At 70.8% G+C, this 57,671-nt stretch carries 36 protein-coding genes (2 of these 36 running past the window's edge); 20 read left to right on the forward strand and 16 right to left on the reverse strand.

Going from position 1 to position 57,671, the window contains the following annotated elements; all coding sequences use genetic code 11:
- The 5 genes from ACIP37_RS22230 to ACIP37_RS22250 form a co-directional block, all read left to right on the forward strand.
- Positions 1–1,034 carry the 3' portion of a sugar ABC transporter substrate-binding protein gene (locus ACIP37_RS22230; protein WP_363581211.1) on the forward strand. The gene continues 13 nt to the left of window position 1, outside the view, so 1,034 of the gene's 1,047 nt are visible here — the last part of the coding sequence; its start codon lies off the left edge, out of view; the stop codon is at positions 1,032–1,034.
- An 83-nt stretch (positions 1,035–1,117) separates the two neighbouring features.
- Positions 1,118–2,674: a sugar ABC transporter ATP-binding protein gene (locus ACIP37_RS22235; protein ID WP_363581209.1), complete on the forward strand. Its 1,557-nt coding sequence runs from the start codon at positions 1,118–1,120 to the stop codon at positions 2,672–2,674.
- A complete protein-coding gene (locus tag ACIP37_RS22240) occupies positions 2,658–3,689 on the forward strand; it encodes an ABC transporter permease (protein WP_363581207.1) in 1,032 nt (343 codons plus the stop codon). Before ACIP37_RS22235 ends, ACIP37_RS22240 begins: the two co-directional genes overlap by 17 nt.
- A 135-nt stretch (positions 3,690–3,824) precedes the next feature.
- Entirely contained in the window at positions 3,825–4,538 is a 714-nt protein-coding gene (locus ACIP37_RS22245) for a FadR/GntR family transcriptional regulator (RefSeq protein WP_363581205.1), read from the forward strand.
- An 80-nt stretch (positions 4,539–4,618) separates the two neighbouring features.
- Complete coding sequence (locus tag ACIP37_RS22250; protein WP_363581203.1) at positions 4,619–5,656, forward strand: sugar ABC transporter substrate-binding protein; 1,038 nt, start codon at positions 4,619–4,621, stop codon at positions 5,654–5,656.
- A 442-nt stretch (positions 5,657–6,098) separates the two neighbouring features.
- On the opposite strand, the gene ACIP37_RS22255 is transcribed toward ACIP37_RS22250, so the two are convergent.
- Both ACIP37_RS22255 and ACIP37_RS22260 read right to left on the reverse strand, forming a co-directional pair.
- Positions 6,099–7,265 (reverse strand): nitric oxide synthase oxygenase, encoded by a 1,167-nt coding sequence (locus ACIP37_RS22255; protein ID WP_400844330.1) that lies wholly within the window; start codon positions 7,263–7,265, stop codon positions 6,099–6,101.
- Positions 7,266–7,499: 234 nt separating this feature from the next.
- Positions 7,500–8,027 (reverse strand): HXXEE domain-containing protein, encoded by a 528-nt coding sequence (locus tag ACIP37_RS22260; RefSeq protein ID WP_400844333.1) that lies wholly within the window; start codon positions 8,025–8,027, stop codon positions 7,500–7,502.
- Positions 8,028–8,136: 109 nt separating this feature from the next.
- Between ACIP37_RS22260 and ACIP37_RS22265 the strand changes: the two genes are divergently transcribed.
- Positions 8,137–8,784 carry a TetR family transcriptional regulator gene (locus tag ACIP37_RS22265; protein WP_400844336.1) on the forward strand — a complete coding sequence of 216 codons (648 nt, stop codon included), beginning with the start codon at positions 8,137–8,139 and terminating at the stop codon, positions 8,782–8,784.
- A gap of 390 nt (positions 8,785–9,174) precedes the next feature.
- Complete coding sequence (locus ACIP37_RS22270; RefSeq protein WP_363581195.1) at positions 9,175–9,909, forward strand: Type 1 glutamine amidotransferase-like domain-containing protein; 735 nt, start codon at positions 9,175–9,177, stop codon at positions 9,907–9,909.
- 292 nt (positions 9,910–10,201) lie between these two features.
- Here ACIP37_RS22270 and ACIP37_RS22275 read toward each other — a convergent pair whose 3' ends face one another.
- The 3 genes from ACIP37_RS22275 to ACIP37_RS22285 all read right to left on the reverse strand — a co-directional run bounded on the left by ACIP37_RS22275 (position 10,202) and on the right by ACIP37_RS22285 (position 12,781).
- Positions 10,202–11,233, reverse strand: coding sequence for a YihY/virulence factor BrkB family protein (locus ACIP37_RS22275; RefSeq protein WP_363581193.1), 1,032 nt, complete (start codon positions 11,231–11,233; stop codon positions 10,202–10,204).
- A gap of 39 nt (positions 11,234–11,272) precedes the next feature.
- Positions 11,273–11,434 carry a YqaE/Pmp3 family membrane protein gene (locus tag ACIP37_RS22280; protein ID WP_363581191.1) on the reverse strand — a complete coding sequence of 54 codons (162 nt, stop codon included), beginning with the start codon at positions 11,432–11,434 and terminating at the stop codon, positions 11,273–11,275.
- 420 nt (positions 11,435–11,854) lie between these two features.
- The gene (locus ACIP37_RS22285) at positions 11,855–12,781 is read right to left on the reverse strand and encodes a slipin family protein (RefSeq protein ID WP_363630810.1); all 927 of its coding nucleotides are present in this window, start codon (positions 12,779–12,781) and stop codon (positions 11,855–11,857) included.
- A 604-nt stretch (positions 12,782–13,385) separates the two neighbouring features.
- Between ACIP37_RS22285 and ACIP37_RS22290 the strand changes: the two genes are divergently transcribed.
- Entirely contained in the window at positions 13,386–14,183 is a 798-nt protein-coding gene (locus tag ACIP37_RS22290; protein ID WP_363581187.1) for a GAF and ANTAR domain-containing protein, read from the forward strand.
- A 46-nt stretch (positions 14,184–14,229) separates the two neighbouring features.
- On the opposite strand, the gene ACIP37_RS22295 is transcribed toward ACIP37_RS22290, so the two are convergent.
- From ACIP37_RS22295 to ACIP37_RS22305, 3 genes are all read right to left on the reverse strand, one after another.
- Entirely contained in the window at positions 14,230–16,629 is a 2,400-nt protein-coding gene (locus tag ACIP37_RS22295) for a phosphoketolase (RefSeq protein ID WP_400844341.1), read from the reverse strand.
- Positions 16,626–17,687 (reverse strand): carbamate kinase, encoded by a 1,062-nt coding sequence (locus ACIP37_RS22300; RefSeq protein WP_363630811.1) that lies wholly within the window; start codon positions 17,685–17,687, stop codon positions 16,626–16,628. Before ACIP37_RS22300 ends, ACIP37_RS22295 begins: the two co-directional genes overlap by 4 nt.
- Positions 17,688–18,235: 548 nt before the next feature.
- Positions 18,236–18,952 carry a VIT family protein gene (locus ACIP37_RS22305; protein ID WP_363581181.1) on the reverse strand — a complete coding sequence of 239 codons (717 nt, stop codon included), beginning with the start codon at positions 18,950–18,952 and terminating at the stop codon, positions 18,236–18,238.
- Between the two features lie 425 nt (positions 18,953–19,377).
- On the opposite strand from ACIP37_RS22305, the gene mgtA reads away from it, so the two are divergent.
- The 3 genes from mgtA (at position 19,378) to ACIP37_RS22320 (ending at position 25,648) form a co-directional block, all read left to right on the forward strand.
- Positions 19,378–22,122, forward strand: a complete 2,745-nt coding sequence (gene mgtA / locus ACIP37_RS22310) for a magnesium-translocating P-type ATPase (protein WP_363581179.1) — start codon at positions 19,378–19,380, stop codon at positions 22,120–22,122.
- Between the two features lie 433 nt (positions 22,123–22,555).
- Positions 22,556–23,974: an APC family permease gene (locus ACIP37_RS22315; protein WP_363581308.1), complete on the forward strand. Its 1,419-nt coding sequence runs from the start codon at positions 22,556–22,558 to the stop codon at positions 23,972–23,974.
- A 36-nt stretch (positions 23,975–24,010) separates the two neighbouring features.
- Complete coding sequence (locus ACIP37_RS22320; protein ID WP_400844346.1) at positions 24,011–25,648, forward strand: amidohydrolase; 1,638 nt, start codon at positions 24,011–24,013, stop codon at positions 25,646–25,648.
- A gap of 199 nt (positions 25,649–25,847) precedes the next feature.
- Here the strand turns inward: ACIP37_RS22320 and ACIP37_RS22325 are convergent, their stop codons facing one another.
- Positions 25,848–26,552 (reverse strand): TetR/AcrR family transcriptional regulator, encoded by a 705-nt coding sequence (locus tag ACIP37_RS22325; RefSeq protein ID WP_363581175.1) that lies wholly within the window; start codon positions 26,550–26,552, stop codon positions 25,848–25,850.
- 154 nt (positions 26,553–26,706) lie between these two features.
- On the opposite strand from ACIP37_RS22325, the gene ACIP37_RS22330 reads away from it, so the two are divergent.
- Positions 26,707–26,988 carry a transposase gene (locus ACIP37_RS22330; protein WP_363581173.1) on the forward strand — a complete coding sequence of 94 codons (282 nt, stop codon included), beginning with the start codon at positions 26,707–26,709 and terminating at the stop codon, positions 26,986–26,988.
- 148 nt (positions 26,989–27,136) lie between these two features.
- On the opposite strand, the gene ACIP37_RS22335 is transcribed toward ACIP37_RS22330, so the two are convergent.
- The gene (locus ACIP37_RS22335) at positions 27,137–28,240 is read right to left on the reverse strand and encodes an SDR family oxidoreductase (protein ID WP_363581171.1); all 1,104 of its coding nucleotides are present in this window, start codon (positions 28,238–28,240) and stop codon (positions 27,137–27,139) included.
- A 390-nt stretch (positions 28,241–28,630) separates the two neighbouring features.
- Between ACIP37_RS22335 and ACIP37_RS22340 the strand changes: the two genes are divergently transcribed.
- On the forward strand, positions 28,631–36,364 hold the full coding sequence (locus tag ACIP37_RS22340) for an SDR family NAD(P)-dependent oxidoreductase (protein WP_400809298.1): 7,734 nt from the start codon (positions 28,631–28,633) through the stop codon (positions 36,362–36,364).
- 11 nt (positions 36,365–36,375) lie between these two features.
- Here ACIP37_RS22340 and ACIP37_RS22345 read toward each other — a convergent pair whose 3' ends face one another.
- Positions 36,376–37,593, reverse strand: coding sequence for a cytochrome P450 (locus ACIP37_RS22345; protein WP_400844349.1), 1,218 nt, complete (start codon positions 37,591–37,593; stop codon positions 36,376–36,378).
- Positions 37,594–37,764: 171 nt separating this feature from the next.
- Positions 37,765–39,867 (reverse strand): polyprenyl synthetase family protein, encoded by a 2,103-nt coding sequence (locus ACIP37_RS22350; RefSeq protein ID WP_400809304.1) that lies wholly within the window; start codon positions 39,865–39,867, stop codon positions 37,765–37,767.
- 361 nt (positions 39,868–40,228) lie between these two features.
- Between ACIP37_RS22350 and ACIP37_RS22355 the strand changes: the two genes are divergently transcribed.
- Together ACIP37_RS22355 and ACIP37_RS22360 are read left to right on the forward strand one after the other, a co-directional pair.
- Positions 40,229–40,873: a hypothetical protein gene (locus ACIP37_RS22355; protein ID WP_400809307.1), complete on the forward strand. Its 645-nt coding sequence runs from the start codon at positions 40,229–40,231 to the stop codon at positions 40,871–40,873.
- Between the two features lie 119 nt (positions 40,874–40,992).
- Positions 40,993–43,245: an MMPL family transporter gene (locus ACIP37_RS22360; protein WP_400809310.1), complete on the forward strand. Its 2,253-nt coding sequence runs from the start codon at positions 40,993–40,995 to the stop codon at positions 43,243–43,245.
- A gap of 758 nt (positions 43,246–44,003) precedes the next feature.
- Here the strand turns inward: ACIP37_RS22360 and ACIP37_RS22365 are convergent.
- Positions 44,004–45,155, reverse strand: coding sequence for a DNA gyrase subunit B (locus ACIP37_RS22365; RefSeq protein ID WP_363630908.1), 1,152 nt, complete (start codon positions 45,153–45,155; stop codon positions 44,004–44,006).
- 594 nt (positions 45,156–45,749) lie between these two features.
- Between ACIP37_RS22365 and ACIP37_RS22370 the strand changes: the two genes are divergently transcribed.
- The 5 genes from ACIP37_RS22370 (at position 45,750) to ACIP37_RS22390 (ending at position 54,495) form a co-directional block, all read left to right on the forward strand.
- A complete protein-coding gene (locus ACIP37_RS22370; protein WP_363581153.1) occupies positions 45,750–46,418 on the forward strand; it encodes a DUF1963 domain-containing protein in 669 nt (222 codons plus the stop codon).
- Entirely contained in the window at positions 46,412–46,984 is a 573-nt protein-coding gene (locus ACIP37_RS22375; protein ID WP_363581151.1) for an SMI1/KNR4 family protein, read from the forward strand. The genes ACIP37_RS22370 and ACIP37_RS22375 overlap by 7 nt, the downstream gene beginning before the upstream one ends.
- A 1,244-nt stretch (positions 46,985–48,228) precedes the next feature.
- On the forward strand, positions 48,229–49,398 hold the full coding sequence (locus tag ACIP37_RS22380; RefSeq protein WP_400809314.1) for a PLP-dependent cysteine synthase family protein: 1,170 nt from the start codon (positions 48,229–48,231) through the stop codon (positions 49,396–49,398).
- Between the two features lie 412 nt (positions 49,399–49,810).
- Positions 49,811–50,182 carry a CU044_2847 family protein gene (locus tag ACIP37_RS22385; protein WP_363581147.1) on the forward strand — a complete coding sequence of 124 codons (372 nt, stop codon included), beginning with the start codon at positions 49,811–49,813 and terminating at the stop codon, positions 50,180–50,182.
- On the forward strand, positions 50,182–54,495 hold the full coding sequence (locus tag ACIP37_RS22390; RefSeq protein ID WP_400809316.1) for a trypsin-like peptidase domain-containing protein: 4,314 nt from the start codon (positions 50,182–50,184) through the stop codon (positions 54,493–54,495). The genes ACIP37_RS22385 and ACIP37_RS22390 overlap by 1 nt, the downstream gene beginning before the upstream one ends.
- Positions 54,496–54,612: 117 nt before the next feature.
- Here the strand turns inward: ACIP37_RS22390 and ACIP37_RS22395 are convergent, their stop codons facing one another.
- The 3 genes from ACIP37_RS22395 to ACIP37_RS22405 form a co-directional block, all read right to left on the reverse strand.
- The gene (locus ACIP37_RS22395) at positions 54,613–56,076 is read right to left on the reverse strand and encodes a DUF4157 domain-containing protein (RefSeq protein WP_400809318.1); all 1,464 of its coding nucleotides are present in this window, start codon (positions 56,074–56,076) and stop codon (positions 54,613–54,615) included.
- 352 nt (positions 56,077–56,428) lie between these two features.
- Positions 56,429–57,247, reverse strand: a complete 819-nt coding sequence (locus ACIP37_RS22400; RefSeq protein WP_400809320.1) for a maleylpyruvate isomerase family mycothiol-dependent enzyme — start codon at positions 57,245–57,247, stop codon at positions 56,429–56,431.
- A 122-nt stretch (positions 57,248–57,369) separates the two neighbouring features.
- On the reverse strand, positions 57,370–57,671 hold the 3' portion of the coding sequence (locus tag ACIP37_RS22405) for an antibiotic biosynthesis monooxygenase (protein ID WP_363630900.1). 52 nt of this gene lie beyond the right edge of the window; only the last 302 of its 354 coding nucleotides appear in the window; the start codon falls outside the window, past its right edge — the gene reads right to left on this strand; its stop codon occupies positions 57,370–57,372.

Genomic DNA, 57,671 nt, shown 5'->3' on the forward strand with positions numbered 1-57,671 from the left:
CCTCCAGAATCGCGGCCACGGCCGCCGCCGTAGTCGTCCTGGCGGGGGCCGCCACGGCCTGCAACCGCGGCAGCACGACGGACTCCGCCGCCGGCGGCAAGCCGGCGCTCGGGATCGACCTGCCGCGTGCGGACTCCGACTTCTGGAACTCCTACGCGCAGTACATCAAGCAGGACGCCTCCGCCCAGGGCCTCAACACCCTGCCGGTGAGCAACTCGCAGAACGACGTCACCAAGCTGGTCGCCAACGTCCAGGTCTTCCAGAACACCGGCGCCAAGGCCGTCGTCATGGCCCCGCAGGACACCGGCGCGATCGCCTCCACCCTCGACCAGCTGACCGCCAAGAAGATCCCCGTGGTCAGCATCGACACCCGCCCCGACAAGGGGAACGTCTACATGGTGGTGCGCGCCGACAACAAGGCGTACGGCACCAAGGCCTGTGAGTTCCTCGGCCAGCAGCTCGGCGGCAAGGGCAAGGTCGCCGAACTCCAGGGCGCGCTGAGCTCCGTCAACGGCCGCGACCGCTCCGAGGCCTTCGCCGCCTGCATGAAGGAGAAGTTCCCCGACATCCTGGTGATCGAGCTGGCCACCGACTGGAAGGGCGACGTCGCCTCCGCCAAGCTCCAGTCCACCCTCGCCGCCAACCCGGACCTGGGCGGCGTCTACCTGCAGGCCGGCGGTGTCTTCCTGCAGCCCACCATCGCCCTGCTCCAGCAGAAGGGCCTGCTCAAGCCCGCCGGCCAGCCCGGTCACATCGCCATCGTCTCCAACGACGGCATCCCGCAGGAGTTCGACGCGATCCGCAAGGGCGACATCGACGCGACCGTCTCCCAGCCCGCCGATCTCTACGCCAAGTACGCGCTGTTCTACGCGCAGGCCGCGGCCGAGGGCAAGACCTTCCAACCCGGTGCCACCGACCACCAGTCGACCATCATCTCCCTGCCCAACGGCCTGGAGGACCAGCTCCCCGCTCCCCTGGTCACCAAGGAGAACGTCGACGACAAGTCCCTCTGGGGCAACGGCGTAGGCAAGTAGCCCACCGACCCCTCGTGCGTGGCGGCCCGGACCCCCCTTCCCGGGCCGCCACGCACGGATCCTGCGGAAAGGACGTCCCCGCCATGGCGGACCCCAGCCCCGTCCGGGGCCCCGTCGTCGAGGCCGACGGGATCAGCAAGCGCTTCGGCGCCACCGTCGCCCTCAGCGACGCCCGCATCTCGGTCGCGCCCGGCGAGTCGCACGCCCTGGTAGGGCGCAACGGCGCGGGCAAGTCCACGCTCGTGTCGATCCTCACCGGCCTGCAGAACCCCGACACCGGCACCCTGCGCTTCGACGGCGAGCAGGCCCCGGCCCCCGGTGACACCGACGCCTGGCGGTCCAGGGTCGCCTGCGTCTACCAGCGCTCCACCATCATCCCCGCGCTGACCGTCGCCGAGAACCTCTTCCTGGACAGGCAGAGCAAAGGCGCCCTGCGCCCGATCAGCTGGAAACAGCTGCGCGGCCGCGCTACCGAGTTGCTCGCCGAGTACGGCGTGGACGTCGCCCCGACCGCGCGCGCCGAGGACCTGAGTGTCGAGCAGCGCCAGTTCGTCGAGATCGCCCGGGCGCTGTCCTTCGGGGCCCGCTTCATCATCCTGGACGAGCCCACCGCCAAGCTCGACGCGCGCGGCATCGAGCGGCTCTTCGACAAGCTGCGCTCACTGCAGGAACAGGGCGTCGCCTTCCTGTTCATCTCCCATCACCTGCAGGAGGTCTACGACCTCTGCACCACCGTCACGGTCTACCGCGACGCCCGGCACATCATCACCGCGCCAGTCGCCGAACTCGACCAGCAGGCCCTGGTGGAGGCGATGACCGGCGAGAGCTCCCGGGACAGCGGGCCCGCCTGGTCGGTGACCGGCCGGACGCGCCCCGACGGTGCCCCGCTGCTGGACGTCTCGGGCCTGAGCCTGGCCGGCGCCTACCAGGACTTCTCCCTGACCGCGCACGCCGGCGAGGTCGTGGGCCTGGCCGGCGCGGCCGCCAGCGGCAACGTCCGGCTCGGCGAGACCATCGCCGGTCTGCACCGCCCGCAGGCCGGCACGATCACCGTCGCGGGCCGCCCGGTGCGCACCGGGCGCGTTCCCGCCGCTCTCGCGGCCGGCATCGGGTTCGTGCCCGAGGACCGGCACATCCAGGGCCTCATCCCGCAGCGCAGTGTCGCCGAGAACGCCACCCTGACCGTCACCGACCAGCTCGGGCCCTTCGGCACGGTGCTGCCCTCCCGTACCCGGGCCTTCGCCGAACGGATGATCGGCGACCTCGACATCAAGACACCCGGCCCCTCGGCCCCGGTGTCCGCGCTGTCCGGCGGCAACCAGCAGAAGGTGGTCATCGCGCGGGCCCTGGCCACCGAGCCGCACGTCCTGGTGGCCATCCGGCCCACCAACGGCGTCGACGTCAAGTCCAAGGAGTCCCTGCTCGGCACCGTCCGCGAGGTCGCCGACGCCGGGAGGAGCGCTCTGATCGTGTCCGACGAACTCGACGACCTGCGGGTCTGCGACCGCGTCCTGGCCATGTTCCACGGCCGCGTCGTCGCCGAGTTCGAGCACGGCTGGAGCGACGAACAGCTGGTCGCAGCCATGGAGGGCATGTCCGGCCCGACCGACACGAAGGAACGCAATGTCTCCCACCACTGAGGTCAGCCCGCGCGCGGCCACCGCCGGCACCGCACCGGCCGGCCGGCGCTTCGACCTCGCCCGCTACCGCGACCTGTCGCTCGTACCGGTCCTGCTCGTCCTCGGCGTCATCGGCTTCGTCGTCTCACCCGCCTTCCTCACCTCCGACAACCTCCTGGGCGTCGGCCAGCAGGCCACCGAACTGAGCCTGCTGGTGCTGGCCGAGGCGCTGATCCTGATCGTCGGCCGGATGGACCTGTCCCTGGAATCCACGATCGGCGTGGCCCCCGTCATCGCCGTCTGGCTGGTCCTCCCCGACCACGGCGCGCGCTTCAACGGCCTCGGGCTCCTGCCCTCCTGGACGGCCATCCCGCTGTGCCTGGCCGTCGGCGCGCTGATCGGGGCGATCAACGGGTTCCTGATCCTCAAGCTGCGCCTCAACGGCTTCATCGTCACCCTCGGCGCGCTCACCCTGCTCCGCGGCCTCCAGGTCGCGATCTCCCAGGGCCAGTCGATCGTCAACCTGCCCGGCTCCTTCACCTACCTCGGCAGCACCAGCTGGCTCGGCGTCCCCGCGGCGATCTGGATCTGCGCCCTGCTCTTCCTGGCCGGCGGCTGTGCCCTCGCCTGGCTCCGCCACGGCCGCGCCCTGTACGCGATCGGCGGCAACTCCGAGGCCGCCCGCGCCGCCGGCATCCGGGTCGACCGGATCACCTGGACCGTGCTGATCCTCGGCGGCCTGCTGGCCGCCTTCGCCGGCGTCCTCTACACCGGCCACTACGGCTCCATCTCCGCCGACCAGGGCAACGGGTGGATCTTCCAGGTCTTCGCCGCCACCGTCATCGGCGGCGTCAGCCTCAACGGCGGCCGCGGCACCCTCTTCGGCGCCCTGACCGGTGTGCTGACCCTCCAGCTCGTGGTCAACGTCATGACCCTCGCGGGCGTGCCGCCGCTGTGGAACCAGTTCCTCAACGGCGCGATCATCATCGTCGCGCTGATCATCTCCCGCTTCGCCTCGGGCGAGAAACAGGAGTGACGGGGTCCCCCGGCCCGAGAGCCACCGAAGCGACGCGACCAGCTCCGCGGGAACCGGTCGCGCCGCTTCGGCCTCCCCTGCCCCGCCCCCTCGACCGACCAGCACTCCCATGCCCGCACGCAGGAGGCGAACACCATGGCGGTGACCGACCAGGCCATCGAGAAGATCAAGGAAATGATCGTCTCCGGCGCCCTGCTGCCCGGCGCGCGACTCCCCAACGAGGCCGACCTCGCCGACCAGCTCGGGCTGTCCCGCAACTCGCTGCGCGAGGCCGTCCGGGCGCTCACCGCGATGCGGATCCTCGTCCCCCGGCAGGGCGACGGCACCTACGTCTCCGGCCTGGAGCCACACCTCCTGCTGGAAGCCATGGCCTTCGCCTCCGACGTCTCCCACGGGCACACGGCCCGGCAACTCCTCCAGGTGCGGCGCCTGCTGGAGCCGCAGGTCACCGCCCTCGCCGCCGGCCTGCTCACCGACGACCACCTGCGAACGCTGCGGGCCGTCCTCGACCAGAGCGCCGCGGCTGCCGGCATCGAGGAGTTCATCGAGCTCGACATCGAGTTCCACCGCACCATCGCCGATGCCGTCGGCAACCCCGTGCTGTCCACCCTGCTCGGCATCCTCTCCACCCACACCCAGCGGCTGCGCATCGTGCGCGGTACGCACAACGCCTCTGCCCGCGAGCAGGCCCACCGCGAACACGAGGCCATCTGGCGGGCCCTGGTCGACCACGACGCCGTCCTGGCCGCCAGTGCCAGCACCGTGCACGTCGCCGCCGTCGAGGACTGGCTGGCCGCCGGCACCGGCCCCCCGGACCTCGACCCCCCGGACCTCGACGCCATCGCCTGACGGCGACGTGCCGAATCCCGCACATCCGTTCCCCTCCCCCTCAGCGCGCAAGACCCCCACGACCCAGGACGGTCTGACACATGAAGAGCCGAACCATCCGGACCACCTGCACGGGCTGCATCGCCGTGTTGCTCGCCGGCTGCCTCACCGCCTGCGGTGGCACTGATGACCCCGGCAACTCCCGCCCCCAGATCGGCATCGACATCCCCCGCGCCGACTCCGACTTCTGGAAGGCGTACGCGAAGTACCTCCAGCAGGAGATCAACGACCAGCAGCTGAGTGTCCTGCCCCCGACCCGTTCGAACGGCGACGACGCGACGTTCACCGCCAACGTCCAGTCGCTGGCCGCCCGACACCCCAAGTCCATCGTCATGGCGCCGCAGAACACCATGACCACCGATTCGACACTCTCCGAGTTGTTCCGTGCCAACATCCACACGATCAGCGTGGACACCGAACCGGAGCACGGCAGCGTCTACATGGTGGTCCGCACCGACAACAAGACGTACGGCACCAAGGCCTGCGAGTTCCTCGGCAAGCAGCTCGGTGGCAAGGGCAAGGTGGCCGAGCTCCAGGGCGCACTGACCTCCATCAACGGATACGAACGCTCCGAAGGATTCGCCGCCTGCATGAAACGCAACTACCCCGGTATCCAGGTGATCGCGCTGCCCACCGACTGGAAGGGCGACATCGCCTCCGCCAAGCTCCAGTCCACCCTCGCCGCCAACCGGGACCTGAACGGCATCTACCTGCAGGCCGGCGGCGTCTTCCTCCAGCCCACCCTCGACCTCCTACGCCAGAAAGGCCTGCTCAAGCCCGCCGGCCAGCCCGGCCACATCACCATCGTCTCCAACGACGGCATCCCGCAGGAGTTCGACGCGATCCGCAAGGGCGACATCGACGCGACCGTCTCCCAGCCCGCCGACCTCTACGCCAAGTACGCCCTGTACTACGCCAAGGCCGCTGCCGAAGGCAGGAAATTCCAACCCGGGCCCACCGACCACCAGTCGACCATCATCACCCTGCCCAACGGCCTGGAGGACCAGCTCCCCGCTCCCCTGGTCACCAAGGAGAACGTCGACGACCCGTCGCTCTGGGCCAACCACGCCGCGGGCTGACCGAGGCGGGCCCCGGAACCAGGCCGGCATCCACCGCAACAACGGGACGACGGGACTCCGGTCTGTGCACCACCACTGATCGCTCCCCCACCCACCCCCACTGAAGGGCCGCACCGTACGAAGTGCACCGGTGGTCAGGGCGATAGTCGCCCTGACCCCGGTCCGGGCACACCCTGGCCGCGGCGACCTCCGACAGCGTCGCGGCACTCGCCGAGACCTCGGTCGGCAGCAACGCCACCACCGGTGACAAGGCCTTCCTGACGGCGAACCAGCCGCTCGTACAACAGTCCGCCGCCCAGTCAACCAGCCGACTCCCCCCGTCCAGGTTCCCGCCGACCACCTCCTACAGCGGGACGGCCCCGTGGGAGAGACCGCCACGAAGCCGGCCGGCGGCCGACGGCAGCGTCCGGCTTCCGTCACCGTGCCAGCAGTGGCGCACCAGTCAGCTCGGGAGTCCCTCGGCGCCCTGGGCCGGGCAGGACGGCGGGTGCGGCGAGAAGTTGGGCAGCACCCGAGTGGCGTCGTAGCGGCGCTGCCAGACCGGAGTGGTCGACCCGCTGGTGGCCGGCACGATCGCGGACCAGTCGGCCGGGCAGTCGCGCCCGCTCTTCTGCTCGCGCTCCTCGTGTCGCACGAACTGTTTGGTGGCGAAGTGGTGGTCGATGATGGAGATCCCGGCCCGGTCGTACGAGTGCAGCACCCCCGCCGTGAGCTCAAGCAACGCGCGGTCCCGCCACAGGGTGCGATCCCGGGCCGTGTCCAGGCCCATCCGCCGGGCGACCTCAGGCAGCTTGTCGTATCGGTTGGTGTCGGACAGGTTGCGGGCACCGATCTCGGTGCACGTGTACCAGGCGCTGAAGGGTGCCAACGGGTACCGCAGCCCGCCGAGTTCGAGGACCTGGTTGGAGATCGTGGGAAAGGCGTGCCAGCGCAGGCCGAGTTCTTCGAACCACCGGTACTCGGGATGGCTGATCCGCACCTCCGGGACCGCGTCCGCGGGCAGGTCGAACCACCGAGGTTCACGCCCGGGCCACTGGATGACCAGCGGCAGCACGTCGAACTCGCCGCCCTGACCACGCCACCCCAGGCGCTGGACCGCCTCGGTGAGCGCCGCCGTCTCGGGGTCGCCGATCACGGACCCGTCGTACTGCCGGTAGCCGGCGTAGCGAATCAACTGGCCGTTCCACAGCCGGGGTCCGGGCCGCTCGGGTGTGCTCGGCGCGAAGACGCTCAGCAGCAGGCGCACCTTGCCCCCGTTCCACGCCTGCCGCAAATGCTCGACGAGTGCCTCGAACACCGCTCCCTCGTCACCGCCATCGGTGCCGGTGCCGATCGCACGGCAGTCCCGGATCTCCAGTGCTTTCCAGTAGAACTTGCCTATGCACTGCGGATTGTTCCGCCACGCGATCCGGGAGCCGACCAACAACTCCTGCTGGGTCTGGGAGTAACTTCCCGTCGTCGCCAGCTCCTCCGTGATCTCCGCTACCCGCCGCTGCGCGCCGCCGGCCGGAAGATGTCCCTCCACGGTGAGTTGACGTATCAACGCTACTGCCTCCGCGAGCGGAGCAGCAGGCGTGGACGGGGTTACGCACACCCGAGAGCTCATCATGCTGATCCCCTGTCAACAGCGAGGGAAAGGAGCCGATTCAACTTGCACGAAACACACGGACGCAGCCGGAGACTACGCCGGGGAAGCGAACGCGCGGACCCAGCCGAGGTCGTTTTGACGAAACCCTTGCGTGCACTCGGTGATGAAAAGCCCTGCGGGACCCGGGTCGCGCAGAGCGGGCCGGGGTGGGGGTCGGAGTGGCCCTCACGGGGCTCCCGCGAGGGCTGCCCGCGCTCAGGAGGTGAGGCGGCCGAAGGTGAGGGCGGCGGCGATGAGCAGGACGGCGGCGGGCGCCCCGGCGATCAGACTGAGCACCGTCCGCCGCCTGTCGAGCAGCCCGGCGCGCAGCAGTGCCGCGTAGGTCAGTGCGCCGTAGAGCACCACTGCGGGCAGGGCGGTGATCACCCCGAGCGGGTAGCCGCTGCCGCTGAGCCCGAGGTAGACGTGGTGGAGCCCGTGCAGGGTCCAGCCGCCCAGCAGGGCGGCGTAGGCGTCGAGCGCCCAACCGCCGGGACCGGTACGCCCGGCGTGTCCGGCCCGCAGGGCGCGGTCGGCGAACAGGGTGAGGGCCCAGACCACGGCGAACTCCGCCAGGATCGCGGTGAGGGACTGCGCGACGGTGAAACGTGTGCCGCCTTGGTCCAGGCCGCCGTCGAGCACGATCGCGACGGCCTCCTCCCCGTCGTGCACCGCGAAGGAGAGCGGCAGCCCCCAGATCCACCACCGGGCGTCGACTCGTGCCCGTACCAGGTCCATCGTCATGTTCCCCTGCTCACAGATCGGTTGAAGATTGGGTCATCGGCGTTGACTCAAGCTAGCCCTCAACCCCACTTCGGTCAACAGCGTTGATCAAATCGGGTAGGATCCAGCCATGTCGACATCAGCCGAACCGGCCGGCACACCACTCGCCGCCTCCAGAGCAGAGCGCCGCAGGCGCGGAGAGCAGGCGGTGCTGTCCGCCGCCCGGGAACTCTTCCGCCGGGACGGCTACGACGCGACCACCGTGCGCGCCATCGCCACACGGGCGGGCGTCGACGCGTCACTGGTGATGCGCTGGTTCACGTCCAAGGAGTCGCTGTTCACCCGCGCGGTCATCGAGCAGTTCCAACTGCGCGGCGCCCAGTGGCAGGACGAGGGCGGCACGGGCGGCGACACGGGCGAGGGACTCGGGGAGCGGATGCTGCTCGACTTCCTTCACGCCCTGGAGGACACCGGCGGCAGCGCGCTCCACGTCGTCCGCGCGATGCTCACCCACGAACAGGCGTGGTCCACGCTGCGGGCCGCCTTCCTCGCCGACCCGGACCGCGACCCCATGGTGGTCGCGATCCCGGGCGAGGAAGCCCAGTTGAAGGCGGCCCTGCTCGGCTCGATCGTCCTCGGCATCGGCATCGGCCGCCACGTCCTTCGCTTCCCGCCCCTGGAGGAAGCCTCCCCCGAACACATCGCGACCGTCATCGCCCCCACCCTCCACGAACTCCTCGCCCCGCCACGGCGGCCGGAGGGCGACACGGAAGGCTGAGCATCACCTGCCACGGACCAGCCGATTCGAGTGACGCCCGCGTCGGCGCCGCGGCGGTGGAGGCCGGCGACTCACGCGCCGCTGATCCAGCGCTCCCCGATGGCTGGGAGACAACTGGCCGGCGTGGCCGTCGAGTAGCGGTCTGAGAGGGCACCGTTCGGGCCACCGACGCACGTCACGTCGTCACCGAGTGCTCTGACCGGTTACGGCGGCCGGGTTGTGTCGTACCCGCGTTCTATGGTGTCGGAGTGTCTCGTTGTCGTGATCGGACCGGCGTTCGGGTGGTGCATCGCACCGCCCGGATCGGTCCGTGTCCGACCCGAGCGCAGGTCCAGCGAGGTCCGGGGCGCAGCGAGCGCTCCGCAGCAGGCAACTCAGGGAGGTAGGCACATGAGAGCACTCCTCACGTCGTCCGGGATCAAGAACAGCAGCATCCACGACGCGCTGGTCGACCTGCTGGGCAAATCGATCGCCGAGTCCAACGCCCTGTTCGTCCCCACCGCCATCTACCCCTTCCCTGGCGGGCCCGGCATGGCGTGGCGGGCGATCTCTGGTGAGGGTCCATCGCCGTTGTGTGGATTGGGTTGGAAATCGTTGGGGATCCTGGAGCTGACGGCGCTGTCGAGCATCGAAGAGGCTGCTTGGGTGCCAACGGTCCAGGCCGCCGACGCACTGCTGGTATGGGGCGGCGACCCCCTGTTCCTCGCCAACTGGATGCGGCGCTCCGGTTTGACCGGCCTACTGCCGACGCTGCGCTCCGAGGCGGTCTACGTGGGGGTGAGCGCCGGGAGCATGGCTGTTGCCTCCACCTTTGTCGAGACCTACCGCGAACCGCCCCGCGGGAACGATGGACCGTTGAGGTCGGAAGACATCGTCTTCGCCACGCCTCAGGGCGACGTCGACAGAATCCTGGTCACGGGACAGGGAGCAGGACTCGTCGACTTCGCGGTGATCCCGCACCTGGAGCACCCGGACCACCCCGACGCCTCCTTGGCCAACGCGGAGAGGTGGGCGGCACGGATTCCCGCGCCGACGTATGCGATCGACGACGAGACCGCCATCAAGGTGGTCGACGGCACCGCCCAGGTCGTCTCCGAGGGGCAGTGGAAACTGTTCCAGCCCTGACGGCACCGGGTAGTTCCTGAAGGGAACGTCGGTCGGGTCGTTTCCCGGCCGGGGACGGGCCCAGCCGGCCTGGTCACTGGCCGCCGCGCTGGTGAACGGGCTGCGGCGGACCGAGTGCGGGAACCCCATCGGGGTGAGGTCCAGGTCTGCCGCCCTGGCTGTCCTGACCCGCGTGCTTCTTGCTGCATGCCGACGCCAGCTGACTCTTGGACACGGGGCCGAGGTGGTGCGCGGTCGGCTGGTGTGCCACTGGGCGGGTTGAGAGGCGAAGTGGTGAGAGCACAACCGGGAGTCAGCGACCGGGTCCGTCGTGGTCCTGCGGGGTGTCGGGTGGTGGTGTGCGGGTGTCGCGGGGTTCGGGGTGGGGCTTGTCCTCGGGCGGGTGGCCGGCTTCGATGGCTCGTCCGCGTTCCAGTTCGACGTTGAACTCCAGGCCCAGCAGGATCGCGACGTTGGAGACCCAGAGCCAGAGGAGGAAGAGGATCACGGCGCCGATGCTGCCGTAGGTGCTGTTGAGGCTGTTGAAGTTGGCGACGTAGAGGGCGAACGCGCCGGACGCGGTGACCCAGAGCGCGACGGCGACCAGGCTTCCGGGGAGGATCCAGCGCAGCTTGGGCGCTTCGGCGCTGGGAGCGGCCCAGTAGAGCAGGGTGACCATCGCGATGACGATGATGACGAGGACGGGCCATTTGGCGATGTCCCACACCTGTACGGCGTTCTCGCTGACTCCGAGGATCTTCCCCGTCCGGGTGGCCAGTGCGCCGGTGAAGACGACACCGGTGGCGGTCAGGGCGAGGAGCGCGATGATGACGACGGTCAGGGCGAGGCGCGTGGGCAGGGTCTTCCAGAGTGGCCGGCCCTCAGCGGTGTCGTGGACCCGGTTGGCGGCGCGCATGAACGCCGCGACGTAGCCGGAGGCGGACCACAGGGCCAGGACGATCCCGATGGCCAGTGCGAAACCCGCCCTGCCCTGGTCGGTCTGGAGTTGCTGCACCACGGTGGTGAGGAGCTGGCGGACGGATCCGGGGCCGAGGTCGCGGAGGCGGTCGAGCAGCGGCTTGGTGGCGGAGCTGCCGGCCAGTCCCAGGATCGACACCAGCGCGAGCAGGGCGGGGAAGATCGCCAGCAGCCCGTAGTAGGTGAGCGCGGCCGCCGCGTCGCTGAGGCTGTCGGCCTTGAACTGCTTGGTGGTGCGTTTCAGGACGCCCCACCACGACTTCTTGGACAGGTCGGTCGGGCTCTCGGTGGGCCCGGCTCCGTTGGTGGCGGGCCCGGCCCCGTCGGCCGTGCTGGTGTGCCGGTGTTCGTTCTCGTGTCGTGACATGGGTGCCAACCCGGCGTGTCGGGTGTCTGTTTCGGGGTCTCAGTCCTTGACCACCTGGTAGATGCCGTAGATGACTCCGGGCACATGGCCGCAGAGCTGGAGGAGGAAGGCCCAGAGCACCTTCATGCTCGGCCCGTCCTTGATCAGTACCGCCAGGAACGGCAGGACCAGGCACAACAGCACCAGAAGGACCTTGCCCATGATCACCCCTCGTTCCGAAGGTGCGGTGGCCGACGGCACGGTGACCCGCCTCCTCATCGTCTCACCGTCGGCCGCCCGGCGGGCAGTCGGCCGGACCGCATCGGAGGCATCGTCTCCGTCCGCGCTGCATGTCCGCCCGCGTGTCACCGTCGAGAGCGCCGGTTCCGTGCCGGGCATACGGCCAGGTACACGGCGGCGGCGATGAGCAGGAGGACGGCGATGGCGGTCAGGTGGAGCAGTCCATGGACGACGATGCCGACGATGCGAGCACGATCGCCACGATGACGACCAGCAGGAAGAGAACCATCACGAACCTCCGTCTCGCCCCGTTCCACACAGCGTGCCCGGCATGCTCTCGATCATGACTTCGCCTCGGTTTCTCGGGCGGGCACGGACCGTTCCGTGCCCGCCCGTGCCGCGTTACTTCCGCAGGACGACAGGTCCTCCGTTGGCCTGCACCTCGCCGTCCGGCACCTGTTCGACCAGCAGCCCGCGGGCCGGCTGCTGGACGAGCAGTGGTGTGGTGGCCGCCGGAGGCTTTTCCAGCGACACCGGGACGGGCGGTCCGGCGGCAGCCGCGGCTTTCTCGCGGGCGAGGAAGGAGCCGAGTTCGCCGATGGTGCTCATCAGCGGGGCGGGGAAGACGACGGTGGTGTTCTTGTCCACACCGATCTCCACCAGGCTCTGCAGATTCCTCAGTTGCAGGGCCAGCGGGTGGGCCATCATGGTGTCCGAGGCCTCGCCCAGTGCCGCCGCGGCCAGCGACTCGCCCTGCGCATTGATGATCTTGGCTCTCTTCTCCCGCTCCGCCTCGGCCTGGCGGGCCATCGCCCGCTTCATGCTCTCGGGCAGCTGGATGTCCTTCAGCTCCACCAGCGTCACCTGGACGCCCCACTCGACTGTGGTCACGTCCAGGATCTCGCGGATGTCGAGGTTGATGGTGTCGGTCTCGGACAGCGTCTCGTCCAGCGTGTGCTGCCCGACCACCTTGCGCAGCGTGGTCTGGGCGATCTGGTCGATGGCGGAGTAGACGTTCTCGATCGCGACGACCGACTTGACCGCGTCGACCACCCGGAAGTAGGCGACCGCCGAGACGTCGACGCTGACGTTGTCGCGGGTGATGATGCCCTGGGACTGGATGGGCATTGTCACGATCCGCAGCGACACCCGGTGCAGGACGTCGACGATCGGGACGATCAGGGTGAAGCCGGGTTTCTTCGGGCCGCGCACACGGCCCAGCCGGAACAGCACGCCCTGCTCGTACTGCTTGACGATCCTCACGGAGAGCAGGAGGCCCACCAGGACCAGCAGGACGACGATGACGACGGCGACGATCAGGATCTTCATGGCGTGCCTCTGTTCAGTTGTCGGGAGAGTGCGTCCGGCCCCGGCGACAGGGACCACTCGGCCCGGGACGCGGGGCCGCCTGTTCGGCCGGGATCGGCCCGCCGGCCGCTGCGAGGCGGCACGCAGCACGGGGGAGGCTCCGTCTCGGCAGGGTATCTGCGTGGCCCCCGGCGAGGAGGGCGACCGGCCGACGCAGCGGACCGCCCCGCCGGAGCGGGCCGGGCCTCGGTCGCCGACGCCGCTGCGGGGGGCTCTTCGCCGGCCCTGCCGAGGGGGGAGGGCGGGCGCGCCACAGGGGCCGGGCCGTCGGCGCGGGTGGGCGACTGCATGGGCATGGTGAGCCTCGCATGATGAGGTCACCGGATGGGCCCGGTTGTGAGCTGGTCGCTCCCGAGGCCGACGCGAGGTGGGCCTTCGTCTCCGGACTGGCTGCTGACTCAACCACCTCCGACGGTACTCTCCGATCTCCGGCCACGCGGCGCGCACGGAGCACGCCGCTCGTTCGAGTACGGCCGGGCGGACAATGGGCGGCAGGGGGCGCGGTTCGGTCTGTCCGACCCTCAGTGCGGTCGGTCGGTTGTCGGTGAGGCTGAGGAGATCCACCATGGCGGAGTCGGCCCCGGGAGCGTCGGAGTCCAGCGACACCCCGGTGTCGGGTGCCGCTCCTGGCCGGAGCCCGGCCGACGACGCGGACCTGCGGGAGAGCCTGGCCGGCCTGTCGAGGTTGGCCAGCGGGCGCTTGGACCTGCCGGCCCTGCTGGTCCACGTCGCCGACTTCGCGGCGCACGCGATCCCCGGCGCGGACGGAGTGGGCCTGACCCTCGTGGAGGACGGCCGGGCCGACACGATCGTGTCCAGCGCGGCCTTCGTTCGAACCGTCGATGCGATCCAGTACCGGATCGGTGAGGGGCCGTGCATCACCGCTGCGGCCGAACGACGCACCGTCCGCTCGGCCTCGCTGGGCAAGGACCCGTCGTGGCCGCGCTTCGGACCGCGGGTCGGCCGGCTGGGCGTGCACAGCGTGCTCTCGCTGCCGCTGCTGACCGACGACCGGGTCCTGGGCGCGATGAACGTCTACGCCCACGCCGAGGACGTCTTCGACGCCTGGGCCGTGGAACTCGGCGAGCTGTTCGCCGTGCCGGCCGCGATCTCCGTACAGAACGCCCAGGCCCTCGCCCGGACAACACGATTGGCCGCACAGCTGCAGTCCGCGCTGACCCACCGCTCGGCGATCGACCAGGCCCTGGGCGTCCTGATGAGCCGCAGCGGCTGCACCCCCGCCGAGGCCTTCGACAAGCTCCGTGCGATGAGCCAGGCACAGAACCGGAAGGCGTCCGCAGTGGCCCAGCAACTGCTCGACGAGGCGGTGGCCCGCGCCCGGGCACGCCGCAGTCCCGGCTGAGGACATCGAGAGGCACCGTGGAGGCGTCGAAGGGTGGTGACCCGAGTCAGCCGTCCTCTGCCGGGCGGGGAACGCTGCTGGTGGTGCCGACCCAGGTCCAGTCCCGGATTTCCGGCAGGTCCGTTCCGTGCCGGTCGATGTACAGCTTGTGCTCGACCAGCCTGTCGCGCATCCGCTGCTTCACGTAGTCGCCCCGTGCACCGAGTCGGGGCAGCCGGTCGATGACGTCCTGGACGAGGTGGAAGCGGTCCAGGCGGTTCTGCACCCGCATGTCGAAGGCGGTGGTGATGGTGCCCTCCTCGTTGTATCCGCGCACGTGCAGGTTTCGGTTGGTGCGGCGGTAGGTGAGCCGGTGGATCAGCGAGGGGTAGCCGTGGAAGGCGAAGACGATGTGCCTGTCCCTGGTGAAGAGCGAGTCGTAGTCCCGGTCACTGAGCCCGTGCGGGTGCACCGTGTCGGGCTCCAGCTTCATCAGGTCGACGACGTTGACCACCCGCACCCTCACCTCGGGCAGGTGCTCGCGCAGGATGGACACCGCGGCCAGGACCTCCAGGGTGGGGGTGTCGCCGCAGCAGGCCAGCACGACGTCCGGCTCCCCGCCCTCGTCGTTGCTCGCCCACGGCCAGATGCCCACACCCTGGGTGCAGTGCACGACGGCGTCCTCCATGGACAGCCACTGCGGCATCGCGCGCTTGCCCGCCACCACAACGTTCACGTAGTGCCGGCTGCGCAGGCAGTGGTCCATCACGGACAGCAGGCAGTTGGCGTCCGGCGGGAGGTAGATCCGCACCACGTCGGCCTTCTTGTTGGCGACGTGGTCCAGGAAGCCGGGGTCCTGGTGGGTGAAGCCGTTGTGGTCCTGCTGCCATACGTGGGACGCGAGGAGGTAGTTGAGGGAGGCGATGTCGCGGCGCCAGGGCAGCTGCTTGGTGACCTTCAACCACTTGGCGTGCTGGTTGAACATCGAGTCGACGATGTGGATGAACGCCTCGTAGCAGTTGAACAGCCCGTGCCGTCCGGTGAGCAGGTAGCCCTCCAGCCAGCCCTCGCACTGGTGCTCGCTGAGCATCGAGTCCAGCACCCGGCCCGAAGGGGCGAGGAACTCGTCGCCCTCCATGGTGCGGGCGTCCCACTGGCGGTCGGTCTCCTCGAAGACCGCGCCCAGCATGTTGGAGAGCGTCTCGTCGGGGCCGAAGATCCGGAAGTTGCGGCGCTCCCCGTTGGCGGCGACCACGTCTCTCAGGAACCGTCCCAGAACGAGGGTGTCCTTGCCGCTGACCTCTCCGGGCGCGCGGACGTCCACGGCGTGGACTCGGAAGTCCGGCATCCGCAGGTCCCGCAGCAGCATCCCGCCGTTGGCATGCGGGTTCGCGCCCATCCGCCGCTCGCCCACCGGAGCGAGGCCGGCCAGCTCCGGCAGGAAGCGGCCGTTGTCGTCGAACAGCTCCTGCGCCCGGTAGCTCCGCATCCAGTGCTCCAACTGCCCGACGTGCTCGGGGTGGTCGGCGTCCACCAGCAGCGGTACCTGGTGCGAGCGGAACGTGCCCTCGACCTGCAGGCCGTCGACGGTCTTCGGCCCGGTCCAGCCCTTGGGCGAGCGCAGGACGATCACCGGCCAGCGCGGGCGGCCGGCGTCCGTGCGGGCGCGCGCGGTGTCCTGGATCTCCCGGATCTCCTCGACGGCCGTATCCATGGTCCGGGCCATGAGCTGGTGCATCGCCTCGGGTTCGTCGCCCGCCACGATGTGGGGCTCCCAGCCGCAGCCGCGCAGGAACTGCGTCAGCTCCTCCTCCTCGATGCGCGCCAGCACGGTGGGGTTGCTGATCTTGTAGCCGTTGAGGTGCAGGATCGGCAGCACCGCCCCGTCACCGACCGGGTCGAGGAACCTGGTGGACTGCCACGCTGTCGCCAGCGGCCCGGTCTCGGCCTCGCCGTCACCGATGACGCAGGCCGCGATCAGGCCGGGGTTGTCGAACACGGCGCCGAAGGAGTGGCTGAGCGAGTAGCCGAGTTCGCCGCCCTCGTGGATGGACCCGGGCGTGGTCGGCGCGACGTGGCTGGAGATCCCGCCGGGGAAGGAGAACTGGGTGAACAGCTTCCTCATCCCCAGCTCGTCCTGGCTGACGTCCGGATAGACCTCGCTGTACGTGCCCTCCAGGTAGGTGTGGCTCACCAGTGCCGGCCCGCCGTGGCCGGGCCCCGCGACGTAGACCATGTCCAGGTCGTACTTCTTGATGACCCGGTTCAGGTGCGTGTAGATGAAGTTCTGCCCCGGCGTGGTGCCCCAGTGGCCGACGACCAGCGGCTTCACATGCGACAGTTCCAGCGGTGTCTTCAGCAGCGGGTTGTCGTAGAGGTAGATCTGACCCACCGACAGGTAGTTGGCGGCCCGCCAGTAGGCGTCCATCCGGTGGAGCAGCTCCGGTGACAGCGCTGGTCCGGTCATGGCTCGGGGCTCCCGTCGGTCGGACGCGGCCGTGTCCCGCCGGTGCTGAGGTCGTGCGTACGGCTGGGGCCGGTGTTCGGCCGACCATCCGGCGACGAGCCACCCTCGCCCGGCTGCTGCCGGCGCGGACGGCTGCCCGGCTCGTGTGCGTGGGCGGTGGTGATGGTGGTGCCGGCGGCACCGGCGAGGATCGCGCTCGCATCGGGCAGCTGCCCGATGGCCGCCGGGTGGCCCGTGGCCGCCACGAAGTGCCGACAGGCCGCGATCTTGGGGCCCATCGACCCGGCGGGAAACTCCATGCCCGCCAGGTCGTCCAGGTCGAGGTGGCGCAGCGCGGTGGCCTGCGGGGTGCCGAAGTGTGCCATCACGGCGGGTACGTCGGTGAGGACGAGGAGCCGGTCGGCGTGGAGGGTGGTGGCGAGCAGGGCCGCGGTGGAGTCCTTGTCGACGACGGCTTCCACGCCGTGGAGCCGGCCGGAGCCGTCATCGGCGACCGGGGCTCCGCCGCCTCCGCCGCAGATGACGACCGAACCGGTATCCAGCAGGTGGGTGATCGAGTCCTGCTCGATGATCCGCTGCGGCTCGGGCGAGGGCACGACCCTGCGCCACCGGTCACCGTCCGCGGCGATGGTCCAGCCGTGCAGGTCGGCCAACTGTCGGGCGCGCCGGTGGTCGTAGACGGGGCCGACGAACTTCGTCGGCTCGGCGAACGCCGGGTCGCCCGGGTCGACGAGCGTCTGGGTGACGAGGCTGAGGACAGGCTTGGCCAGGCCGTCGTTGCCCAGGCACTGCGTGAGCCAGTAACCGATCATGCCCTGGGTCTGGGCGACGAGCGCATCCAACGGGTAGGGACGGGACAGCGCCGGGTCGCTCTCGCTTTCGAGGGAGAGCATGCCGATCTGCGGGCCGTTGCCGTGGCAGATCACCAGCTCGTGCCGGGCGGCCAGCGGACCGAGAGCCCGAGCGGCGGTGCGCACGTGCCCCAACTGGATCCCGGCATCAGGCCTCTCACCACGGCGAAGCAGCGCATTGCCACCGAGTGCGGCCACGATACGCATGTCAGGGCACCGTCACATACGCGCCCGCGGCCTCGGGCGCACACCGGGCGCCCGTCGCGACGCGGCACCGGCGGCCCAGCGCGGGAGCGGTGTCGGTGACCAGCTGTCGGGCTTGGCTACTCACGAGGCTCCTCCGCACGGCGTCCAGATTCCCGATGCCGCTGATGTCCGGTGCCGATCCCGGATGAGTGGGGCTGCCCGGTGGACCTGATCACAGCGCAGCCCGGGCGGCGAGCCGGCCGAGTCAACGCGACGGCCGCCTCCTGAGAAGTGACCGGCCAGCCGACTGGTCCGATGTACCCGGCTGTCCGACGTGACCACGGTGTCCGCCACTCACCGAGCCCTGCCCGGCTGCGAGCGGGGCCACTGCGAGTCGGCGTGATGGCGGAGGGCCCGGGGGGGCGACGACCGACCCGCTGCTTCGACGCTACCCGCGGCTTGTGGGTGCTGTCCACGCCAGCGGTTGCGCCCACGCCCCCGGTGCGAAGGACGCCGCCGACAGGAACAGGGCCTTCGCCCGGGCCGGGAGCGCCGGATGCGGGAACGTTTCAGACACCGGTAACGCCGAGGGCCACCCCCACCCCGTAGGTGACGGCCATCGCCAGCCCTCCGCCGAGAACGTTGCGCAGGATGGCCCGCCCGGGGGGCGCCCCTCCGAGGCGGGCGCTGACAGCCCCGGTGGCCCAGAGGGCCGCGAGGACGGCAGCAGCCGTGACCGGGACCCGGGACGACACCGGCAGCAGCAGGATGACCAGCAGAGGCAGCAGCGAGCCGGCGGTGAAGGACACGAAGCTCGCTCCTGCCGCCTGCCAGGCGCTCGTCAAGGCGTCCGGATCGAGCTTCAGCTCCGCGTCCGCGTGCGCGGCCAGCGGGTCTCTCTCGGTCAGCTGCTCGGCCACATCCCGCGCCAGTGCCGGAGGCAGCCCCTTGGCTTCGTAGAGACCGGTCAACTCGTCCAGTTCCGCCTCCGGCGCCTCCGCCAGTTCACCCTGCTCCACCAGCAGCGCGGCCCGTTCGGAGTCCCGCTGGCTGCTGACCGAAACGTACTCGCCCACCGCCATCGACATCGATCCCGCCAGCAGCCCGGCCAGCCCGGCCGTCAGCAGCGCGATGTGGGAGGTGGTCGCACCGGCCACACCGATCACGAGGCCCGCCGTGGAGACGACCCCGTCGTTGGCTCCGAGCACCCCGGCCCGCAGCCAGTTCAGACGGCGTCCCAGGGCACGACCGTGCGGCTCGTCCTGCTTGCCGGCCTGTCCTGCCACCGTCGGTACCTCCTCCCGCGCCGGCGGCACCGGCCGACCCGGGCGCGGCCTCGACGCGAGCCGGCACCGCGCCGTCGGCGGAACGGTCCCACCGGGCTCCGGGATCGCCCGCCCCGTGTGCGGAGAACCCTCGCGAACCCCGTCTGCTCCACTCTGGTCCCGCAGCGACGCGTCGGCCACCAGAGGCCGCGCCGAGGAGGCGTCCCGGTGAGCGCCGAGCCAGGCACCGGAGGGAAGAAGCGATCGACCCATGCGACCCTGGAGAAACGTAGCGCGCCCGGGTCTGTTCGGACTCCGTGCCCTCGCCGGGCGTGGCACGTGCCCAGAGGCGGCGATCCGTATGACACAGCACCACTCCCCCGCATCCCGTCGGCGTGCCGTCGCATGCCGAGAACGGTGACGGGCGGGACCGGGGACCACCCGCGATGAGCGCCGCGGCTCCCGTGCGGTCGGCCGGGCCCGCGGACGGGGTGGCAGCCTCGGCGGCACTGCTTGGGGAACAGGTTCTGCGCGGGCTCGACGTCAATGCCGAGGCGGGGTTGAGCTCCGGTGAAGCGGCCAGGCGCCGGGCCCGGTTCGGGCCCAATGCGGTCTCCTCGCACCGGGCCCGGTTCTTCCCTGTGCTGTGGCACCAGTTGCGCTCGCCACTGCTCGGGTTGCTGTTGGGCGCCGCCGTGGCATCGTTCCTGGTCGGCGAGCGCAGTGACGCCGTGATCATCGGGGTGATCGTGGCGGTGTCCGTGGGGCTGGGCTTCGTCAACGAGTACCGGGCCGAGAAGGCCGCCGAGGCGCTGCACTCGCAGATCCGCCACACGACGGTGGCGGTGCGCGACGGACGGGCGGTGTCGGTGGATGTCACCGCGCTGGTTCCCGGCGATCTGGTCGAGCTGCACCTGGGCGACATCGTCCCGGCCGACCTGCGGCTGCTGGAGGTCACGGGACTGGAGTGCGACGAGTCGCTCCTGACCGGCGAGTCGCTGCCCGTGGACAAGGGCACCGCCGCCGTCCCGGCCGGGACACCGCTGGCCGAGCTGTCCGGCTGCGCCCTGATGGGCACGGTGGTGCGCACCGGCGGCGCCCGGGGGGTCGTGGTGTCCACCGGGGCCCGCACCGAGTTCGGCAAGATCGCCGCCGGGCTCGGCACCCACCAGCTCGACACCGAGTTCCAGGTCGGCCTGCGCCGCTTCTCCCTACTGCTGGTCTACGTCGCGGGCGCGCTGACCACCTCGATCTTCGTGATCAACGTGGCGCTGCACAAACCGATCATCGATGCCCTGCTGTTCTCGCTGGCCATCGCAGTCGGCATCACCCCGCAGCTGCTGCCCGCCGTCGTCTCCACCAGCCTGGCCGCGGGCTCGCGGCGGATGAGCCGCCGCAAGGTCCTGGTCAAACGGCTTGTCTGCATCGAGGACCTCGGCGACGTCGACGTCCTGTTCACCGACAAGACCGGCACCCTCACCCTCGGCCGGATCGACTACATGCGCGCCGTGCCCGTCGGCGCCGACGGTCCCGACACGGTGCTGCGATGGGGGCTGCTGTGCACCGAGAACGCGGCGCGGGACGAGCGGGACGTGGGCGGGAACCCGCTCGACCAGGCCCTGTGGCGCTCGCCCGCCGCCGCGGGCGAGCGGGCCGCGCTGGCGGGCTACACCTCGCTCGCGGTGCTCCCCTTCGACCACGAGCGCCGCATGGTCTCCGTCCTCGTGCGGGACACGGCCGGCGTATCGACCCTGGTCACCAAGGGTGCTCCGGAAAGCATCCTGGAACGCTGCGCCGACGTGCCCGCCGCAGCCCGTGACGCGCTGGCGGCGGAGTTCGCCGCCGGCAACCGGGTGATCGCGGTCGCCACCCGGCCCGGCGTCGCCGGATCGGGGCAGATCCGGCCGGCGGACGAGAACGGTCTTCAGCTGGCCGGGCTGCTCGTCTTCCTCGACCCGCCCAAACCGGACGCGGCCGCCGCACTCAGCAGGCTGGCCGCGCTAGGCATCTCCGTGAAGGTCGTCACCGGCGACAACGCCGCAGTCGCCGCCAAGGTCTGCCACGACCTCGGACTGGGTGGGGGCGAGGCCATGACCGGCGCCGAGGTGGACGCCCTGGACGACACCCGGCTGGCCGAGGCGATCACGAGCACCACCGTCTTCGCCCGGGTCAGCCCCGAAGCCAAGGCCCGCATCGTGCACGCCCAGCGGCGCAGCGGCGGTGGGGTCTCGTTCCTCGGCGACGGCGTCAACGACGCCCTGGCCCTGCACGCGGCCGACGTGGGCATCTCCGTCGAATCGGCCACCGACGTCGCCAAGGACGCCGCGGACGTGATCCTGCTGGAGAAGGACCTGGACGTGTTGGCCGACGGCGTGGCCGAAGGCCGGCGGATCTTCGCCAACACCATCAAGTACGTGCTGATGGGCACCTCCAGCAACTTCGGCAACATGTTCAGCGCGGCCAGCGCCTCGCTGTTCCTGTCGTTTCTGCCGATGCTGCCCTCGCAGATCCTGCTGAACAACCTGCTCTACGACACCAGCCAACTGGCCATCCCCACCGACAACGTGGACGAGGAACAGCTGCACAAGCCCTCGCACTGGGACATCGCCTTCATCCGGCGCTTCATGATCTGCTTCGGCCCGCTCAGCTCGGTCTTCGACTTCATCACCTTCGGCGTCATGCTCTGGGTCTTCCATTCCGGCCCGGCGCAGTTCCGCTCGGGCTGGTTCGTGGAGTCGCTGGCCACCCAGACCCTGGTGATCTTCGCGATCCGCACCCGGCGCATCCCGTTCTTCCGCAGTCACCCCAGCCTGCCACTGACGCTGTCGGCCCTCGGCGTCGTCACCGTCGGCACCCTGCTGCCCGCCACGCCACTGGCCCACACCCTCGGCTTCCAGCCGCTACCAGGGGCGTTCTTCGCCACCCTGGTCGGCATGATCATCGCCTACCTCGTCCTGATCGAGGTCGGCAAACGCCTCTTCTACGGCGCAGCCGCCACCACCGTCCCGGCCCCGCCGCGCTACGGCGCCCTGCGCCACCTGCGGCGGCGCGCCGCGTACTTCAGCACCGCGGCCCGCCGGCGCGCGGCCGCGTCCGGCACGCCACGACCCGCTTCCCCGCGCAACGTCGCGCAGCGCTTCGCGCCGTCCTCGCCGCCGGCGGGCAGTCGGCCGCCGGGACGGCCGCAGTAGGACTGCCGGCCCTCGGAGTCGAGGATCGACGAGCACGCGTGGAGCCGCTCGATGACGACCTTCTTCGTCGCAGGCGAGTTGCCACCCGGCCGGGTCCGCGGAACGCTCCAGCACCCTGCCCGACCAGCAGGGTCGCTCACCTGGCGAGCCGCGACTCGATGCCCTCGGGCGCGCATGGGGGCAGCCGCCGCTCCCCGGTGAGGGGAGGGCCCGTCTCCGCCCCTCACCCGCCGCACCCGCCCCTGCGGCCGCCTCGCCCCACTCCCACTCCCACGCCCCAGCTCTTATGACAACAGCATTGACGTGTAAGGGCGCCACCGGTTTCATGTCTCGCACCCCTCCCCCACACGAGCAAGGCGGTGATCCGTTGACACCGACGGTGAAGGCCACGGGCAACGCTCCGAGACCGGACGCGAGCAGCCCCCACGTCACCATGCACAAGTCCATCGGCCTGCTGGACGGGGCGACGATCGCCGCCTCCAGTACGGCGGCCACCAGCAGCATCGGCATCGGCCTGGGCCTGATGGCCGGAGTCGTCGGCCTGCACCTGCCCGCGATCATGCTGCTGGCCTTCCTGCCCGTGCTCGCCATCGCGGGCGGGTACGGGCGACTGAACGCCGTCGAGCCGGACGCCGGCAGCAGCTATCGCTGGGTGGGCCGAATACTCAACCCCTGGCTGGGCTTCCTCACCGGCTGGGTGAACACCGTCGGCACCGTGGTCTTCATGGCCTACACCACCACGGTCACCGGGTCCTCCATCATCCAGCTCCTCGACCTGGCCCACGTGCGCAGCGTCGCGGGCCTCCGCCTCGACGCCGACTCGACCGTCCAGTGCACCCTGCTCGGCCTGGTGGTCCTGGTCGGCGCGGCGCTGGTGGCGGTGCGCGGCCTGGACCTGGCCGCCCGGCTGCAGAAGGCGCTGCTGGTGTTCGAGTACGCGGTGCTGCTCGGCTTCTGCGGCTACGGGCTGTTCGCCGGCGACCAGCCGTTCTCGCTGCAGTGGTTCAACCCGTTCGACATCCCGTCCTTCGACGCGCTCGCCCAGGGCATGGTGCTGGCGGTGTTCTGCTACTGGGGCTTCGAGTCGGTGTTCAGCGTCGGCGAGGAGGTGCGCAGCCCCCGGGACGCCTCGCGGGGCGGCATGCTCGCCCTGGTGGTGATGCTGCTGCTCTTCCTGCTCGCCGGCACGGCCTTCCAACGGGTGCTGCCGATCGACGAGTTGGCCGACAACGGCGCGCACGGGCTCGCCTACTTCGGCACGACGCTCGCCCACCAGCCGCTGGCCGCCCTGCCGTTGATCGCGCTCATGTTCTCCGCGGTGGCCTCCCTGCAGTCGTCCGTGATCCCGACGGCGCGCGGAATGTACGCGATGGGGCGCGACGGCGTGCTCGGCCCGGTCTGGACCCGGCTGCACCCGAAGCACACGACGCCCGCCGTCGGCACGCTCCTGATCACCGGCATCGCGATGGCCCTCGCGCTGGCCTCGATCGCCATCCCCACCGTCAACGACCTGATCTCCGCCTCCGTCAACGCGATCGGCATCATCGTCGCGCTGTACTACGCGCTGACGGCCGTCGCGGCGGCCGTCCGGTTCCGGCACCTGCTGCGCAGCGACCCGTTGGAGGGACTGCGCGCGGTGGTCGGCCCGCTGCTGGGCGCGGCCGCGCTGCTCGCCGTCGGCGGCTATCTCGCCTGGTCGTTCTACGACTCCGCCGACCACTTCGAACTGGCCGCCGACAACGGGTGGTTCGAGCTGACCGTGACGGTGATGATGATCGTCACCGGACTGCCTGCGGCCGCCTGGGCCCGCTGGCGGCGGCGTTCGCCCTACTTCCTGCCCGACACCGACTGACAGCCCGTGGAAGCCACGAGAGAACGGAGCACCCCCATGCCCGAGGCCGATCTGGTCTTCACCCGCGGCCCGGTCCACACCGGTGACGCCGCCCGCACCCGGGCGACCAGCCTGGCCGTGACCGGCGAGCGGATCACCGCCGTCGGCCACGACGAGGTCCGGGAGCTGATCGGGCCGGGGACGGAGGTCGTGGACCTCACCGGCAAGCTGCTGCTGCCCGGATTCCAGGACGCTCACGTCCACGCGGTCTTCGGCGGCACCGAGTTGGCGGTCTGCGACCTCACCGGCACGGTCGGCGTCGCCGACTACCTGGAGCGGATCCGCGCGTACGCCGACGCCAACCCCGGCCAGGCGTGGATCACCGGCAGCGGCTGGTCGATGGAGAGCTTCGAGGGCGGGCTGCCGACCCGGCAGCTGCTGGACTCCGTCGTCCCGGACCGCCCGGTGTACCTGACCAACCGCGACCACCACGGCGCCTGGGCCAACACCCGGGCCCTGGAGCTCGCCGGCCTCACCCGGGACACCCCCGATCCGGCGGACGGCCGGATCGAGCGCGAGCCGGACGGCACCCCGGGCGGCACGCTCCAGGAGGGCGCCACCGGCCTGGTCGCCCGGCTGATCCCGCCCTCCACCGCCGCCGACCGGCTGGACGGGCTGCTGCGCGCCCAGCGGCTGCTGCACTCGCTCGGCATCACCGGCTGGCAGGACGCGCTGCTCGGCGAGTTCAACGGCCAGCCGGATCCGTCCGACGCCTACCTGGCCGCCGCGCGCTCCGGCGCGCTGACCGCCCGGGTGACCGGCGCGCTCTGGTGGGACCGCGACCGAGGGGCCGAGCAGATCCCCGAACTGGTCGGGCGGCGTGCAGGGTTGAGCCACGGGCGGTTCCGGGCCGGCTCGGTGAAGATCATGCAGGACGGCATCGCCGAGAACTTCACCGCTGCTATGACCAGCCCGTACCTGGACGGCTGCGGCTGCGCCACCGCCAACTCCGGCCTCAGCTTCGTCGACCCGGCCGCGCTGCGCGGGTACGTCACCGAGCTGGACGCGCTCGGCTTCCAGGTGCACTTCCACGCCCTCGGCGACCGGGCCGTCCGCGAGGCGCTGGACGCGGTCGAGGCGGCCCGCGCCGCCAACGGGCGACGCGACACCCGCCACCACCTCGCCCACCTCCAGGTGGTTCACCCGGATGACCTCGACCGCTTCGCCCGGCTCGGCGCGATCGCCAACATCCAGCCGCTCTGGGCCGCACACGAGCCTCAGATGGACGAGCTGACGATCCCGTTCCTCGGCCCGGAGCGCGCCGCCTGGCAGTACCCCTTCGGCGCCCTCCAGCGCGCGGGCGCCACCCTGGCGGCCGGCAGCGACTGGCCGGTGAGCAGCCCGGACCCGCTCGCCGGCATCCACGTGGCCGTCAACCGGAGCGAGCCGGGGGCCACCGACGGCCGGGTCTTCCTCCCCGAGCAGCGCCTCGACCTGGCCTCCGCCCTCGCCGCGTACACGGCCGGAACCGCCCACGTCAACGGCCATGACGACGCCGGCACCCTCACGACGGGCCACCTCGCCGACCTCGTCGTCCTGGACCGCGACCTCTTCACCGCCCCCGCCGAGGAGATCGCCGACGCCCGCGTCCTGCGCACCTACGTCGGCGGCCGGCTCGTCCACGCGGCGAACTGAGCCGCCCGGGGGTGAGTCGGTGCCCCGGCGGTCTCAGGGCACTGCCAGGATCCCCCGCACGAAGTGATGAAACGTACCCAGGAACGCGTAGGCCCGAGGGCTGCGTCGGCACCGTGACGGTCGCCGACGCAGCCGGGAGCGATCGGCCCGGCTGCGTCGGCCGCTTCGGATCCGGCAGCGCTCAGTCCGTCGCCCGCGCTCAGCCCGTGGCCGGGAGGCGGGCCTCGGCGGCGTCGAGGAGGAGGTCGAGGGCGTAGGGATAGCCGCTGCGGCGCATGTCGCTGGTGAGGAGCCGGGCGGTGGCGGCGATGTGCGGGTACGTGGTGGCGTCGAGCCGGGCGTAGGAGGCCTGCCAGACCTCCAGGTCGGCGGCCTGGGCAGCGGCGGGCAGGGCGAGGGCGGCGGCGTCGAGCGCGGCGAAGCCGAGGCTCTGGTCGACGAAGGCGTGGTAGATCCGGACGGCCTCGCGGTCGGGGAAGCCCGCCCCGCGCAGGACGCCGAGGATGGCCTCGACGGCGGCGATCTCGTAGGTTCGGCCGGTGGTGCGGTGGGCGGCGAGCAGCGCGGCCTGGGGGTGGGCCTGGTAGGCGGCGTGGATTCGCAGGCCGATGGCACGCAGGTCGGCGCGCCAGTCACCAGTGGCCTGCCAACCGTGCTGGGCGCGGCCGATGAGCTCGTCGGCGACGGCGAGCAGCAGGTCGTCGGTGCTGCGGAAGTAGCGGTAGACAGCGCTCGGATCGGCGCCGAGCGCGGTACCGAGCCGCCGTACGGTGAGCGCGTCGGCGCCGTGCTGCTCGATGAGCCGCAACGCGGTGTCGACGATCAGTTCCCTCGACAGGATGACGCCTTGCTTGGTGGGCCGCCGACGCTGCCGCCGGGGCTCGGGGACTACCCGTTCGCTCATGCCTGGCAGCGTAGGTCAACAGGCTTGACTTAGGCCAGGGAAGGCCCGCATTTCCGCCCGGTCCGGCGCGAGCACGCCGACTGCGTCCTGGCCGCCGCCCTCCGGTTGCCCCGGCACCCCCGGCTGAGCTGCTCCGGCCTTCTTGGAGTCCCTGATGTCTGGGTTTGTTACGATCCAGGCGCAAGGAGAACCACGAGCAGTGCCGGCACCACGCAAGTACCCCGATGAACTCCGTGAACGCGCCGTGCGCGAGGTCCGCTCGACCGGCCGCCCCGTCGCCCATGTGGCTCGCGATCTCGGCATCCACAAGGAGGCCTTGCGGTCCTGGGTCCCGCCGGTGATGGCGGAGCGACGGGGGTCGCGGGCGGCCACGGGTACGTCATCGTCACCTGGTAGTCCCCGACGAGCTGAGTGTCCGAGTCCTCCCAGACTCTGATGCTCGGCTCTGTCACAACCGGACCACTGGCGGTCCGCTGTACCCGGAGCAAATGCGCGCTCCTGAGATCGGAGCCTCGGATGCCGAGTACTTCCTTGGACCAAGCCGTTGCTGATGTCCAGTGAGGCTGCGCGCTGGACTCGGTGAATCAGACCCCGACCACGGACCCGGCCCTTCGCATGCCACGGGCGAGGTAGGCGCTGTCGACGGGGGCGGGATCGGGCAGATCGCCCACTGTCGCCAGCAGGTTGGCTCGGCCGTAGGTCCGGCTCTGCGTCATGAAGGAGGAAACCTGGGCGATTTGGGTGGCTGCCAGGACCTCCACCGGGATTGGCGCGTGCAGGGCTGGAACTGTCTCCACGGCCAGGCCCGGATAGGCGAGTTCGAACGCACGCAGGAAGACACTCATGGAAGTGTTCTGCGGGTGGGTGACGTGCACGGTGCGCAGGCCCGTCGGCCGGTGGGCCGCGACGCGCACCATGGCGTGTGCGGCGTAGTCGACTTGGAGCATGTTGAGGGAGTCCTCGGGGTTGCTCCGGATTCGGACACGCAGTGCGCCGTCGCCGCCCGGCCGTGCCTGGGCGTCGGCGCCCAGGCTCACGTCGATCAGGCGAGCGAGGATCCCCAGGGTCTGGTTCGGCAGCCCATCGGGGATCACCTGGTCCAGTACGAGAAGGCTCGGACGCATGATGGTGACCGAGCGGCCGGTGTGTGCGGCCCACCTGCGGACCAGGCGCTCACCGTTGAATTTGCTTTCCTCGTAGTAGGTCTGGAAGCCTGCCTCCTCGCTCAGGTCGTCCTCCAGGATGTGGCCACTGCTCCGCCGCCCGGCCACGTAGGCAGTGCTGGTGTGGAACAAGTGCGCCTGGGGGGCCTGGTCTGCCAGCTCCAGCAGGCCACGGGTCCCGAGGATGTTGGTCCTGAACAGCGGAGCCGGATCACCCACGAGGGCGAGCAGGCCCGCGCAGTGCCAGATCGAGGTGAGCCCGTCGGCTGCCGCAGCGATCTCGCGGCGGCCGAGCCCCAAACTGGGCTTGGTGAGGTCGCCCTCGACGTAGCGCAGGCGGCCCAGGGAGCCGGCGGGCGGTGGATCGGGTTCCGCCGCAAGAACCGCCGCCTCGACGCGTTGACGCAGTGTCAGGGTATCCGCGCGTCCCAGGATCGTGATCACTGCCCCGTTCCCCTCGTCGAGCAACCGCCGCAGGACGCGGCATCCCAGGAATCCGGTGGCACCGGTGAACAGGATGGACAAGGATGGCTCCCAGGGTTCAGAACCGCCGCTGTCGGGACGGGCTGAGCGTGTTGCGGCGACGCCACCCTACGGCCCAGTGGTCTCCGCGAGTACGATCCGCTGCCTCCGCTACCTCCGTTTCGGCCGAGACCAGACGGGGCCGCTGCCCGAACCCGCAGTCAGGTCATGGTCGTTCGCCCACATCCTGACCTTGCGAGATCGACATGGTCTTCACTCGAACGAGCTTGCTCCGGCAACGCGGGCGCGGTGCGCACTCCGATGTGGTCGCGCGTCACACCCACGCCCCATCCGTGACTTTGTGCTGTCGATCAAATACCGTGAGTGCTTCGCCCGCATGAGGGCGACCGACTGGAGAACTCGCCACCCCAGGCATGGATGAGAAGGGCTCACATGCATCGGGACCGGGAACGCGCAGACCGGCAGGCCGTCGCCATCGTCGGGGCGGCCTGCCGCCTGCCGGGGGGCATCAACGGCCTGGACGAACTGTGGAATGCGCTGGAACAGGGCCGGGACCTGATCGGGTCGGTGCCTGAGGACCGCTTCGAGACCAGCCGCTTCGTCGACCCCTCGATGCCGCGCGTCGGCAAGAGCTACACGGCGGTCGGCGGTTTCCTCGACGATGTCGCCGGCTTCGACGCCGCCTACTTCGGCGTCTCACCCAAGGAGGCGGCACAGGTCGATCCGCAGCACCGGCTGCTGATGGAACTGGCGGCCGAGGCCCTGGACGACGCCGCCGTGGCCCCCGAGACGCTGGCCGGATCGGACACCGCCGTCTACGTCGGCATCTCCGACATGTCGTACGGCACTTTGCAGTTGTTGTCGCCGCGCACGGTCAACGCCTACACGATGTCGGGCAGTGCCAGCTCCATCGCTGCCAACCGCCTCTCCTACACTTTCGATCTGCGTGGTCCGAGCATGGCGGTGGACACCGCTTGCTCGTCCTCGCTGGTCGCCCTCGACCAGGCATGCCGGAGTCTGTGGTCGGGCACCAGCCGGGTCGCGGTGTGCGGAGGGGTGAATGTGCTGCTCTCCCCTTTCCACTACGTCGGGTTCTCACAGGCGTCCATGCTGTCGGCCCGTGGCAGGTGCGCTTCGTTCTCGGCCCAGGCCGACGGTTTTGTGCGCGCTGAGGGCGGCGTGGTGGTGCTTCTCAAGCGGCTGGACGATGCGCTGGCCGACGGGGACCGCCTGCACGGCGTCATCCTTGGCAGTGCCACCAACTGCGACGGCAGGACGATGGGTCTGGCCCTGCCCAATCCCCAGGCCCAGGAGGAGTTGCTGCGTCGGATCTACGCCGAGGCGGGCGTCGACCCCGACGAGTTGGTGTACTTCGAGGCGCACGGCACCGGCACCCCGGTCGGGGACCCGCTGGAGGCCCGGGCCATCGGCCGCGCCCTGGGGATCCGGCGCATCACCGGCGACCTCGGCATCGGCTCGGTCAAGAGCAACCTGGGACACCTGGAGCCCGCATCCGGACTGGCGGGCCTGTGCAAGGCGCTGCTGGTGCTCAAACACCGGGCTGTGCCCGCCACGCTGCACTGCGAGCAGCCGCATCCCGACGTGGACTTCGCGGGGCTAGGCCTGCGGATCGAGGTCCGCAACCGGGCGCTGCCCACCGATGGGCGTCTGGTGGTGGGGGTGAACTCCTTCGGGTTCGGCGGTGCGAACGCGCACACCGTGCTCGCCTCCGCTCCCCCCGTCCTGCCGCCCGGCGCGTCCACGGCACCGCCCGAGGGCCTGCCGGTGCTGGTCTCGGCGCGCACGGAACCGGCTCTGGCCGAGGCGGTGCGCCGGATGACGGCCCGGCTGGCCAGCGCCGCGCCACGGGAGTTCTACGACATCGCCTACACCTCGTGCAGGCGCCGCGGCAAGCACGAGCACCGCGCGGTGGTGCTCGCCCGCTCCACGGGGGACGCGGAACGCGGGTTCACCGCTCTTGCCACTACTGACGAAGCATCAACATCCCTTCAGCAAAAGGCTGATGGTGTGACGCACTCGGGTGGCGCCGCAGCCGTCGGCGGGTGGGAGCGCGGGGCGGGAGCACCTGCGGCCGGCGCGAGTGCCAAGGCGGTGGAGCGTGGCCGGGTGGTGTTCGTCTTCTGCGGCAACGGGTCGCAGTGGGCCGGGATGGGTACCGACCTCCTGGCGGGCGACTCGATCTTTCGCGAGACGGTGAACCGGGTGGACGCAGCACTGGCCCCCCTTCTGGGCTGGTCGGCGGCCGAGGCATTGGCCGCGCCGCCCGAGCAGTGGTGCCTGGACCTGACCGAGCGCGCACAACCACTGCTCTTCACGCTCCAGGTCGCCTTGGCGGCTGTGTTGCGCGAGCGAGGCATCGAGCCGGCGATGGTGCTGGGGCACAGCGTCGGTGAGGTAGCCGCGGCGCACTGCGCCGGGGCGCTCACCCTGGCCCAGGCCGCGCTGGTGATCGCCGAACGCAGCCGGTTGCAGGGCGCCACCCGTGGCGGCGGCAGGATGGCGGCGGTCGGGCTGTCGGCGGAGCGCGCGGCCGAGCGACTCTCCTCGTTCGGCGGCAGGCTGGAGATCGCGGGTGTCAACAGTCCGCAGGACGTCACCATCGCAGGCGACCCGCAGGCGCTGGCCGACCTCGGAAGGCAGCTGACCGGGCAGGCGGTGTTCTTCCGTGAACTCGACCTGGACTACGCCTTCCACAGCAGCTCCATGGACAGTCTGGCCGAGCCCCTGGGCGCCGCGCTGGCCGCGCTGGCGCCCTCCCCCGCCGCCGTCGCACTGCACTCCACCGTCACCGGCGCCAGGGCCGGGGGTACTGACCTGGACGCGGCGTACTGGTGGCAAAACGTGCGTCGGCCGGTCAGGTTCAGCGCGGCAGTGGAGCAGGCACTCGACGACGGGGGCGACATCCTGCTGGAGATCGGCCCCCACCCGGTGTTGCAGACCTACCTGCGGCGTATCGCCGCCACGCGCCCCCGAACCGCCGTCACGGTGCTGGGAACACTGCGCCGTGACGGGGACGGAGCCACGCAGCTCGCCACCACCCACGCAGCGCTGCTCGCCGCCGGAGCGGACATCGACTGGGGTCGGTACTTCCCCCGCCCGGGCCAGGTCACCGGCCTTCCCGCGTACCCCTGGCAGCGCGAACGCCACTGGGAGGGCACCCGGGAGTCCTGGATCAGCAGCAGCGGCGACGGCGTGCTGCGCCATCCGCTGCTGGGCGAGCGACTGCCTGCCCCGCTGCCGGTGTGGCAGGGCCCCATCGAACCGGTACTGCTGCCCTGGCTGGGCGACCACAGAGTGGCCGGATCGGTGGTGATGCCGGCCACCGGCTTCGTGGAGATGGCGCTGGCGGCCGGGCGGGCGGTCTGCGCCGGCCCGGTGGAGGTCGAGCATCTCGATCTCAGCCACGCTTTGGTGATCCCCTGGGCAGACCCGTCCAGTGTCCGCGTGCAGCTGAGCCTCTCCCCGGACGACGGGACGGTGAGCATCACGAGCACCAACCACGGCCCCGGCCGCGCGGCCGACGCAGCGCGCCCGCACGCCCGCGCGAGGGTTCGCGCCTTGCTGCGGGACCGCCCCGAATCCCTTGATCTCAACACGGTACGGGAACGCTGCCCACGGTTGACGTCGGCCGACGAACACTACACGGCGTGCGCGGCGGCGGGATTGGCCTACGGTCCCGGCTTCCAGGTACTGCGCGAACTGCGCGTGGGTGAAGGCGAAGTCCTCGCCACCTACCACCACAGCACACCGGGCGATCCCTACACCGCACATCCCGCTCTGCTGGACGGCGCGCTACAGGCAGGCGCCCCGCTGCTGGCGGGGCTGGTGACCGACGGGCACGCATGTCTTCCGGTCTCGATCGGGGCGGTGCGTCTCTGGGGCACTCTGCCCGAAACCGGTGTCGTCCGGGTACGCGAACGCACCCGGACCACCGAGGAGGTCTGCTGGGACATCACGCTCACCGACCAGGACGGCGTCGTCACCGCCGAACTCGACGGCTGTCGGCTGCGCCGTCTGGCAGTCACCGCTCGCGCAGGCATCGCCGTCTACCACACGGTGCTGCGCGCCGCCCCGCACAGCGACCTTCCCTGCGAACCGTCCCCCCTGCCACCCCCGCGGACCGTGCAACAGGCGGCGGCCGACCGGATCGCCGAGCTGCGATCCGACTGGCGGCGGTTTGGGCATGAGAGGTTCGTCCCACTGTTCAAGGAATGCAGCGCGCGCAGCATCGGCACCACGCTGGCCGCCGTACTGCCCGAGCCGTCCGCGCCCTTCGAACTGGACGATCTCGTGGCAGCCGGAATGCAACCGCGCTTCCGTCGCCTGGTCTCCCTGCTGATCCCCCTGTTCGTCCGGCACGGGGTGCTGGTTTGCGAACCGGACGGCCGGTGGCGGTTGACGGCAGCTGAGTTCCCCGTCGATCAGCTGGTCCGACAGATCGCCACCGAGCTACCCGCGTTCGTCACCGAGACCGCGCTCGGAACCCACCGATGGGCCCACCTCGAGCAAGTGCTGCGCGGCCGCACGGATCCCGTGGAGCTGCTGGGCTCCGAGCCCGTGGCCAAAGCCCTGGAGCAACTCCACGACACCGCCCCGGTCTCCCGCTTCCACAATCGCCTCACCCAGGCACTGCTGCGCGAGATGCTGCGCGACTGGCCGGTCGACCGTCCGCTGCGGGTCCTGGAGATCGGGGCCGGTACCGGGGGCACCACGGCGGCGCTGCTTCCGCTGCTGCCCGCGCAACGGACCCGCTACTGCTTCACCGATGTCTCCCCGCTCCTCTTCCCGCGTGCCCAGAAGCGCTTCGCTGCTTACGACTTCGTCGACTACCGGGTGCTGGACCTGGATGCGGACCCGCTCGGGCAGGGCTATCCGCAGCAGGGATTCGACGTGGTGGTGGCGGTCGACTCCCTGTACATGGCCAAAGACCTGACCGCGGCACTGCACAGGGTGGCCACCCTGCTCGCCCCCGGCGGCCAGCTGCTGATCGGCGAGTCGCACGACCCGGAGATGCTCGCCCTTTCCCTCGGTACCCCGGACAGCTTTCACACCGGTACCGACACCGAGCTGCGGCCCGACTTCCCGCTGCTGTCGCGCGAGCAGTGGCCCGCCCTGCTGGAGCGGTGCGGCTACCGCGACATCGTGCAGACCGGCCATGACCGCAAGCCCACCCGCGACCACCGGAGCGTCCTGCTCGCCGGTGCCCCTACGCCCGAGTCGGCGGCACCGCCCGCACTGCCCACCGCGCCGGCGGGAGCGGTGTTCGTCATCGCGTCCGAGACCGTGGGCCAGGACCCCTTGGTCCACGCCCTGGCCGACACGCTGACCGCTGCGGACGCAGCAACCGTGCGCGTCATCCGGGCCGAAGCCGAACCATCCGCCTGGGACCGGGCCCTGTCCGCCGCGACCGCCCCGCCCGAGACCGGCCTCAGCACTCCAGTGATCGACTCCGTCGACATCGCACTCCTCCTCGGCGGCTCGCCGCACAACGAACCCTCGTCGCAGAACGACCCTGCGGACCAGGTCGTCCAGGCAACCAGGCACACGGAGTTGCTGCGCGTGGTCACGGCCGCCTGCGCACGTCTGCCGCGCGAGGTCGGTGCCCGGCTGTGGCTGGTGACCCGCACGAGCGGCGCCGTGCCCGCCCTGGCGCGGATCACGGATCCCGTCCACGCCGCCGCGTGGGGCGTGGCGCGCTGCCTGGCCAACGAGCACCCGGACCTGGACGGACGCCGCATCTGCCTGGAGCCCGGCGCCGACCCGGTCTCCGACGCGCGACGGCTGGCCCGCGAACTACTCGGTCCCGGCACCGAGGACGAGGTCGTGCTGACCGCGGGCGGCCGGTTCGTCCCGCGCGAGCAGCACCGACCAGTGGCCGGGCCGACGCGGGAAGCGGTCCCGTTCGCGCTGAGGTCGCGCAACCCCGGCCTCTCCTACAACCTGTCCTGGGAGGAGGTCCGACGCCCGCAACCGGGGCCCGGCGAGGTCGTCATCGAGGTGCGGGCCGCCACGCTGAACTACCGCGACCTGATGCAGGTCACCGGCCTGCTTCCGGCGGCGGTCATCGAGGGAACGCCGTCCGAGAGCGGTCTCGGCCTCGAATGCGCCGGCGTCGTGACGGCCTGCGGCTCCGGAGTGACCGGCCTGCGGCCGGGTGACCGGGTCGCCGGCATGGCGGCTGCCTCGCTGTCCTCGCACACCGTGGCCCGCGCTTCGCACCTGTGGCCCATCCCGGCGGGCCTCAGCTATGACGAGGCCGCCACCACGCCCGTGGCCCTCGCGACCGTCGTCTACAGCCTGTTCCGCCTGGCCCGGATCCAACCGGGCGAAACGGTCCTGGTGCACGGGGCCGCCGGCGGAGTCGGGCTGGCGGCCGTCCAGTACGCCAGGGCACACGGCGCCACGGTGATCGCCACCGCCGGCAGCGACCTCAAACGCGCCTATCTCCACGCGCTGGGCATCGACCACGTGCTGGACTCGCGCAGCCTCGACTTCACCGACCAGGTCCTCCAGATCACCGCGCACCGGGGCGTGGACATCGTTCTCAACTCACTCGCGGGCGAGGCGATCACCCGCAGCCTGGAACTGCTGCGCCCGGGCGGCCGGTTCCTCGAACTGGGCAAACGCGACATCCACGAGAACAAACCGCTGCTGCTGCGCCCTTTCGGCAACAACATCGCCTTCTTCGGGGTGGACCTCAACGCGATCCTCGATGTTCCCCGGGAGATCGACCTGGTCGTCGCCGAGGTCGGCCGGCTGCTGCGCGAGGGGCGGTGCCACCCGCTACCACATGCCGCATTCCCCGCCGCCCGGGTCGCCGACGCCTTCCGGCTCATCCAGCACTCCCGGCACATCGGCAAGGTCGTCGTCACCTTCAGCCCCCTGGACGAACCCCCGGCGGTCGAGCGGATCACGCGCACGCCCACGCTCGACCCCCAGGCCACCTACCTGGTGTCCGGTGGGCTGGGCGGCTTCGGTGCAGCCACCGTCGGCTGGCTGGCCGGCCTCGGCGCCCGGCACCTGGCCCTGGTCGGACGCCGGGGTACGGACAGCCCGGAGGCCGGCGCCATCCTGTCCGCCCTTGCCGATCGCGGGGTCACCGCAACCGCCTTCGCCGCCGACACGACTGACCCGGAGACCATGCGGGCCGTGGTGGCCGCGATCGATGCCGACGGTCACCCGCTGCGCGGCGTGGTCCACTGCGCGATGCACCTGGACGACGACGCGCTCGTGGACCTCGACGAGCAGCGCATCGCCGCCGTACTGAAGCCCAAGATCGGCGGGGCCGCCGTCCTGGACGCACTGACCCGGGACCGCGACTGCGACCTGTTCCTGCTCTACTCCTCCGGCAGCGCCATGGTCGGCAACCTCAGGCAGAGCACGTACGCCGCGGCCAACCTCTACCTCGAAGCCCTGGTCCGCCGACGACGACAGGAAGGACGCAGCGGGCTCGCGATCGCCTGGGGAGCCATCAGCGAGACCGGCTACGTCACCCGCAACAACCTGACCGAGGCCCTCAGCAGTCTCGGCATCGAACAGGTCCGCCCGACCGAGGCGTTCACCGCCGCAGAACGACTTCTCGACGCCCGCGCCGTCGTCGCGGGCGTGGGCCGCTACAACTGGGCCAAGGCCGGCGCGATCCTGAAGCTGGCGACCAGCCCGCGAATGACGGGGCTGGCCCCCGCCTGCGACGATCAGGACGGCGTCAGCCGTACGGAGCTCATCCGCGGACTGGCCGGCGAGCAGCCGCTGGTCTTCCTGACCAAGAACCTGACCGAGCTACTGGGCGCAGTACTTCAGATGGACCCCGAACAGTTCGACCCCCATCGTCGGCTCGACGCGTACGGCCTGGACTCGCTGATGGCGGCCGAGCTACTGATCTCGCTCCAGCAGCGCTACGGCGTGGACATCCCGCCCATGGAACTTCCGCGTGGCAACGCGACGATCGCGGACATCGCCCAGCTCGTGCAGCTGCGGCTGGGTCTTGGCTCCGCCCCGGACGGTTCGGCCGCCGACTTCACCGCTGTGACCGCGCCGGTGCCCCGAGAGGCACAGCCCAGTACCAACGCGCCCGTACTCGCAGCCCTGCCCTTCCCGCAGCAGCCGCCCGCCGCAGCTCCCAACGGCGCGGTCACCAACACCTGATGACCCGCCTGCTATCCGGGAAGCCGATCCAGTCGTACCGGGAGCCCGTCCGCGAAGCAGTGCAGGACGGAGAAGTCGAAGGCCCGTTCGCGGTCTTCCCGGATGCTCCAACGGAACGTCGTCAACAGGTGATACATGATGGTCCTCATCTGCCCCTCGGCGAGGTGAAGGCCGATGCACTTGTGCACGCCGCTGCCGTAAGGCATCAGAAGGTCGCGTTGCCGACCGGTGGTGCGGCCTGCCGGATCGAAACGGTCAGGGGCGAAACGGTCGGGGTCCGGCCAGATCTCGGGCAGCCGCTGGGTGAGCATGATCTGCGCCGCCACGAACGTGCCGGCTGGAATGCGGTGCCCGAGGATCTCGGTGTCCCGCGTCGCTGCCCGCGGGATGATGAAGACCGGTGGCAGCAGACGGAGTGTCTCCTTGAGCACCCGGTCGAGGTCCTTGAGCCGGTCCGTCGGCGCGAGGCCGAGTTCCGGGGTCCCGGCCGACAGGCACTCGGCGCGGACCCGGTCCTGCCACTCGGGGTGCCTGGCCAGGAAGTAGCAGGCGGAGGCAAGCGTGTTGGCCGTCGTGCCGTAGGAGGCGATCAAGAAAGCGACGAGGAAGTTGGCGAGGCTCCGGCCGCCGTGGGCGGCTTCGGGCAGCGTGGCGAGGCGGGCGAGCAGATCGCCGCTGGTGCCCTGCTTGGCCGTGATCATCTCCCCGAAGTACGTCTCCAGTGTCGCCCGCTGTTTGGCGGCACGGGCCCACAGACTCCCCGGCAGAGGGATGCGCAGGGGTGACACAGCGGCCTTGCTGATGGCCTTGAACCCTTCGTTGAGTTCTTCCAGCCTCCCGATCTCGCACGTGCTGGTGAACTCCTGGAGCGAGAGGCCCACCATGAGCCGTTCCAGGGCGGACTGCAGTCGGAACCCGTCGCCGGTCTGCCAGGTGTCGGTCTGAGCTCTGGTGAATGCGGCCGAGTTCTCCACGTGGCCGCGCACGCTGTCGCGGCTGAAGGCGCTCTGAATGATCCGCCGCCAGTACAGGTGTTCAGCCGCGTCCATCGAGGACAGTGCGTCCGGGAGCAGCGAGCCGACCACCGGGTTCCAGCCAGGGCCGCTGGCGAACACCCGGTCGTGGTTGGCCAGTACCGGCGCCACGGCTTCGGGACCGGCCAGGAAGACGGCCCGGTTGCCGACGATGGTGGCACGGGACACCGGCCCATAGCGCCGGTAACGCTTCATCCCCCAGCCGACCGGGTCGCTTCTGAAGGCGAGGGACTGCCCGAGGAACGGGAAGCCGGAGTTCCCCGGGATGCCCCGCCATGAACCCGCGCGCCCGTGGCGGCCGGGTACGGGCCGGAGGGCTGTGTCCGGCGTCGGACTGGACACAGGACAGCGAAGCGGACTCATCACTCAGATCACTCGCCCCTGGAACGGCACCGCGCGGTCGGGCTCGCGTCGGGCGGCATACCAGCCGACCGCGCGTAGCATGACCTTGTGCTGGGTGTGCGGCCAGTGCCGTGCGTTCGCGTTCCAGGCCAGTTCGACCAGCTGTTCGGCTTCGTTCTCGCAGGCCGCTACCGCCCCGCAGTCCCGCAGGGCGCGGCTGGCCGCTTCGATCGACCGGGAGTCTGTGGCGCCGCCACGGACTCCCGCCCACAGCGCGCGCAGGGCGCTCGGCGGCATCAGGCCCACGGCGTGGGCAAGCGGCATGGTGACCTTCCCCTGATGGAGGTCGTCGCAGGCTCGTTTGGCTGCGCGGCCGTGGGCCCGGTCGGCTGCCGTGGTGACGCCGTACAGGTCGGCCACGTCGTCGCTGATCTGGTAGGCGAGCCCCATCGCTTCGAAGTAGTCGCCGGTGGCGCGGATCTGGTCCCGGTCGGCTCCGGCCAGCAGGGCCGCGATCTCGCACGTGCCTCGGGCGGGGATGCCGGACTTGAGGCGATGAGTGGTGCGCAGGCGTTCGAGCAGGAGGGTCGGGTCACCGGAGTCGACCGCGTGGTCCATCGCCGCGGTATGCCCGGCGATGTCCAGCGCCTGCCCGGCGTGGCCGGCTCGAAGCCCCAGCAGATAGACCTCGTAGATCCGCAGACGCAGCTCGGGGTCGTCCGCAACAGTGTCGCGCAGCACCCGGTCGAAGGCGAAGTAGGCGGCGGTACCGGCGTTGATCGCGAGAGCCTGGCCGTACACCGTGTGGGCTGCGGGCCGCCCCCGTCGCAGTGGCGAGCTGTCCTGGACGTCATCGATGATCAGGGAGCCGATGTGCAACAGCTCGATGGCGGCGAGCAACGGCCGGTAGCGGTCGGCGCCGGTGCCGAACATCTCCAGGACGGCGGCGGCGCTGTACGGCCGCCAGGTCTTCCCTCCGACGTCGGAGAGGTGACGCACCGGCGCCGAGAGGGCCGCCGCCAGATCCCGTCGACAGCTGTCGTCCAGGGATTCGCCGCCGCGCAGGCCCGCCATGGAGTGCACGGACGCGCGGTCGCAGGCATCGGGGTACAGGGCCCGGATCTCCTCCCGGACCACCCGGCCGATGCTGCTCATGTGACGCTCCAGGTTGACCAGGCCGCCGTCCGGCTCGGTCACCGCGAAGGCGTCCCCGCCGACCGGCCGGTGACCCAGTGAGCCGTGCACTGTCGCATGACCGCGCCAGCCCACGCCCGTGAGCAGCGACCGCGACTCCTGCTCGGGTACACGCGCCTGCACCGTCAGGTCCAGCGCCAGATCCGGAACCCTCAACCGCCACCGGACGGGGTAGACGTTGAGGGTCGCCAACGATGTCCAGGTCTCCTCCGTGCTGACCGTGCAGGTGTGTACACCGAGCCGCCCGTCCGGCGCGGTCGCGCGCAGGAACCGCTGATGGGGCCCCGGCCCGTCCGCGACCGAGCAGCTGTCCAGGTCCAGGTGCCAGCCGTTGTCCAGGTAGAGGGACAGCTCGTTCCCCGCCGTGTCAGCAGCCGCCCCTGGCCCGAGGGATTCATCACTGGGCTCCTCGTACCAGGCGGTGCCGGTGGCGGTGGTCGGGCTACCGTCGCGCCCGGTGAACGTCGCGACCACGCCCGAACCGCGCCACCTCTGCCCGTCGAAACAGGGGAGGAACTCCAGAAGCACGTCGAGCCCTTGTGCTTCGTCCGCGAGTCGGAGACGCCAGGATCCCTCCGCCGGGGATTCGAACGCGCCGACGGGGCCGAAGTCGAGCTTCCCGTCCGGTGCCGTGGTGACCGGATGGCTGAACAGCCGGTCCGGCAGGGTCGGCACACCCGTCGCCAGTGCGTCGTCGAACGCGGCCCGCACCCGCCAGTCCACCGAGGTGTCGTGAGCGAGCGCCGTCCGGCAGGCCCGCAGGGCAGGGCCGTCCAGCCACGAACTGCGGGCGAAGGCACGGCCGGTGATGTCGGTCGTGCCGCACGAAAGCGTGGTGCGGGCGGGTCCGGACACCTGCGGTTCGCCGCTGCGGACGAACGTGACCTCGAAGGCGTACTGGTCCCCCTGCGGTGTCCGTACCAGGGCACGCACGCGCCACCGGTCCGCCCACCGTGGCGCCGGCTCCGCGTCCGCCCGCCCGTTCCCGCCGGTGGCGGTCGTGGTAACGGGAACCTCCACAAGCCTGCCCATGTCAGCTCGACTCCGCACACGTATCAAGGTTCTGCCACGCCGCACCCTAGGTCGCCCTGGGCTTCCCGGGGACAGGTTCGGCAAGCGGGCCCGCAGACATCACCCCGATGGCCGACCTCCCCCGGGTGGCAGCCACCGCGACGACCACCCACAGGACTTGGGTCGACCCGCCCGAGCGCCGAATCAAAACAGAAAGTAATGGAATGGATACTCTCTGAGAGCGGTGGGCCAGCGGGCCTGCCGAGCCTCGGAAGGAAGAGCCATGGTTTTCGAGAAGCGGCCGGCCCCGGAGGGCCCGAAAGCCGAGCCCCCCGTCGGCGGCCAGCGCTCACGCCTGCTCAGGATCGGGTCCGTCACCCTCCTGCTGACGGTCGGGGTCGGCGCTGCCTGGCAGGCCCGGGCCCAGTCGCATACGCCTGCGCACCGGGTGCTGATCGGAGCGGAGGACGAGACCTGCAAGGCGACTTACACCCTCCATTTCTCGCCGGGCATCACCCCTACCCCCACCACCCAGACGGTCACCGGCGCGGGCACCTTCCAGAACTGCGCCTCGCCCGACGGGTCCGCCGGAACCGCCCACCCCGTGTCCTTCACCGTCGGAACCGGCACCAGCGTCCTGGGTTGCAGCGGCACGTTCCCGCTGACCCGCACCAACAAAGTCACCTGGAGCGACGGGACGACCAGCACGGTGGACGTGCACGACACAGTCGCCATCGACTCCACCAAACCGATGGGCACCCAGATCACCGACGACTCCGACGGGACCCAGGTCACCGCCGGCAGGGACGTGGGCGACTCGGTCTCCCTCTCGCAGACGGTGCAGTCCCTCACCGGAGCCTGCACCAATGCCTCACCGGTCACCGCCATGACCGGCGTGATCGGCGGCGAGGCCCACGCCTTGCTCTGAGCACGAAGGCGCCGCGCGGGGCCTGGCCGGACACCTCGACCGGCCAGGCCCCGCACCCGCGCCGTCTGCGCCCACCGGCGGTCACGAACGCCGGCCACTACCCGAGAATCGATCACACCATGGCCGACGGTCGGATCCACGCGACCTTTCCCGGACCCCGCACCGGACCGGCCGGCGCTCGGCCCGACGGCCACGGCCGTCGAAGCCTGATCCGCGCCCTGCCCGCCGCACTCCTCGTATTCGGCGCCTGCGGCCTCCTCACCGTGCTCGCGGGCGCCGAAGCCACCGGGGGCGGATACCTCGACACCCGAAGCCCCTCCGCACAGGCCGAGAGACTCCTACAGGACCAGTACGGCGCGGGCAGCCCCAACCTGGAACTGATCGTCAGCACCCCTGACGACGTGGCAGACCCCCAGACCGCGGCCGCGGGCCGCCGACTCACCGAACGTGTTGCCGCCGGCGCCGACGTCGTCTATGCCCAGTCCTGGTGGACCCTCAACGACCCCAGGCTTCTGGCCGGCAGCCGACGCGAGGCACTCGTCGCGGTACGGATCAGCGGCGATGACAAGCACGTCAGCGACCGCGCCGTGCAACTCGCCCACGAGTTCGGCGGCCGTCAGGAGGACAGACTCGCCGTCACCGCGACCGGCTGGGCGCTGAACAACCGTGCCCTGGAGGAACGCAGCAGAGCCGAACTTCCCGTCACCGAAATGCTCGGCTTCCCCCTGGTCGCCGGTGTGCTGCTCTGGGCCTTCGGCTCCCTGACAGCCGCCGCCCTGCCCCTGGTCATCGCCGCCCTGGCGATCGCCGGAGCCCAGGGCGTCCTCCTGCTCCTGCAACAGGTCAGCCCAGTCTCGGCTTTCGCCCCCAACCTCGTCGTGGCGCTCGGCCTGGGCCTCTCGGTCGACTACTGCATGATCATGGTCAACCGCTTCCGGGAGGAACTCGCCCTGAGCCAGGACCTCCAGGCCGCAGTCCTTACCACCACCCGCATCGCCGGCCGCACCGTCATCATGTCGGCCGGCACCGTGGCCCTGTGCCTGAGCGTTCTGATCCTCTTCCCCATGCCGATGCTGCGCTCGCTGGGCGTGGCCGCCGCCTGCGTGACGGTCCTCGCCGGGCTGAGCGCCGTCCTCGTCCTGCCACGCCTGCTCTCCAGGCTGGGACTGGTCCTGGACCGGGGGAGCCTGCGGTGGGCACGGCACCGTAACACCGACGATGCCGTGGCCCGCTGGTGGGGCCGTCAGGCCGGCCGGGTGGTTCGCCGGCCGGCAGCCGTCCTGCTCGCCTGCGCGGGCGTCCTGCTGCTACTGGCCGCGCCGTTCGCCCGTGTCCACTGGGGCTACATCGACGACCGGTGGCTGCCCCCGGGCGCCCCGCAGCGCACCGTCGCCGACCACCTGCGTCAGAACTTCCCCAACGTCGGAACGGCCACACCACTGGTCCTGCTGCCCGAGGTGCCGGCACACTCCGCACAGGCGGCCCATTACGCCGCCGAGGCATCCCGCACCGCCGGCGTCCTGACCGTCGTAGGCCCGGAGGGGCTCTTCGTCCACGGCTTGCGCTACGCCTCCGCCCCCGCTGGCGCCACCGTGCGCAGTACCGGCACCGGCACCTGGTTCGCCATCACCACCGAACTCCCCGTGGACTCCGACCAGGCCGCGGAACTGGTGCGCTCGCTGCGCACCTGGCACTCCCCTCCGGGTCCGGTGATGGTGGCTGGCGACTGCGCCGCGCTGGCGGACACCCGCTCCGCGATGGCCACCCTGACCCTGCGGGCCGCACTCGCGGTGGGTGCCATCAGCGCCGTGCTCATGGTGCTGTTCACCCGCAGCGCCGTCATCGCGCTCAAAGCGCTGGTGGTGAACCTGTGCAGTCTGACCGCGTCCTTCGGCGCGATGGTGTTCCTCTTCCAAGAGGGCCACTACGCGGCACTGTTCGGCTCGGCTCCCCCCGGCACCACCAACCCGCTCCTGCCACCGCTGATCTTCTGCATCGCCTTCGGCGTCAGCATGGACTACGAGATCTTCGTGGTGGCACGCATCCGCGACGCATACCTGCGCCACGGTGACAACCGCCGCGCCATCGTCGAAGGCGTCCAGCACACGGGCCGCCTCATCACCACCTCCGCCGCCGTACTCATCACCGCCCTCGTGCCACTCGCCGCATCGTCGGTCGCGGTGATGCAACTCATCGGTGTCGTACTGGTGGTGAGTGTCCTGGTGGACGCCACCATCGTCCGCTGCCTTCTGGTACCGGCAGCCATGACCCTGCTGGGGCGGTGGAACTGGTGGCACCCCCGTCGGACGCAGGGGCAGCGCCCCGACCGACATCAACCGCAGCCCCCCGCCCTGACCATCACCGAGCCCTGAGCTTGTCCTACCTTCCAAGCGCGGGGATCCGGGCCGCGGCGCTGGCCACCGCCGCCTCGCCCGCGACCGCGAAACCCTCCCCACCCGCTCCGAATCCGTGATCCACCTAGTAGGGGCCTGTCCAGCGACTGGCTCTGGCTCACTTTCGGTGGTGACGGAAGGTCATGGCAAAAGTGCCTGGTCAAACCACTCGCGTGCCCCAGGCCGCCCTCCCTGTCTGCGGCGCGCCCAAGAGTCGAGTCGCCGGCTCCCAGCGTGAACCGGGTGGATCACTGCAGGTAGCGGAAATTACCGAACGTCACCACCGAAAGTGAGCGAGAGCCGGTCACCGTACAGACCCCCTCGGCGGTTGGCAGGGCCTGCCCCTCTGACCGCCCCACCTCCCCTTTGGCGACCGGTCGGGAGCACCCCCCAGTCGGCCGGCAGGCATCGAACCATCAAGTCCTGGAGTGAAGTTGACGCAGGTCACGCCTCCTGCGCCACAGTGCCAGGCCGTACGCGGGCCTCTGGAGACCGTGCGATGGCCTGATCGGCGGTTCCGTGTCCTGAGCCGGCGTGCTACCCGGTCAGCGCCGCGTGCAGGGGGCCCAGCAGGGAGAGGTCGTCGGTGGTGACGGTGAGGTGGGTGGCACCGGCGGACCGCCAGGCGTCGGCGAGGGAGCGCCAGGTGTCCGGGCGGCCGGAGGCGGGCTGCGCCCACCGAAAAGCCCAGGCCGGGGACCAATCCCGACCTGGCCTTCGGTGTCTTCGGTGTGCTGTCAGCGGCGGGTGGTCATCGAGATCCGGGCGAGGACGGCGGTCGCCTGTGCCGGGTTGGCGCGGAGCCAGGCAGCCAGGTGCTCTCGGACGGCCTCGGTCACGCAGGCGCGGACGGGCCCGTTGCCCAGTCGGTCGCGGGTGGCCCCCTCGAACTCGGGGCGATCGAGCTTCACCGACACGACCGCCGTCAGGCCCGCGCCGAGCTGGGCGGGGGTGAGGTCGGGGTCGGACGGGGTGAGCAGCTGTTGCTCGCGGGCGTAGGCGTTGACCGCGGCCGCCAGGCCGTCGCGGAAGCCGAGCTCGTGCGTGCCGCCGCCGGTGGTCGGCCGGCTGTTGGCGTAACTTGCGACCCGCTCCTCGCGGGTGTCGCACCAACGGAAAGCCACCTCGACAGTTCCCTCCATTTCGGAGTACTCGCGCTCGAAACCGATCACGTCCGGGTGGAGGGGGGCGCTCTGCTCCGCGATGTGGTCCCTCGGTCCGCCCGGGAACCGGAAGCGGACGGCCCGGGGCGCCGCGGGGTCGCGGTCATCGGTCAGGGTGATGTCCAAGTCCCGGTTCAGGAAGGACATTTCCCTGAAGCGCTCGGCCAGTGCGTCGAACGAGAACTCCAGTGTCTCGAAGATCTCGGCATCGGGCCGGAAGGTGATCGCGGTCCCGCTGTCGTCGGCCGGTCCGGTGCGGGTAGGCGTCGCGACAGCTACGCCTCGCTCGTACTCCAACACCCAGCGGGCGCCGTCGCGCCGCACCTCGGCCGTCAGACGGCCCGACAGCGCGTTGACGACGGCCAGTCCCACGCCGAAGTAGCCGCCGAGCAGCGAGCGCCGGTTGGCAGGCTGTGCCCCGCAGCAGAGCACGGCCAACCGGCTCTCCAGCGCAGGGCCGTCGCTGTGGCCGGCGTGCCCGACCGGGAGGCCCGTGCCGTCGTCGGCGACGCGGACGCCACCGTCGGCGGTGAGGGCGATCTCGACACGGCTGGCGGTGCCGCCGAGGATCTCGTCCATCGCCCGCTCGGCGACCTCGAACACCAGGTAGTGCAGGCCGCGTTCACCGACCGATCCGATGTACATCCCCGGCCGCTTCCGAACGGCCTCCAGGCCCTCGATAACCACGATCGTGCTGGCGTCGTACGCCTTGCATTCCTCGCTCATGATGCCCCCTCCGAGGGTGTCCGACAGAGCTCCCCAGCCTACGAGATTCCGAGAAAACACCAGGTCAAAGCCACTTTGGCGAGGCCGCGGACGGGCCCCTGAGGGGCAATCGCGAGCGCCCGGCCGGGATGGGTGCGCACTGCCGCCGCAATCCGGCCGCGGCCCTCCGAGGGGCGTCTGCGGCACTGTTCCGGGCGGCTGCGGGGCCACGAGTTTCAGGAATTTTCACGTCGCCCCGGTGCGGTCGTGGATGACGCCCGAACCGTCCGGCTCCGCGGCCATACGGGCCCGCAGAGCCGGACGGCCCGACTGATGAGTGGGCCGTTCCAGCTGTCCGGATTCCTGGCGCCGGACGTGGAGGCACGACGTTTTCGCATGCGATTGAGTCCGCGGCCTCGGGTGGCGTCGGGCGTGTGTTGCGAGGCGATCAGCCGAGCCCCAGGGCGTCGGCTGCCCTTGGTCGTCGACGGTGGTCCGGGTGCCGTCACCGCGATCCGGCTGGTCCCGGTGGCGCTGACCCCGGCGTGCAACATCTCCCGCTGTCATGACGGGACGCCGAGATGGTGTCAGCGGCCTGTCGTACAGTCGCCATCTGTGACAACGACCCTGATGACGTACGCGGGCACCACCGAGCCCGACGCGCCGACCACCCGTACCGGCGGCGTGCCGCTGGCCCCGGCCGGGACTACCTGGCCGCAGTGCGCCACCTGCGACGGACCGATGCAGTTCCTGGCCCAGGTACTCCTGGACGACCTTGGCCGCCACGCGGGCCAGGGCACCGCCGAGGGACGGGGCACGCTCGCCCTGTTCATGTGCCAGAACGATCCGGGCATGTGCGAGGAGTGGGATCCGCAGGCGGGCGGCAACCGCGCGCTGATCTTCCCCGCAGCCGCGCTCCAGCCGATCCCGGTGCACACGCTGGACGAGGACGACGACCAGGAGCCGGTCCCCCTCGGCTCGGTGAGCGCCGTCACGTACGAGACTCCGTCCACGACAGCGGACTACAGCCAGGCCTGCAACGAGTGGGCGAGCCGGCCGGGCCGGACTCCTCTGGACGTCCTCGGCCAACTCGGCGGGCAGCCCGCCTGGCTGCAGAACGACGAGACCCCTGCCTGCCCCACCTGCGCACGGCAGATGAGGCTCGTCGTCCAGCTCGAGGAAGGACGGGACCACGCCACAGCGATGAACTTCGGCGGTCGCGGCGAGGCCTACGCCTTCGCGTGCGAGCCCTGCACACAAGCCGTGTTCCTGTGGCAATGCTGACAGCAGCAACCCTCCGCCCCCGCCCAGAGAGCCGAACCGCGCTGGAGCAGCTACGCACGCTGCTCGGGGAACCCTCGTGCTGGGGCTGGGCCAGACCCGCGATCTGGGATGCCAGCGAGCGGTACCTCGGTTTCCGGCTGCCGGCCGACTTCAAGGCGTTCCTCGACCTGTACGGCCCCGGCTCGGTGGACGGTTACCTGACAATCGACCGGCCGATGGACACCACACCGGCCGAGTTGGAGCGCCACTGGGGACCTCCACCCGAGCGTCCAGCCTGGTACGGCGAGATCGCCGAGGGCTACTGGGAGGTGGACGAGTCCGATGCCCGATCAGGCGTGCTACTGCTATGGGGAAGCGACGAGCACGGCAGCCGGTACTTCTTCCGCGCGGTCGAGGACGATCCCACTGAGTGGCGGATCATCATCAGCAGTGATGAGGGCGAGTGGTTCGAGACCGCCGGAACGTTCACCGAGTTCCTGGTCCGCTGCTTCCACCGGATCGACCGCCCCGACTTCATGGACTCCAGCTGGCCTCGGCCGGGTGCACGCTACGAGGTCCGCGGGTGAGCCCTCGCTCAACGGCCTGGCCGGGCCGCTGCGGAGTCTCGACGAACTACCTGAGCAGCGCTCTGCGGACCAGGACGAGGGCGACCAGCCGGGTCTCACCATGGCCCGTGGCGCCTACGCCGTCGATCCCGAACCATTCGGTGCCCCGTACGTCGTCCCGAGCGCCCCCGCCCCCGACGCGGTTCTGGCCAGCACGGACCAGGACCGCACCACCGCCCAGGCCACACACTGGTCCGACCGCAGCTGCCCGGCCCATCAGGACAGCGACGGCGACCTCCGCGCCAGCGCCGGGTGGCTCCTGGAGCCTGCCGGCTGCCGACCCGACCCGACCCGACCGGGCCGTCGCCGACGGCGTGCGCTGCCCGGAACGCCGGACTCTCACCGTCACCGCTCATGGGGCAGCCAGGGCTGCCGGGTTCGACCAGGAGCTCGCCGACCTCGCCGCCCGGGTCGCAACTGCGACCGGAATCGTCCTCCAGCCCGAGCCGACGCGCGTCGGCCTGCGGGTCACCGGCCCCTGACCTCCCGCTGGTCTCGGCCACTCCTCGGCTGCTTGTCGCCTCCGCCACAAGCCGGTCCGGGTGGCTGAGCTGGCTGAGCTGGCTGAGCTGGCTGAGCGCACATTGCCCACCGTTCGGGCTGCTCAATCGGTCCGGACGTCCATCTCGCAGGGCCTGAGGCATTTCGACCAGTGCTCGACCTTCCCCAACACGCGCCGACGACAAGACGGTTCACGGCATCAAGGGTCTATTGGCCCGCCCAGTCCGCACTGCCGTGCACCTGGCCTCCGACCACCAAAAGGCCCACGGGGAGCTGCGGTTGTGGACGGGAGGTGCCGACCTCGCCGCGATCCTGGCGGAGCACGAGGCAACAACCGAGGCCCGAGGGCTTCGGGCGTTGTGGACGACCAGTTCGCCACTGGCGAGCAGCTGCCCGATCACCTGCTCGTCCAGGGCGTCCGACTGCAACTCCGCTGGCGGAACGGCCTCGACAACCCCGGCCGAGACGGTCCTTCCTTGATCTGGAGCTGACCGTTCCTCTTCACAGACTCCGCTACGCCGCGCACGGAGTTGCCTGAGCTGCTCCTCCAGCTCGCGGGCGGACCGGGCGCGTTGCGCTGTCTCGACGAATAGTGCGTGTCGCAAGCACCGCGTTCCCACCAGGGGTCGTCGCGCCTCCCATGCTGGGGCGGATGCCGCCCCGCGTGGGCGGGTGGAGCTCGATGAGCTGGACGGAGACTGCTGATGAGTGTGATGGAACGCGTGGACGAGAAGGTCCTGGCGGTGGAGGGGGACGACGAGTCGGACGTCTACCCGGACGACCGGGAGTGGGTGAACGCCTGCATCCAGCGCATCCGCGGCGAACTCGCGCCCAAGGAGACGGCGGTGAAGGAGATTCCGCTGCCCCCACAGCTCAACGGGTTGAAGCTGCACATCAAGCGAGAGGCCGACCAGCCGTCCGGTAGCCACAAGCACCGGCTCGCGGCGGCGTTGCTCACCCACGCCCTGGCCAGCGGCTGGCTGGCGGAAGGCCGCCCCGTGGTGGAGGCGTCCAGCGGCTCGACGGCCATCTCCGAGGCGTGGTACTGCCAAAAGCTCGGCATCGACTTCTACGCGGTCGTGCCGAAGACCACGGCCCCGGAGAAGCAGAAGAAGATCGAGGAGTACGGCGGCACCGTGGTCCCGGTGTCGGGTGACATCGTCGAGTACGCCCACCGGGTGGCGAAGCGCTATGACGGCCACTTCATGGACCAGTTCACGTACGCGGAGCGGTCCTACGACTGGCGTGGCGAACACAGTCTCGCGGCGGAACTGCTGAAGGGCCTACCGAACCTGGACTGGTTCACCATGGGCGCGGGCACCGGCGGCACGACGACCTCGGTGGCCCGCTACGCCCGGTACACCGCCAAGAAGCTCCGGGTGTGCGTGCCCGACCCGGAGCACTCCGCGTACTTCGACGGCTGGTACTGGAAGGACCCCGCAGTGACCGACCAGGGCTCGCACATCGAGGGCATCGGCCGGCCCAGGGTCGAGGCCTCGTTCGTGCCGACCACGGTCAACCGCATGATCCGCGTCGCCGACGCGGCGTCGGTCGCCACCATGCGCTACCTCTCCGACCGGACGGAATGGGGCATCCACGCCGGGCCCTCGACCGGAACCGGCGTGTTCAGCGCGATCCAGATCCTGCTCGGCATGAACGACGGCCCCCAACTCGGAAGCGTCGCCACCGTGATGTGCGATCCGGGCGACCGCTACACGAACGAGTACTACAACGACGCCTGGCTGGCGGATCAGAAGATCGTCTACAAGCCCTGGTACACCACCATCAAGGACTTCTTCGAGAACGGCGTCTGGGCCCCGCCCACCTCCGTTCCCCCCACGCCTCGCCCCACGACGGCCTTGTGGAACATGTGACGCCTACGCGCCGACAAGATGGCCCCGGAACGGCGGTGGAGCCGTTCCGGGGCCCGTTCACGGATTCCCGGCGGGATCGTGACCGGCTCGGCCGCCGGTGTCCGGGAAGGGCAGGCAGGCGCCGGGATGCCGTTCGGGGCGTGGATCTCGGAGCCCTGGGGCCGATGCGGCGCGGGCGGCCCACTGGCGGCGCCCGAGGGCAATCTGCGTCGCGGCAGGATTCTCGCGCCACGGCCGGGCCGCCGGCTCCCTTCACCAGCGGGACCACCGCGCGGACCGCCGGCGACGGGGAGCCCGAGCTGACTGACGGTCACGATTCCGGGACGCGGAGGCCGGTAGGCCTTTACGGTGAGCAGGCGACACCTCACAAGCGGTGCTCTGTTCGGGGACTTTGACCAGATCCGGGGGGATCATGGCGTACTTCGTGGAACTGCCCGTCGGCTCGGTGAGCGAGGGACAGGACGTGGTCCGGGTGGAGATCGAGCAGGTCGGGGAAGGGCTGGTGCAGGTCGCCCGGCCCGGACAGGTGGTGGCTCGGGCGACACGCTCGCTCGGGGACATGCTGGCCGGCGTGCGTCCGGTCGCACAGAACTTCATCGAGGGGTTCCGGGGCCTGGCGCACGCCCCGGACGAGATCAGCATCGAGTTCGGCCTGTCCTTGTCGGCCGAGGCCGACGTGGTGATCTCCAGTACCGCCGCGGAGGCCAACTTCAAGGTCTCGCTCACCTGGAACCGGCAGACCGCCGAGGCATCGGCGCCTCCGGCGGCTTCGGACCCGGCCTAGTGTCCGCGTCCCGGGCCGACGCCGTCGACGGGGCCGGGCCCGATGCGCTGGCCTCCGCCGTCGTACGCATCCACGACCGTCGAGGCGTCCCGGTCGGCCTCGGCTTCCTGGTGACCGCCGATCGGATACTGACGTGTGCGCACGTGGTGTCCGCCGCGCTCGGCCTCCCTCCGGGAGCCGAGCCGGACGCCGACGCCCGCGTCGACGTCGACCTCCCGCTGCTCAGCGACCCGCTCACCGACCCGCTCACCGCAGCTGACGGCACAGGCGGTACAGGCGGTACAGGCGGTACGCGCGTTCCCACGACGGTTGAACGGTGGGCGCCCGCCCACCCGCACGGCGCCGGGGACGTGGCCGTGCTGCACCTGTCCGCTCCGCTTCCGGGCGCCCGGCCGATCCGCATGGTGGAGTCCTCCGACGTCTGGGGACACACGGTGCGGGCGTACGGCCTGCCGAGCGGCCGCCCGGGCGGTGTCTGGCACTCCGGTGTACTGAGGGCCCGACAGGCCAACGGGTGGATCCAGGCCGACCTGGCCGCCAACGGCTACCGGGTCTCCCCGGGGTTCAGCGGCGGCCCGGTGTGGGACGAACAGCTCGACGGTGTCGTCGGCATGATGGCGGTGGCGGAGACCGGAGACCCTCCATCCGGCTACTTGATCCCCGCCGAGGGCCTCGCCTCCGTATGGCCGGAGCTTCGCGAACTGGCACTGCCGCCGTCACCGTTTCGAAGTCTGCGCCCGCTTCAGGAATCCGACGCCCCGGTCTTCCACGGCCGTCGGGCGGAGACGGCAGAAGTCACCGCCCTGGTCGCCCGGGAACGGTGGACCACCCTCGTCGGTCCCTCCGGTTCGGGCAAGTCCTCCCTCGCGATGGCCGGCGTCATACCCCGCCTGCACTCCCAGGGCATGACCGCCGTGGTGGTCCGGCCCAACGCCGGCGCGACCCCGCTGTCCGCGCTCGCCGCCGCGCTGTCTCCGCTGCTGGAACCGGATCTGACCGAACTGGAACGCCTAGAACGCCTTCCGGCGCTCACCGGCCTTCTGCGCTCCCAGGGGCTCGGAGATCTCGCAGCTCTCCTGCTGGCCCGCCTCGGCACCGATCAACTGATCGTCTTGGTCGACCAGTTCGAGGAGATGCTCACCGGGACCGACCTGGCGGCTGTCGATGAGTTGGCGGCCGTGCTGTTCGGCCCGTCGCTTCCCCGGACCGTGCACGTGCTCACCACGCTCCGGGCCGACTACCTGGAGACCGCGCTGGCCCATCCGAGTCTTGGCCGGGCCTGCAGCCGACAGGTCTACGCGCTGGGGCCGATGACCGGTGACCAGCTCCGGGAGATCGTCACCGCACCGGTGGCAGCGATTCCGTCGGTGCGCTACGAGGCCCACCTGGTGGACCGCATCCTGACCGATGCGGGCGGTGAGGCGGGTGCCCTGCCGCTCCTCGGCTTCACCCTCGACCTGCTGTGGAAGCGTCAGACGGCCGGGGTTCTCAGCCACCGCGCGTACGAGGAGATCGGTCACGTCAGCGGAGCTCTCGGAGAGTACGCCGAGCAAGCCTGGGACAGACATGTCTCCGCCAGGGAGGAGCCGGCCGCCCACCGGCTCTTCACCCGCCTCGTCCGCGTCCCCCTCGGCTCACCCGGTGCCACCCGCCGGACCGTTCCCCGCCAGGAGCTCGCCGAGGACGAATGGCACATCGCCCAACGCCTGGCCGGCACCCGGCTCCTGGTCATCGATCACAGTGCCGAGGGCGTCGAGACCGTTGAGCTGGCCCACGAGGCCCTGATCACCGCCTGGTCCCGGCTGCGCGACTGGGTCGGCGAGGACCGCGCGTTCCTGGAGTGGCGGGAGTCCGTCCGGCACGACCGCCGGCGCTGGGACCACGCCGGTCAACCCGCTGACCTGCTCCCCACCGGGCCCACCCTCGCCGCCGCCCGCACCTGGCAGCGCGAGCGCGGTGCCGAGCTGTCCGAAGCCGAACGCACCTACCTCGAACTCGCAAGGCGGCACCACCGGGCCCGCGGCCGTCGGCGCCGTACCTTCCGGACCGCCCTCGTCGCGGTGATCACCGTCTCCCTCGCCCTGGGCGTCCTGTTCGCCACGGCCCGCCGCGATGCCGCGGAGCGCCAGGCCGACTCCGACTCCCGCGCCCTCGTCCAGGCCTCCCAGGACGACATGACCTACGACCCGGTACGGGCCGTGATGATGGCCCTCGCCGCGTACCGGACGAAGCCCACGCCGGAGGCCCGGAACCAGCTGATGCGGCAGTACCTCCTCCGGGCCGGCGCGGACTCCCTGTTCTCGGGTATGTCCGGAACCGGCGGGACGTTCAGCACCAGCCGGGACGGTGACGTCGTCCTCTCCCGCGACGCCATGGCCCACGTCGTCCTGTTCGTCCGCGGCCGGGACGGCACCGTCCACAGCCGGCCGGTCCCGGCCGGGTACGCCTTCTACCTGATGGTCTCCCCGGACGGACGCCGCGCCGGATTCGTGACCGACGACGGGGCGGGAGGCTGGTTCGACGTCGACAAGGAGAGCACCACGCCCATCGGCCAGGTGCACCAGCTGCCCCGAGTGGACGGGGTGCTGCAGATCTCCGCGGCTCCTGCCGACGCGACCGCGATGTCGCCCGACGGGCGCTACATCGCGGTTCCGACCCGCGACAGCCTGGTCTGGTGGGATCTGGAGGCGGGGGCGGTCGCCGGCCGCGTTGCCGCACCTCAGGACATGGGAAGCGGGCTGTGGTTCGGCTCCGACGGGCATTCCCTGCTGGTGAAGACCAGCAACGGTGGTACCGGACTGGCCTCCGTGGACATGGCCGGCGGTGCCGCGCGGAACGTGGTGGTGCCTGCTGATCACCAAGGGATCCTGCCCTCCGGGGACCGGGCCACCGTCGCCGTCGTCCGGACCCACGAACCCGGACAGGGCAGCGGCACGAAGAGCACCGTACGACTGATCCGGGTGTCCGACGGATCCGTGGTGGGAAAACCGTACGAAACCACGGAGACGATCGCCCCGGCGACCGAACTGATCGCGGCGAGCGCCGACGGCCACCGGATCGTGATCAACGAAGCCGCCAAACTGACGCTCCTGGACCTCGACCGGGGAAAAGCCGTCGCGTTGGTGGACGAACCGGGCCACCTGTACGAGCACGCATCCGTTCTCCTCTCCACCGGCGGGAAGGAGTATCTCGTCGGTCAGGGACGGAGCTCCATCTCCTACACCGAGATCCCCGCGGGCGAGGAGGACACGGCCGTGGCCGACACCGTCCACCTCAGCCGGGACGGCAGGAAGATCACCATCCGCCTGACGGGCGGCTCCGACCTCGAACTCCGCGAGCCCGGGCTCGACGTCGGAAGGCTCCTGACCAGAACAGCCCTGCCACAGCCCGCCTGGAAGGGCAAAGGCGACCGCCTCCTGTCCAACCGGGACGACACGCTCATCGCGCTCCGGGACGGCCCGAACACCGTCTCCGTCCGTGACGCGTCCACCCTACGAGCGGTCGCCCGCATCGCCGCGGCACCATCCCAGGTCGACTCGGCAGCCGAGGACTTCAGCTACTTCTTCGACGGGGACGACCGCCTGGTGACGGTCTCCGGCACCCAGATCCAGCAGTGGGAGGCCAGAACCGGCGTCCGGTTGGCGCAGTTCGACGCGGCCGCGTTCCATCCCCCGGCCGACAAGCACGGCACGCCACAGATGTACGTCGGCCCGCACTGGCAGGAGGGAAAGCTGACCGTGGTCGTGCACGACGACCCCGTGATCCGTGTCGTCGACATCGGCACCGGCCACACCGTAGCGTCGCTGAACCCGGGCATCACCGACCTGATCGCGGCCCGGTTCGACGAGAGCGGCCGCTACCTGGCCGTTCTCCGCAGGAACAGCGTCGTCGAACTGTGGCGGCCCGACCCCCTGCAGAGGGAAATCGGCCCCCTCCCCACCACCAGCACACCGGGCCAGAACTCGGCCATAACCCGATTCGTCGACGCCCAGGGTCGTTTCATGATCGCGGCCAACAACGCCATCCGCATCTACCAGGTCGGCGGCCCGCCTTCCGTGGACTCCTACGACTTCCGCAACGTGACCGACAACAGTCTGCAGGAGCCGCTCACGTTCCTGGACGCCACCAACGACGGAAAGACCCTCCTCATCCGCACCGAGAACGACTACGTCCACCGGATCGTCCTCGACCCCGACGCTTGGCAGCGGGACCTGTGCCGCATCATCGGCTACCGCTCCTTCACCGCCGATGAACGACGCACCCTGCCAGTCCGGGTACCGGACCGTCCCCTCTGCCTTCCCCCCAAGCCCTGAAGCCGCGGACGGCACCGGATTCGACGCCGACTGCGCGGTGAACGCGCAGATCCGGGCTTCCGCCCGCAACGGACGGACGTGGTGTCGCACTTGTCACCCTCCCGACCGCCCGCGGCGTCACTCCGGCTGCGGGCGGTGGTTGTGGAACAGGACGATCCCCTCCACCAGCCCCTTCTCCACCACCGCCGGGGTGGCGCGCAGCCACTGGAGTGCTTCCGCGCTGGTCGGGGTGTCGACGACCAGCTTGTAGAAGGACAGGTAGCCCGCCACACGTTCCAGGAGCACGCTGTCGGGGATCGGGATCCCCGCCCCGAAGGCGTCGAGGGGATCCCGGTTGGCGGCACGGTAGCTGTCCATCATGTGGAACTCGCCGGCGAGTCGACTGCGCTCGGGCGTGAGCCGGTCCCCGGGGATCGTCTTCAGGATCGCGGAGAGCTTCCCCTGGCTCTTGCTGTAGCCGTCGCCCATGGCGAGTTTGAGCGCCGCGGCCGCCTCTTCGCCGAACGCGCGCAACTCGGTGGAGATCTTCCGCTGCGCCATCGTCTGCGGCTTCTCCTGGGACTTGAAACGGCCGGTGACCGAGTCGAGCGCGTGCTGCATCTCGTGGGTCACGGTCGCGGCGAATTCCCGCAGTTCGAGCGGAGAGGCGTCGTCCTTGGGCGGGGTGATCCTCAGCGCGCCGCCCTCTCCCTCGTTGCTGAGCGCGAACAACGCGCGCGCACTCTTGATGTCCGTCTGCTCGTCGATCTCGATGGTGATGGCGGACTCCTCCAGGGCCTTGAACAACTCCTTGTAGGGGACGCTGAATCGGACACCTTCCTGCTCGCCGGACGCCTGGTGGAGCAGTTCCGCGAAACGGTCCGGCGAGAGGTGCTGCCGTGACCAGTCGGCCTTGGCGTAGGTGATGGCGCGCTGCACGACCGGCGCACCGGGGCGGGCGGCTGGTGCGTCCCCCGTCCTCCGCTGGGCGGGGACAGCGCCGCTCAGCACCCGGGTCGCGTTGGCTTCGGCCTCCCGCTCGAAGCGGTCGGACGGGGAGGAGACCTTCAGGCCGTCGCCGTTGTCGGTGCCCGCGACGGGGCCTTGGCGCTGTTGCACGACGTGCGTCAGCTCGTGGGCGAGGGTGTGCCGGTCCATGCCGCCGTCGCCGATGACCACGTGGTTGCCCGAGGTGTAGGCGCGGGCGCCGACCTCAGCGGCAGAGGCTCGGGCGGCCTGGCCGGTGTGGATGCGGACGTCGGAGAAGTCGGCGCCGATCCGGGCTTCCATCTCGGTGCGGGTGGCGTCGTCCAGCGGCCTGCCGCCCGTGCTCAGGACGTCGTGGACGGTGGACCGCTGTACTGGTGCGCCCGCCCCGACGGCGGCCTGCGGGTGATCGCACCCCGCACCGTGCTGGTGCCTGGACCGCTCGATCACGCGCGAGACCGCGGCGTTGCCGATGCCGCGCTGCAAGGCGAGGGCCGTCTGCGCAGACCCGCCCCCGAGGCTCAGCCCCAGCCCGTCGGCCGCCGGAGCGGCCTTGCGCGGCAGGTCGCGGCGCCGGTGCGGCTCCGACGGCTTGCCGGGGTCTTTCGCGTGCATGGGAACCCCTCCAGAGGCGCGACAGGTGTTCCCTCTGACATATCCGGCCGGACTGTCGTCGCGCAGCACAACGGACGATCGGGCACCGTTCTGTGCTCCAAAGGGCACGGGAGAGGGCCGGGGCGCGCACCCGCGCGTGGGAGCGCCGACCTGCGAGCAGCGCCGGCGCTTGGCAGCCCTGTCGGTTTCACCGTTCGACGGTGATGTCACTTCGACGACGAGCACGGTCTGGTCCGGGAGGAGCGCTCCCTCCGTCTTCGCCGGCTCGGCGGGCACGACGGCCAGGTCACGATGCGTCGGTGTGACACGGGCGTCCCGCGCCCGGCCGGCGGCCGCGTTCAGGGGGCCGCGCTCAGGGGGCCGCGAACAGCCGGGGGAAGCCCGGGGCCAGCCACGGCCTGCGGCCCCAGGCGAGCACCTTGCCCCGGGCGAGGGCGCCGGTGGCGGTGTAGCGGCCCAGCGCGATGAGGAAGAACGCCACCGGCCCGGTGAGGATCGTGCAGTCCGGGCGGCGCGGCGGCTCCTGGCTCACCACGGCGACACCGTCCGTGAAGGTCACCGCGAACCCGTCCAGGCCGCGCACCCGCAGCCGGTAGCAGGCGCTGTGGCCCGCCGCGGCGCGCGCGTCCAGCACCCGGGGCATCGCCGTCCGCAGGAAGGGCATCGTCAGCCCCACGCGGTGCCGGTCGATCGGGTGCGGCCTCCCGAGAGCGAGGGCGATGTCGTAGAGGTGGCCCAGCATGTGGGTCAGCAGGTAGGCGCCGAGGGTGTCCGTGTCCATCGGGCCGAGCGGGGTCAGCACGGGCTCGGTGCCGGCACGCGCGCCGGCCGCCGCCGTGAACTCCCGCGCCTGCCGGGCGATCTCCCCGCCGAGCACGGTCAGGTCCCGCTCCGGCCGCCTGGCCAGCGAGGCCGCGTTCGCGGCAGCCAGCGCACCCGGAGTGCCGTCCCCGTACGGCCGTTCCTCGCCGGCGGCCAAATCGGCCATCAGCTCGTTGGCCATCGCCAGGTGGGCGGCGGCCTCGCCGACCGTCCACTCGGCGCCGGGTATCGGGGTGTCGCCGCGGCCGCCGGCGAGCAGGGCGACGGCCTCGTCGCCGACGGCGGTGACGGCTTCGAAGAGCGCGGTGCGCGCGGCACCGGGGACGTGCTCGGGGAGCGGGAGGGTCATGCTGGTGAAGACTGGCCGACCCCCGCACCGCTGTCCAGACCCGCGACACGGTCCGGTCCCTGACCATCGCGGCCCGCCCGGACGACGAGAGCCGGTCAGCCCGCTATCGGGCCCGCAGACCCCTACACGCGGCTGAAGCCGTGGCTGCGCTCCACTTTCGCCACGTGCAGCGTGTAGTTCTGGTACCACTCGGCTTGCCCGCGCTTCTGCGCCGCGCGGTGCTCGACGTTGCTCCGCCACTCCGTGAGGGCGTCGGCGTCGCGGAAGTACCCGACGGTGATGCCCAGGCCGCCAGGGGTCTGGGCGTGGTCCATCCCCAGGTACCCGGGGATGTCCTTCACCAGGTCTTCCATGCGTGCGCTGGTCTCGCTGTAACCGTTCTGGTCCTGGGTTCGCACCGTCGTGAAGACGGCCAGGTAGTAGG

Source organism: Kitasatospora sp. NPDC088861, assembly GCF_044750105.1.
Classification (GTDB): Bacteria; Actinomycetota; Actinomycetes; order Streptomycetales; family Streptomycetaceae; genus Kitasatospora.

Bases quoted from the DNA above. Each gene is read 5' to 3' on its own strand.
- ACIP37_RS22235 (WP_363581209.1), top strand. From the start codon at position 1,118: ATGGCGGACCCCAGCCCCGTCCGGGGCCCCGTCGTCGAGGCCGACGGG.
- ACIP37_RS22240 (WP_363581207.1), top strand. From the start codon at position 2,658: ATGTCTCCCACCACTGAGGTCAGCCCGCGCGCGGCCACCGCCGGCACC.
- ACIP37_RS22245 (WP_363581205.1), top strand. From the start codon at position 3,825: ATGGCGGTGACCGACCAGGCCATCGAGAAGATCAAGGAAATGATCGTC.
- ACIP37_RS22250 (WP_363581203.1), top strand. From the start codon at position 4,619: ATGAAGAGCCGAACCATCCGGACCACCTGCACGGGCTGCATCGCCGTG.
- ACIP37_RS22255 (WP_400844330.1), bottom strand. From the start codon at position 7,265: ATGATGAGCTCTCGGGTGTGCGTAACCCCGTCCACGCCTGCTGCTCCG.
- ACIP37_RS22260 (WP_400844333.1), bottom strand. From the start codon at position 8,027: ATGACGATGGACCTGGTACGGGCACGAGTCGACGCCCGGTGGTGGATC.
- ACIP37_RS22265 (WP_400844336.1), top strand. From the start codon at position 8,137: ATGTCGACATCAGCCGAACCGGCCGGCACACCACTCGCCGCCTCCAGA.
- ACIP37_RS22270 (WP_363581195.1), top strand. From the start codon at position 9,175: ATGAGAGCACTCCTCACGTCGTCCGGGATCAAGAACAGCAGCATCCAC.
- ACIP37_RS22275 (WP_363581193.1), bottom strand. From the start codon at position 11,233: ATGTCACGACACGAGAACGAACACCGGCACACCAGCACGGCCGACGGG.
- ACIP37_RS22280 (WP_363581191.1), bottom strand. From the start codon at position 11,434: ATGGGCAAGGTCCTTCTGGTGCTGTTGTGCCTGGTCCTGCCGTTCCTG.
- ACIP37_RS22285 (WP_363630810.1), bottom strand. From the start codon at position 12,781: ATGAAGATCCTGATCGTCGCCGTCGTCATCGTCGTCCTGCTGGTCCTG.
- ACIP37_RS22290 (WP_363581187.1), top strand. From the start codon at position 13,386: ATGGCGGAGTCGGCCCCGGGAGCGTCGGAGTCCAGCGACACCCCGGTG.
- ACIP37_RS22295 (WP_400844341.1), bottom strand. From the start codon at position 16,629: ATGACCGGACCAGCGCTGTCACCGGAGCTGCTCCACCGGATGGACGCC.
- ACIP37_RS22300 (WP_363630811.1), bottom strand. From the start codon at position 17,687: ATGCGTATCGTGGCCGCACTCGGTGGCAATGCGCTGCTTCGCCGTGGT.
- mgtA (WP_363581179.1), top strand. From the start codon at position 19,378: ATGAGCGCCGCGGCTCCCGTGCGGTCGGCCGGGCCCGCGGACGGGGTG.
- ACIP37_RS22315 (WP_363581308.1), top strand. From the start codon at position 22,556: ATGCACAAGTCCATCGGCCTGCTGGACGGGGCGACGATCGCCGCCTCC.
- ACIP37_RS22320 (WP_400844346.1), top strand. From the start codon at position 24,011: ATGCCCGAGGCCGATCTGGTCTTCACCCGCGGCCCGGTCCACACCGGT.
- ACIP37_RS22325 (WP_363581175.1), bottom strand. From the start codon at position 26,552: ATGAGCGAACGGGTAGTCCCCGAGCCCCGGCGGCAGCGTCGGCGGCCC.
- ACIP37_RS22330 (WP_363581173.1), top strand. From the start codon at position 26,707: ATGTCTGGGTTTGTTACGATCCAGGCGCAAGGAGAACCACGAGCAGTG.
- ACIP37_RS22340 (WP_400809298.1), top strand. From the start codon at position 28,631: ATGCATCGGGACCGGGAACGCGCAGACCGGCAGGCCGTCGCCATCGTC.
- ACIP37_RS22345 (WP_400844349.1), bottom strand. From the start codon at position 37,593: ATGAAGCGTTACCGGCGCTATGGGCCGGTGTCCCGTGCCACCATCGTC.
- ACIP37_RS22355 (WP_400809307.1), top strand. From the start codon at position 40,229: ATGGTTTTCGAGAAGCGGCCGGCCCCGGAGGGCCCGAAAGCCGAGCCC.
- ACIP37_RS22360 (WP_400809310.1), top strand. From the start codon at position 40,993: ATGGCCGACGGTCGGATCCACGCGACCTTTCCCGGACCCCGCACCGGA.
- ACIP37_RS22365 (WP_363630908.1), bottom strand. From the start codon at position 45,155: ATGAGCGAGGAATGCAAGGCGTACGACGCCAGCACGATCGTGGTTATC.
- ACIP37_RS22375 (WP_363581151.1), top strand. From the start codon at position 46,412: ATGCTGACAGCAGCAACCCTCCGCCCCCGCCCAGAGAGCCGAACCGCG.
- ACIP37_RS22380 (WP_400809314.1), top strand. From the start codon at position 48,229: ATGAGTGTGATGGAACGCGTGGACGAGAAGGTCCTGGCGGTGGAGGGG.
- ACIP37_RS22385 (WP_363581147.1), top strand. From the start codon at position 49,811: ATGGCGTACTTCGTGGAACTGCCCGTCGGCTCGGTGAGCGAGGGACAG.
- ACIP37_RS22395 (WP_400809318.1), bottom strand. From the start codon at position 56,076: ATGCACGCGAAAGACCCCGGCAAGCCGTCGGAGCCGCACCGGCGCCGC.
- ACIP37_RS22400 (WP_400809320.1), bottom strand. From the start codon at position 57,247: ATGACCCTCCCGCTCCCCGAGCACGTCCCCGGTGCCGCGCGCACCGCG.